Raw genomic sequence first — 57,671 nt, forward strand, 5'->3', positions numbered from 1 at the left:
GCCATGCTGATGGCCAATACCGTCATTGCCGCCTATCGCCGCGCTGGCGAGGACGCGCCGCGGTTCTGAACGGCGGGCGTGAGCGCCGCCGGGTCAGATATCTTGCGGCGCCGGTCCGGTCGAGGCCCGGACGACCAGTTCTGCCTTCCACAATTCGCGCTCCGGCAGAGGCGGTTGCGCGCCGTTGATCATCGCGATCAACCTCTCGCCCACGCGTTTTCCCGCCGCCCGCAGTGACGAGCGTGTTGTCGTGAGCGGTATCGAAAAATTCTCCGGTTTCAGCAGTGGCAGCTCGTCGTCATGCGCGATCAAAGACATGTCGCGACCGAGCTTTAAGCCCAGTTCGTTCATCGCCCGCACGGCACCCAGCGCCAGCACCGTGCTCGCACACAGCACGGCTGTCGGCCGCTCGGGGCCAGTGAGGATCTCGCGCATGCCGCGATAGCCCTGCTCGTCGTCCATGAGACTGTGCCGCACGTGGCGCGCGTCGAGCTGGAGGCCTGTCGCGTTCAGCGCCCTTTCTGTTCCGAGCCTGCGCCGGAGGGCAAAGTCCAGCTCGCTCGGGCCGTTCAGCAGCGCGATCCGCTTATGGCCGAGCTGGGTCAGTAGCCGTGTCGCGCTGTAAAAGGCATCCTCGTTGTCGACGTCGAGATAAGGGTAGTCCTCGGGAATGCCGATCGACCGCCCGTGCACGATGAAGGGGAGGTTGAGCGACTGGGCGAGCGGAATGCGCGGATCATCCTCCCGGAGATAGGCAAGATAGTATCCGTCGACGCTGCCGCTTGCGACCAGCCAGCGGATGGCCTGTTCCTCGTCCTGCCTGTGGGTCGGCATGATGACAAAGTGGAAGTCCTGGCGAATGGCAGCCTCCGCCAGACCGCTCTGGAACTCGGCGAAATGCATGTCGGAGCTTTGCTCAGGCGCGGTCGGCATGATCAGACCGATCGAGCCCGCCTTGCCGGTTGCAAGCCGTTGTGCTGCCCGGTTGGGCCGGTAACCCGTATCCTGTGCGACCTGCAGCACCCGCCGGCGCGTATCTTCGCTGACCTCGGGATAGCCGTTGAGCGCGCGGCTGATCGTCGTCTGCGACAGACCGAGCAGCGCCGAGAGTTCTTTCAGCTTCACGCTATGCCATCCTCTTCCCGAACTTTGGTGCCGAACCTCCCTTCGGCGTGTCAAAGCGCTTTGAATATGCCGCAATCGCCACCCCGAGAACAAGCGAATTCTAGAACGATAAATGAGCATCCGCATCTTGCTGGCATTCGGCCTGCTTCTATTTCGTTCAGAGTGACGAAAGCACTTGACTCGCAATCCGCGCCGATGTGATGAATTGGGAGCCAAAGCGCTTTGAAAGACGAGCGATGAACCAGCGGACGTTTGGCGGTCCGATGTGATGGGAGGTTAATCACATGAAGAAGATATTCCTGATGACCGTGGCTGCCGCAGCGCTGTTTGCCGGCTCGGCTTCGGCACAGTTCAAGTTTCAGCCGGGAGAGGATGCAAAGTTCAACTGGGCGAGCCTGGAAGCGTTCAAGGCCGCCAACAGCTCGCTGAAGGGCGAAACCCTGACGATCTTCGGACCTTGGCGTGGTGAGGACCAGGTGCTGTTCGAAAGCATCCTGGCCTATTTCAAGGATGCGACCGGCATCGACGTCCAGTATTCGTCCTCGGAAAACTACGAGCAGCAGATCGTTATCGACACGCAGGCCGGAAGCCCGCCGAATGTCGCGATTCTGCCGCAGCCGGGCCTGATCGCCGACCTCGCCTCCAAGGGCCAGGTCACGCCGCTCGGCGACGAGACCAAGGCCTGGTTGCTCGAAAACTATTCGGCCGGCCAGTCCTGGGTCGATCTCTCGACCTACAAGGGCAAGGACGGCGCGCCCGCCCTCTATGCATTCCCTTACAAGATCGACGTAAAGTCGCTCGTCTGGTACGTGCCTGAGAACTTCGAGGACGCCGGCTATGAAGTGCCGAAGACCATGGAAGAGCTGAAGGCCCTCACCGAAAAAATCGCGGCTGACGGCGGCACACCGTGGTGCATTGGTCTCGGTTCTGGTGGTGCGACCGGCTGGCCGGCAACCGACTGGGTCGAAGACATGATGCTGCGCACGCAGCCCGCCGACGTCTATGACAAGTGGGTCACCAACGAAGTGAAGTTCAACGATCCGGCCGTGGTAGCCGCGATCGAGGAATTCGGCTTCTTCGCCCGCAACGACAAGTTCGTTGATGGCGGTTCCAAGGCTGTGGCCTCCACCGACTTCCGCGACAGCCCGAAGGGTCTCTTCGGCGCGCCGCCGAAGTGCTACCTGCACCACCAGGCCTCCTTCATTCCGTCCTTCTTCCCAGAAGGCACGGTTGTCGGTGAAGATGCTGATTTCTTCTACATGCCGCCCTATGCCTCCAAAGCTGATCTCGGCAATCCGGTGCTCGGCGCCGGCACGCTTGCCATGATCACCAAGGACAGCCCGGCTGCCCGCGCCTTCATCGAGTTCCTGAAGACCCCGATCGCGCATGAAGTCTGGATGGCCCAGTCCGGCTTCCTCACCCCGTTCAAGGGTGCCAACAAGGAAGCCTATGGCAATGCGCCGCTGAAGAAGCAGGGCGACATCCTGCTCAACGCCACCACCTTCCGCTTCGACGGCTCTGACCTGATGCCGGGCAAGATCGGTGCTGGCGCGTTCTGGACCGGCATGGTTGACTACTCCGGCGGCAAGCCTGCCGCGGATGTTGCAGCCGACATCCAGAAGGCATGGGACGGGCTGAACTAAGCCCCTTCGCCTCAAAAAACAGGTCGGGCCGATCCAGGGAGGGACGGCCCGACAGTCGACGATAAAAAGCTCCGGATGCCGCAGGGCTACCGGAGCGATCGACGGGGAGGGACACCTTTGGAACAGTTAGTCTTTGCATTGCTGACGATCATCGTCGGCGTCGCCGTGGCGATCGGATATTTCTACGGTTCGAACCTGCTGCTCGACCGGATCTTTCCGGCCCGGATCGCGGATTCGGCGAAAGCCTCCCGCAACATGCGGATCGCGGCACTCATCCGGCCCTGGCTGTTTCTCGGTCCCGCTCTCATCTCGCTGACGATCTATCTCGTCTATCCGCTGTTTTCCTCGATCGCCTATTCGTTCATGGATCGCGGCGGGCTCAATTATGTCGGCCTCGCCAACTATCGCTGGATGCTGAACGATGCCGAATTCCGGCAGTCGATCTACAACAACATGCTGTGGCTGATCGTCGTGCCGGCCGGCGCCACCTTTTTCGGCCTGATCATCGCAGCGCTCACCGACCGCATCTGGTGGGGCAATATTGCCAAATCGCTGATCTTCATGCCGATGGCGATTTCTTTCGTCGGCGCCTCGGTCATCTGGAAATTCGTCTATGACTACCGCGATGCCGGCTCCGAGCAGATCGGCATCCTGAATGCCATCGTCATGGCATTCGGTGGCGAACCGCAGATCTGGATCTCGCTGCCCTTCTGGAACAACTTCTTTCTGATGGTGATCCTGATCTGGATCCAGACCGGCTTTGCCATGGTGCTGCTGTCGGCCGCACTCCGCGGCATCCCGGAAGAAACGATCGAGGCGGCTGTCATCGATGGCGCCAACCCCTGGCAGATCTTCATCAAGATCAAGGTGCCGCAGATCTGGACCACGATCGCGGTCGTCTGGACCACCATCACCATTCTCGTCCTCAAGGTCTTCGACATCGTTCTCGCCATGACAAACGGCCAGTGGCAGAGCCAGGTTCTGGCGAACCTGATGTTCGACTGGATGTTCCGCGGCGGTGGCGATTTCGGCAAGGGTGCCGCGATTGCCGTCGTCATCATGCTCATGGTCGTGCCGATCATGATCTGGAACATCCGCAATGCCCGCCGGGAAATGGAAGGACACTGAGATGATCACGAGAAAATTCTCGCCGCTGACGATCGTCGTCAACCTCACCGTCCTTTTCCTGGTCACTCTCTGGACGCTGCCAACCGCCGGCCTTCTGATCTCGTCCCTGCGTGACAAGGATCAGATCGTGGCCTCCGGCTGGTGGACGGCGCTTGGCACATCGAGCCAGAATGCGATCTACCGCGCGCCGCCGCCAAGCGCTCAGGTTCAGGAAGGCGCGCTCTACGTCATCTCCGGCAATGTCTTTGAAGGGGTAGGCGGCACCGTTTCGGCCTTCGGCACGAATATCAACAGCCCGGCAGCCTTCGAGCCAGGCCAGGTGGCTGAGCGCAATGATGGCAGCAAGCTGATCCTTCAGGAGAATGGCGACTTCCGCATCGAGTCTCCGACCGCCTTTGAGGGTACGCGCGGCGACCGCATCTTCTTCACGGCCTCGGTGCCGCCACGCTTCACGCTGGAAAACTACCAGACGGTTCTGACCGCCGAAGGTCTTGGTCAGTCCTTCATCAACTCGCTGACGGTCGCCATTCCCTCGACCATCATTCCGATCCTCGTTGCAGCCTTTGCGGCCTATGCGCTCGCCTGGATGCAGTTCCCCGGCCGCGCCATCCTGCTCGCGGTCATTGTGGGCCTGCTCGTCGTTCCGCTGCAGATGTCGCTGATTCCGCTTCTGAAGATGTACAATGGCGTCGGCGCCTTCTTCGGAATGCCGGCCAAGGGCTATCTCGGCATCTGGCTTGCCCATATGGGCTTCGGCCTGCCGCTCGCCATCTACCTGCTCCGCAACTATATCGCCGGCCTGCCGCGCGAGATCATGGAATCGGCGCGTGTCGATGGCGCCTCCGATTTCGAGATTTTCGTGAAGATCGTGCTGCCCTTGTCCTTCCCGGCGCTCGCCTCCTTTGCCATCTTCCAGTTCCTCTGGACCTGGAACGATCTACTCGTGGCCATGGTCTTCCTGGGCACCGGCGACAAGGAGCTGGTTCTCACCGGTCGTCTGGTCAACCTGCTCGGCTCTCGCGGCGGCAACTGGGAAATCCTGACGGCATCCGCCTTTATCACCATCATCGTCCCGCTTCTCGTCTTCTTCAGCCTGCAACGCTATCTCGTCCGGGGATTGCTCGCGGGCTCGGTGAAGGGCGGCTGAGCGGGCCGGTTCACCTCAGACACGCAATAAGGAATGACTATGAGCTCAACGATGCAATCGCCGCTTTCCGCGGACAAGGATTGGTGGCGCGGTGCGGTGATCTACCAGATCTATCCGCGCTCCTACCAGGATTCCAACGGCGACGGCATCGGCGATCTCAAGGGCATTACTGCGCGCCTCCAGCATATCGCCGATCTCGGTGCCGATGCGATCTGGATCTCACCCTTCTTCACCTCGCCGATGAAGGACTTCGGCTACGACGTCTCAAACTATGTCGATGTCGATCCGATGTTCGGTTCGCTGGCCGATTTCGACGGCCTGATTGCCGAGGCGCACCGCCTGGGCGTTCGGATCATGATCGATCTCGTCATGTCGCATTCGTCCGACCAGCATCCCTGGTTCGTTGAAAGCCGTTCGAGCCGCGTCAATCCCAAGGCCGACTGGTACGTCTGGGCCGATTCGAAGCCGGACGGCACGCCGCCGAACAACTGGCTGTCGATCTTCGGTGGTTCCGCCTGGCAGTGGGACCCGACCCGCATGCAGTACTACCTGCACAACTTCCTGACCTCGCAGCCGGACATGAACCTGCACAATCCGGAAGTACAGGATGCCCTGCTTGCCGCAACCCGCTTCTGGCTCGACCGTGGCGTCGACGGCTTCCGCCTCGACACGATCAACTTCTACTTCCACGACAAGGAACTCAGGGATAATCCGCCGCTTGCACCCGAGCGTCGCAACGCGTCGACGGCACCCGCCGTCAACCCCTACAATTTCCAGGAACACATCTACGACAAGAACCGTCCTGAAAACATCGCCTTCCTCAAGCGCTTCCGTGCCCTTCTCGACGAATACCCGGCCATTGCCGCCGTCGGCGAAGTTGGCGACAGCCAGCGCGGTCTGGAAATTGTCGGTGAATACACCTCCGGCAACGACAAGATGCAGATGTGTTATGCCTTCGAATTCCTGGCGCCGGAGCCGCTGACGCCGGAAGTCGTGCGCAACACACAGAACGCCTTTGCAACGGCCGCCCCCGAAGGCTGGGCCTGCTGGGCCTTCTCCAATCACGACGTCGTCCGCCATATCAGCCGCTGGGGTGCCGCCGTCGTCGACCGCGAAGCCTATACGCGGATGATGGCAGCACTTCTTTTGACGCAGCGCGGGTCCGTCTGCATCTACCAGGGCGAAGAACTGGGGCTGACCGAAGCCGAGATCGCCTTTGAGGATCTGCAGGACCCCTACGGCATCCAGTTCTGGCCGGAATTCAAGGGCCGCGATGGCTGCCGCACGCCGATGGTCTGGGACGATCACGCCGCCCAGGCAGGCTTCTCGACAGCACCGAAGACCTGGCTTCCCATTCCCGTGGAGCATGTGCTGCGCTCGGTGAATACGCAAGTCGGCAAGCCGGACTCGGTCTTGGAGCATTATCGTCGTTTCCTGACCTTCCGTCGTCAGCATCCGGCCTTTGCCAAGGGCGATGTCGAATTCCATCAGGCAGACGAGGGGACGCTGGTCTACACCCGCGCGCTCGGCAATGAGCGGCTTCTCTGCGTCTTCAATATGTCGGCGGAGCCCGCGTCCATTGCCCTGCCCGAAGGTCAGTGGGTCGGCCTCGAAGGCCATGGTTTCGTCAGTGACATCAAGAACAATAATGTGGAGTTGCCGGCCTGGGGCGCCTATTTCGCGCGCCACGCCTGACAGGGGAGGAAGAACATGACGAGTGTGGTTCTCAAGGATATTCGCAAGGCCTATGGTCAGGTGAAGGTCATCCATGGGGTCGATCTGGAGATCAAGAAGGGGGAGTTCGTGGTCTTCGTCGGCCCCTCGGGCTGCGGCAAGTCCACGCTCCTGCGCATGATCGCCGGCCTGGAGGAGATTTCCGGCGGCGAACTGTGGATCGATGGCCAACTCGTCAACGACGTGCCGCCCTCGCGGCGCGGCATTGCCATGGTCTTCCAGTCCTATGCGCTCTATCCGCATATGACCGTCTACGACAACATGGCCTTCGGCATGCGCATTGCCGGCGAGAGCAAGGACGAGATTGACCGCCGCGTCCGTTCGGCAGCGGCGATCCTGCAGCTCGATCCCTATCTCGATCGCCTGCCAAAGGCGCTTTCCGGTGGCCAGCGTCAGCGCGTTGCCATCGGGCGCGCCATTTGCCGTGACCCCAAGGTCTTCCTGTTCGACGAGCCCTTGTCGAACCTTGACGCCGCATTGCGCGTGGCAACCCGTATCGAGATTGCCAAGCTCAACGAAACGATGCCGGACACGACGATGATCTACGTCACCCACGACCAGGTCGAAGCGATGACGCTTGCAGACCGGATCGTGGTGCTTTCTGCCGGCCGTATCGAGCAGGTCGGTCCACCGCTGGAACTCTATGAGCGTCCGGCCAACCTCTTTGTCGCCCAGTTCATCGGCTCGCCAGCCATGAACATCATGCCCGCGACGATCACCGCGACCGGTGCTGCGACAACCATCAAGCTTCGGGACGGATCAGAGGTCTCGCTCGATCTCGCGACTGCCGCCACCGAGCAGGGCAAAGCGGCAAGCTTTGGGGTCCGCCCGGAAGATCTGGCCATCGCCACCGGCCCGGATTTCCTCTTCGAGGGAACCGTCACCATCGTCGAGGCGCTGGGCGAGGTGACCATGCTCTATGTCGACGGACCCTCGGTCGAAGACGAGCCTGTCGTGGTCAAGCTTCCCGGCATTGTCGCGGTCAAGAAGGGCGAGACGCTGCGATTTGCGGCAGACCGCACCAAGCTTCACCTCTTCGATGCCGACGGCAAAACATATCGTCGCTAAGACGGCGCTATTAAGCCCCTGTTATCCCTAGGATCACAGGGGTCTCTATTCGGCACTTGCCGGCAAGGAATGGCCCCGTGGGCAATACCGACTGTTAAGTTGTGCCTGATAGCTTTTTGCCCATAAGAAATGAGAAAAAGACAAGGGTAGACAGCATGGGCACGGCAGGCGGCTCCCATTTCCTCAAGAAGGAAGAGTCCTTCATGTATGATCGGGAAAACCGGTTCCGCATGGAAGACACGATGAATGCCGGTCGGTTGGAATACACCGAAAACGGCATGACCCATATTGCAGCCCGCCGCTGCGACGTGATTCGCATCTCCCAGAGCGGCGCGGTTGTCGCCCTGCTCACGCAGGTCAATCTCCCCAAGCAGTTTTATCTCGACATCCCCGATGCGCGCATCACGAAGATCGGCGCGGTGTTGATGAAGACTTTCGCGAACAACACGGCAGAAGTCCGTTTCCTGCGCCTTCTGACCCAGAAGGAACTCGACCGGATCTTTATCTTCTCGACCCATCCAGCCCACAAGGACCGCGTGCTCGACGTGCGCAGCTGGTAGTCACCTTTCTCGAACAATGATGTAAGGGCCGGTGCGGCGATGCTGCACTGGTCCTCAATATTTCTGACTGGACTTCCGTCTCTGGAGCTTCGATCTTCGAGAAAATCATCGGAGAAGAGCCATGTCGCAGGAAAAGGTAGCCATCGTCACAGCAGGCGGAAGCGGAATGGGGGCGGCAGCCGCGCGGCGTCTGGCAGCAGATGGCTTCAAGGTCGCCATCCTGTCCTCCTCCGGCAAGGGTGAGGCGCTCGCCGCAGAACTGGGTGGCTACGGAGTCACGGGCTCAAACCGCTCGAGCGATGATCTTTCGCGCCTTGTTGACGGAACGCTCGAACGGTTCGGCCGCATTGATGTGCTGGTCAACAGCGCAGGTCACGGCCCCCGCGCCTCCATTCTCGATATCACCGACGAGCAATGGGTGACCGGTATGGACGTTTATCTGCTCAACGTCATCCGGCCGACACGTCTCGTGGTGCCGGTCATGCAGGAGCAGAAGTCGGGTACGATTATCAATATCTCCACGGCCTGGGCCTTTGAGCCAAGCGCGATGTTTCCGACATCGGCGGTCTTCCGCGCCGGCCTCGCATCCTTCACCAAGATCTTTGCCGATACGTATGCGGCGCAAAACATCCGGATGAACAATGTCCTGCCGGGCTGGATCGACAGCCTGCCGGCGACTGAGGAGCGCCGGGATTCCGTTCCGATGCAGCGCTATGGCACCAGCGAGGAGGTTGCCGCCACCATCGCATTTCTCGCATCCGATGGCGCCGGTTACATTACCGGCCAGAACATCAAGGTTGATGGCGGGCTGACACGCCACGTCTGATCTCCGCGGGCAGAAAGGCCTTCCGGCCGCCCGCTGTACTTGCTCCCCCTGGAATGGGGGGAGAACGCCGGAATATGACGAAAGTGTTCGCGCCGTAAACCTGTTGGTTACCAAACTTCTTCATTCTTGGGTCAGATACGCGGCCAGCCCGTTGGCCGTGTTGTCTCAGTATCGCCTGCATCCGCTGATAGGTGCCGGCTTCAAGAGTTTCGGTAAGCGAGTTTTTGAGTATGGCGTCCTCGACCAAAAAGGTCCCCGGCAGGAACCCATCCGCCGTTGTGAAGACGAAGTCGCGCAAGCCTGCGCGCGGCTCGAATCTCCCGACGATTCTCGGCGTCAGCTCGGCGCTGTTCTTCTGGGGGATAGCCTCTTTTGCCATGCTGAAGGGCCTCTCGCCCGATCAGATGGCGCCGTCCGCCTCCGCTGGCTATCCGCTGCCGCGACCGGAACTGGCGATCGCCCAGCCGCTGAAATCGACACCGGATCGCATCCAGATGCGCGATCATGCGGCCTTGTCCCAGATCCATCAGCGCTTTGCCGCAGCCATTGCGGAATCGGATCGCATCAGCCTGCTGATGTTGCCAGCCGCCATGCAGCTGGTTGCCGTCGACAAGTCCGACCGGCTGTTGTTTACCCGCGTGGAAAGCATCGCGACCGCAGAGGCAATGAATGTGCTGCGCGAAGTCCTGGCGAAAGCGGCGGCTGAACGGCAGCAGCAGGCGGCCGCAGTCCGACAATCGGCTGATCACGCCGAAGCAGATGTAAAGCCGCCGGTCGATCCGGTCACGACAGCATCGATCCCGACGACTGCGCCCGCCGTCGAAATGGCGTCTGTTTCGCCGACAGTACCAGCACTTGGTTATGCAGCTACGGCTCCGGCAACGACCGTCATGGCGGAAGCCCAGGCCGACAATCAGCCTTTTGCGGAACTCCTGATCGAAGATGCAGCTTCCGATCATGATGCCTTGCCGGATGATGGCCCGCTGCCGTCCATCCGTCCGCGTGTTGCGGCAATCCCCGACCCGGAGCCATCCGTTGCTGAATCGGTTGCCAAGGCCGCGCCGCAGAAGCCGGCCAAGGTTGAGACCAAGCCGGAGCGCAAGACCCTCTTCAATATGCTGGCCTATGCCAAGCCGGACAATCCGGTCACGACGGATGATGGTGCCGGCGGCATTTTCAATCGCAAGGACAAGCTGCCAGGTCCAGGAAGCCGGATCGCCGTCTACGTCATCGAGGACGGTGTCGTGCACATGCCGAATGGCGAAAAGCTGCAGGCTCATTCCGGCCGCGGGAACATGCGGGATAATCCGAAATTCGTCCATGTGAAGAATTTTGGCCCAACGCCGCCGAACGTCTACAGCCTGCGCATGCGCGAAAGCCGCTTCCACGGTGTCGAAGCCATCCGCATGACACCGGTCGGCTCCGCCAAGATGTACAATCGGGACGGTTTCCTCACGCATACCTATCTGCTGCGCCGCCGTGGAGATTCTTCCGGCTGTGTGGTCTTCGACAACTATCCCCGCTTCCTCAACGCCTTCAAGCGGGGCGACGTGAAGACCCTGATCGTGGTGCCGTCGATGCGCCACCTGCCCACCTATCTGGCGATGCTCTAAAGCTCACCGTTTAAGTCGAAGGCTTTTGCAAAACCCTCTCCGCGGCTAATGCCGGGAGAGGGTTTTCTTGTTGGAACTGCGCGAGAAACATCCATGACACGTAGCCCCGCGATCGTGGCTGACGGGTTGATGATGCAGCGAGGCTGAATCTGTCGGTTGCTGCGTCCTCGGGGAGGTAGGGTGGGGGTTGTCGGAGGCGGAGTGCAGGCGCAGTCGGACAGGGAGGATAAGGCGTTTAGATTGGCGGCAGCGTGCACAACCCCCCATCACAAAAAAAGGCCGGCTCAGAAGAGCCGGCCACGGGTGCTGTTATGCTGCGGCTGATCAGAACTCTTGCCAGTCATCCTGCTTGAGCGCTGCATTTCCTTGCGCAGCCGGAGCAGGGCGGGTGGCCTGACGGGTGGGCGTAGGGGCAGGCGCAGATCGCGGCGCAGTCGTGCTTGTCGAGGGTGTTGGTAGGGTGGCGAACTGGTCCGTATGGTGACGGCTGAGTTTGAACCGGCTGATGAGCTCGCGCAAACGAAGCGTTTCCTGCGCCAGAGAGGCACTGGCGGCATTCGATTCCTCGACCATGGCTGCATTCTGCTGGGTCACCTGGTCCATCTGGTTGACGGCAGAGTTGACTTCCGAGAGGCCGGTCGATTGCTCGCGGGCCGAGCTTGCGATCGACTGCATGTGGTCATTCACCGCGACAATGTTGTCCTGGATCGTCTTCAGAGCCACGCCTGTTTCGCTGACCAGCTTGACGCCCTTGTCGACTTCGTTTGAGGAGTTGCGGATGAGCTCCTTGATCTCCTTTGCCGCCTGCGCGGAGCGCTGGGCAAGCTCGCGGACTTCCTGCGCAACAACGGCAAAGCCCTTGCCCGCTTCGCCCGCACGCGCGGCTTCGACGCCAGCATTAAGGGCGAGAAGGTTGGTCTGGAAGGCGATCTCGTCGATGACCCCGATGATGTTGGAGATCTGGTTCGACGACTGCTCGATCCGCGCCATCGCCCCGACGGCTTCTGCCACGATCTCGCCTGAGCGCGTAGCGCTGCTATTGGCGGTCTCGCTCGAATGCCGGGCTTCCTCGGCACGCTTGGAGGCATTGCTGACATTGACGGTGATCTGATCTAGCGCAGCGGCCGTCTCTTCGAGAGCCGCGGCCTGCTGTTCAGTGCGCTTCGAGAGATCATTGGTGCTGTGGCTGATCTCCCGGCTTCCGCCATCGATGTGTTCTGTCGAACTCGATACGGCTGCCAGCGTCGAGGCAAGCTGTGAAACAGCCTCGTTGAGGTTCTTGCGCAAGGACTCGAAGTCGGGTGCGAACGGCTTGTCGAGAGTGAAGCTGAGATCACCATCTGCCATTTTCGTCAGGGCGTCGCCGATCGTGGCGACGGCATTTACACGTTCCGTGACATCATTGGCGAACTTGACCACCTTGATGACGCGCCCTTTGTCGTCAACGATGGGGTTGTAGGAAGCGTTGAGGTCGAGCTTCCTGCCACCCTTGCCAAAACGGACGATGTCACCAATGCGCGGTTTGTTGGCGCGCAGATCCGTCCAGATTTGCTCGAAGTACTTGTCACCATCCGGACCGGGCGCAAGGAACATGCGATGCGATTTCCCCTTGATCTCGGACAGGGTGTAGCCGGTCGCGGACAGAAAATTCTCATTCGCAGTCACCACGACACCGTCCGGGGTGAATTCGATCACGGTCTGTGCGCGACTGATGGCTTCCAGCTGCGCCTTGTAGTCCATGTTTTGAAGACGCTCGGAGGCATTTGCCCATTCCACGACAAACCCAGTGGTTTTCGTACCCTCCAGCAAGGGTGTCACGATCAGATCAAAAGCCCGATGGCCCACCCAGATCGTTGCCTTGTGCTGATTGTGAAGCGTACTCAGCATATTGCGTTGATGGCTCGGGTTCTTATGGAAGATGTCGATATTGCTGCCGATCAACTTGTTGAAGTCGAAACGTGGCAGCTCCTTTTTCAGATCGCTCTCCGCCTCGCGAAGGAGGTCCTTCACCGCTGAATTCATGTACCGAATGTTAAGGTCTGGGTCGGCGATCATGATATTGGCGGTGATCACCTCAAGAGAGGCAAGTTGCGGACGGGTCGTTGAAGAAAAGCCGAACATGTGCACCTGGTCCTTTGCCAGAGGTCATTGGGTAATATGCGTCGCTTGCGGCGAGTGTCGACAAGGCTGAGAAAACCGCTCTCTGACAGATAGTTTGTATACCTGCTTGTTTTTACGAGTTTTTCTCTGTGAGCAATTTACAAAATTAGCAGTATCGAAAGTGTTAAGGATGCCGATATGCACGCATGACTTGCCCTAAAGTCTTGATCCTGCACACAAAGAAAGGGCCGCGAAGATTTCGCGGCCCCTGTCTATTTTCGCTGGATTTGACGTTTGTTCAGAATAGAACGCTTGCGCCTTGATCGGCCGGTCCCGCGATCCTTCTGAAGCTGGCGAACAACTCGCGTCCCATCCCAAACTCGTTATCGTCGAGGTTGGTGGTTGCCGGCGTGCGCGCCTCAAATTCTGCGGCATCGACCAGAACCTCGAGCGTGCCAGCCACTGCATCAAGCCGAATGATGTCGCCATCCTGGATCCGGGCAATCGGGCCGCCACTGACGGCTTCGGGCGTGACGTGGATGGCAGCCGGTACCTTGCCTGATGCACCGGACATGCGCCCGTCGGTCACAAGAGCCACCTTGAAACCGCGGTCCTGGAGCACGCCAAGCGGCGGCGTCAGGCGGTGCAGTTCGGGCATGCCGTTGGCGCGCGGGCCCTGGAAACGGACAACCGCGATGAAGTCGCGCTCCAGCTTGCCGGCCTTGAAGGCATCCTGAAGGGATTGCTGGTCGTGGAAGACGATTGCAGGCGCCTCGATGACATGGCGTTCCGGTTTGACGGCGGAAATCTTGATCACTGATTTCCCGAGATTGCCGGCAAGCATCTTCAGGCCGCCATTTGATTGGAACGGCTTGTCGATCGTGGTCAGCACCTTGGGATCGGCGCTTTCTTCCGATGAAGGCTGGCGGGAAACCGTGCCGTCCTCGGCAAGCTTCGGATCGATCGTGTAGGCGGCAAGCCCCTGACCGTAGACAGTGCGGACATCGTCATGCACGTATCCGGCCTTCAAGAGCTGCTTGATCAAGAAGCCCATGCCGCCAGCGGCATGGAAATGGTTCACGTCGGCAAGCCCGTTCGGATAGACGCGGGCAAGCAGCGGCACGATGTCGGAGAGATCCGAGATATCCTGCCAAGTCAGCTGAATGCCGCCGGCGCGCGCCATGGCAATCAGGTGCAGTGTGTGATTGGTCGAACCGCCCGTGGCATGCAGGCCGACCACGCCGTTGACGATCGAGCGTTCGTCGATCATTTCGCCGGCAGGCGTGAATTCATTGCCAAGCGCTGTGATCGCAAGTGCCCGCTTCGCCGCTTCCTTGGTCAGCGCATCGCGCAGCGGCGTGCCGGGGTTGATAAAGGAGGCGCCGGGCAGGTGGAAGCCCATGATCTCCATCAGCATCTGGTTGGAGTTGGCAGTGCCATAGAAGGTGCAGGTGCCGGGGCCATGATAAGACTTCGATTCCGCTTCCAGGAGTTCGGCGCGGCCAACCTTGCCCTCCGCATAGAGTTGGCGGATGCGTGACTTCTCGTCGTTGGGAAGACCGGTGGTCATCGGACCTGCCGGGATGAAGACGGCGGGCAGATGGCCAAAGGTCAGCGCCGCAATCATTAGGCCGGGCACGATCTTGTCGCAAACGCCGAGATAGACGGAGCTGTCGAACATGTTGTGCGACAGGCCAATGGCCGCCGACATCGCAATGGCATCGCGGGAGAAGAGCGAAAGCTCCATGCCCGGCTGACCCTGGGTCACGCCATCGCACATGGCCGGCACGCCGCCGGCAACCTGTGCAACACCACCGGCCTCGGACGCTGCCTGACGAATGAGCGCCGGATAGGTCTCGAAGGGCTGGTGCGCGGAGAGCATGTCATTGTAGGCCGTGATGATGCCAAGGTTCGGCACAACGTCGCCGGCCAGCGCATCCTTGTCCTTGGGGGAACAGACGGCAAAGCCGTGCGCAAGGTTGCCGCAGGAGAGCGTCGAGCGATGGACGCCCTTCGAAATCGCCCGGCGCGTGCGGTCGAGATAGGCCTCGCGGGTTGGCTTGGATCGTTCGACGATCCGCTTGGTAATGGCTTCGATACGGCTGTCTGCACTCATCGGATTCGCTCCTGATCTGGCGCGGGCGGGTGAGCGCATCCGCGCGGGGCCTGAAGGGCCCGAAAACTCGTCATGGACGCAAAGACCCCCTGGCTTACCCCCAGTGGGCCGGGCACCGTTCAGGGTGCCCAGTAGATGTCGGGTTGTGTCCGCGCCCGTTCAAGCACGGCCCGGATCGGCATTTCGGCTTCATCGGAGCCCGAAAGCGCCTTATCCAGCACCGCCTTCTTTTCCGCACCCTCGATATGCACCACCAAAAGACCGGCATCGTGGAGAGCCGAGAAGGACAGGGTCAGGCGAGCCTCGCCTGCACCCGGTGCTTCCATCGTCATGACGCGCCGTGGCTGGCCAAGATCGAGTGCGGCGGCAAGGTTGTCACCGCCGGGAAAGAAGGATGCGGTATGCCCGTCTGTCCCCATGCCGAGGATGGCCACATCGAATGCTGCCTGCATGCCCGGCACGACGCCGGTTGCGGCCTTCGCTGCCTCTTCGATCGTCGCTTCCGGCTGGTAGAGCGGAACAAACACCGCGTTAGCGGCTGCGTTCTTGATAAGATGCGTCTTGACCAGCAGGTGGTTCGAGCGCGGATTGTCTTCCGGCACGAAACGCTCATCGACCAACGTGATCTTCACTTTGTCCCAGTCGAGGTCACGTGTCGAGAGAGCCTCGAAGAACGCCTTCGGTGTGGAACCGCCGGAGACGGCAAGCGTCGCTTCGCCGGTGGCGGCAATGGCGCCGGAAAGGGCTGCTGCGACGCGGTCGGCAAGACCTTCCGCCAGTGCTGCGCCGTTCTCGAAGCTGTTCATCTGATGTGCCATGGTGTTCCCGGCCTCAGTCGTTTTCATGCCAGGTGCGGCCGTCGCGCTCGATCAGCGCAATGGCCTGGCTCGGACCCCAGGTGCCAGACGTATAGCCCTGCGCCTTCTGCCCGGTCTCTTCCCAAGCTTTCAGGATCGGATCACACCATGTCCATGCAGCTTCCACTTCATCACGGCGCATGAACAGCGTCTGGTTCGAACGGATGACGTCCATCAGCAGGCGCTCGTAGGCGTCCGGATTGCGCACGTCGAAGGCCTGGGCAAAGCTCATGTCGAGCGATACATGGCGCAGGCGCATGCCGCCCGGGCCCGGATCCTTGATCATCAGCCACTGCTTGACGCCTTCGTCCGGCTGCAGGCGGATGACGAGCTTGTTGGCCTCGATCCGGCCAGCGTTCTCTCCGAAGATCGAATGCGGGATCGGCTTGAAGGTGATGACGATCTCGGACATGCGGGTTGCGAGCCGCTTGCCGGTGCGCAGGTAGAAGGGTACGCCAGCCCAGCGCCAGTTGTTGATTTCGGCCTTGATCGCCACGAAGGTCTCGGTGTCCGAAGCGGAGCCCAGTTCTTCCTGGTAGCCATTGACGGCGCCACCGGCAGAGGCACCGGCGCGGTACTGGCCACGCACAGTCTGCTTCTCGACATTGGCGGGCGTGATCGGCTTCAGCGAGCGCAGCACCTTGAGCTTTTCGTCGCGCACGGCTTCGGCGTCGAGCGAAGAGGGGGCTTCCATGGCGACAAGGCAGAGCAGCTGCAGGATGTGGTTCTGCACCATGTCGCGCAGCGCGCCGGCCTTGTCGTAATAGGTGACGCGGCCTTCCAGGCCGACGGATTCGGCAACTGTGATCTGCACGTGGTCGATATGGGCGGAATTCCACAGCGGCTCATAAAGCGCGTTGGCAAAGCGCAGCGCCATCAGGTTCTGCACCGTCTCCTTGCCGAGATAGTGGTCGATGCGGAAGATCTGGTCTTCCTTGAACACTTTGCCGATCGTGTCGTTGAGGATCTGCGCCGAGGCGAGGTCCCGGCCGATCGGCTTTTCAACGACGATGCGGGTCGACTTGGTGATCAGCTTGTGGTCGCGGATCTTGTCGGCAATGTCGCCGAAGATCGAGGGCGAAACCGCCAGATAGAAGGCGCGAACAATGTCCTTGCCTTGGTCGAGCAGCTTCTTCAGCGTGTCCCAACCCTGGTCCGACTTCGCATCGACCGACACATAGTGGATGCGGGCGAGGAACTTGGTCAGTTCGCTCTCTTCGAGCTCTTCCGACTTCAGGTGTTCCTTCAGCGCTGCAAGCGTGAAGTTGCGATATTCCTCATCGGTCATCGCGGTGCGCGAGGCACCGATGATCCGCGTCGGCTCCGTCAGCTGACCGGCCAGCTGTCGATGATACAGCGCCGGCAGCAGCTTGCGCTCGGCAAGGTCACCGGTGCCGCCGAAGACGACGTAGTCGAAGGGTTCCACTGGGATGATCTGGCTGCTCATACGGCATCTCTCATTCGGCAATTTGGTTGGAGGTGTTCTAATCTAATCGATTTAAAAAAGCCACCCCGAAGGGGCGGATTTTACAATCGCGTGTCGTTGATGCGTGCCGCAGATGCGAATTTGCGACAACGCGCCACACCCGCGGCAAGAGCAGCAGACCCGGTACGCGACCTCAGAACCGGTCCCGCAGCGCATACCAGGTCAATGCCAGGAACAGCAACGGTTTGCGAAGTCTCGCCCCGCCGGGGAATGCTGGGATCTTCAGGTCCTTGAAAAGGTCGAGTTCCCGCGCATTTCCCGCAATCATATCGGCATACATTTTGCCGGAATAGTTTGACAGCATCACGCCATGTCCGGAATAGCCGGCAAGCGAAGTGACGCCCGGCATGACATCGCGGGCAAAGGGCTTGCGCGGCATGGTAATACCGACGGAGCCGCCCCAGGCATGGGTCATTTCGATTTCGGCAAGTTCTGGATAAATTTCGGCGATCTGCCGGCGGATATGGCTCGAAATGTCGCGCGGGCTGTCCGCCGTATAGGCTTCCCGTCCGCCGAACAGCAGGCGCCCATCGCGGCTCTTGCGGAAGTAGCGAACGACGAACCGGCTGTCGGCCACCGCTTCCGAGCCGGGCAGGATCGACGGAAATTTGTCGAGCGGCACGGTTGCACCGATAAAGGAGCGGATCGGCATGACATGGGCGGCCGTCACTGGCTCGAGATTGCCGATATAGGCATTGGTGGCGATCAGCAGGCGATCTGCTGTTATCGTGCCCTTCGGCGTGTCGATCATCGTTTTGCCGCTTGCCTGGCAAATGGCGGAGGCTGGCGTCATCTCGCAGAGGCGTGCCCCGGCTCCCGCGGCGACGCGCGCGAGACCGACGAGCAGCTTCAGCGGGTGGATATGGCCGGTGCCGGTATCGCGCACACCGCAATGGTAGCGCCCGGAGCCGAGCCGCTCCTCAGTTTCCGCACGCTCCATGAAGGCGACATGCGGATAGCCGTAGCGCGTTGCCATAATCTCGGCCGAGCGCCGATATTCGCTTGCATATTTGGCCTTATGCGACACGTTCATCTGGCCAGGCAGGTAGTCGATGTCGATGCCATGCTGCTCGGCAAAGTCGAGCAGGTAATGTTTGGCGTTTTCCGCCATGTCGAACAGCGCCTTGGAGCGTTCAAAGCCGAATTCTGCCTCCAGCTCGTCCGGCCAGGCGCGCTGGCCGGTGCCAAGCTGACCGCCATTGCGCCCCGACGCGCCATCGCCGAAGCGGTTGCCCTCGATGAGGACGACTGAAACGCCGAGCCTTGCGAGATTGTAGGCTGCCTGCAGCCCGGTGAAGCCGCCGCCGATAATGGCGACGTCTGTTGTCACAGAACCGTCGAGGGCCGGATAGACCGGCCGCTCTCCGACACTGTCCTGATACCAGGAGATCCCCGGTGCGATCGGGCTTTGCCAGGCCATCGTGCCCTCCGTCAAACGTTGAGCAACAGGAATTCGCGTTCCCAGGGGCTGATCACCTGCATGAAGGTTTCGAACTCGCCGCGCTTGACGCCGGCATAGAGCCCAAGGAACTCGCGGCCGAACACCTCTTCGAAATCAGGCTCGTTCTCCATCAGCGCCACCGCTTCCAGAAGGCCACGCGGCAAGTCGATCGACCCTTCGTTCTCCGACCCCTCTGCCGGGGCCGTCGGCTCGATTTCCTTGACGATGCCGAGATAGCCGCAGGCAAGCGAGGCTGCGAGCGCAAGATAAGGATTGGCATCCGAACTCGGCAGACGGTTTTCCACGCGCCTTGCGGCGGCATCCGACACCGGCACGCGGAAGGCGGTGGTGCGGTTGTCATAGCCCCAGGCATTGTTGACGGGGGCCGCCATGTCGGGGGTGAGGCGACGATAGGAGTTGACGTAGGGCGCCAGCATCGCAAGCGCCTTCGGCACATATTTCTGCATGCCGCCGATGAAGTGGAAGAATTCCGGCGAGGCCGTGCCGTCGGGCTTCGAAAACACGTTCTTGCCCGTCTGGATATCGACCACCGATTGGTGGATATGCATGGCCGAGCCCGGCTGTCCCTGCATGGGCTTGGCCATGAAGGTCGCATAGATGCCGTGCTTGAGGGCAGCTTCTCGGATCGTGCGCTTGAACATGAAGACCTGGTCGGCAAGCTCGATCGGATTGCCGTGGCGCAGGTTGATTTCGAGCTGCGCCGGCCCCTCTTCATGGATCAGCGTGTCGATTTCGAGGCCCTGATTTTCAGAGAAATGGTAGATGTCGTCGATCAACTCGTCGAATTCGTTGATGCCGGCAATCGAATAGCCCTGGCCACCGACGATCGACCGGCCGGACCGACCCTTCGGCGGATGCAGCGGGTAGTCGGGATCATCGTTTACCGCCACGAGATAGAACTCGATTTCCGGCGCCACGATCGGCTTCCAGCCCTTTTCCTCATAGAGCCGAAGCACGTTTTTCAAGACGTTGCGCGGCGTATAGGAGACGTTCTGGCCATCGACATTGACGATGTCGCAGATCACCTGCGCCGTCGGGTCGGTTTCCCACGGTACAACCGAAAGCGTCGAGAGATCGGGCACGAGTTTGAGGTCGCTGTCACGCGGCTCATATCGGAAATTCTCGGTCTCATCCGGATACTCACCCGAAATCGTATGGCGATAGAGGGCCGAAGGTAGGGCGAGCGAAGTGTTGGAGGTGAACTTCGACGACGGCATCATTTTGCCGCGCGGAACGCCGGCCAGGTCCGGCGTGATGCATTCGATGTCCTCGATGCCGCGGGCTCGCAGCCAGCTTGCCGCTTCCTTCCAGTTCGAGACGCCGCGCTTCGATCCCGGATCCGGCGGAATCACCGCCTTCTTGGAGGGCGCGTTCTTGGATCTCGGCATGGATTTCTTCGCAGGCATGTCTCACCAGGTGTTGTTGATGGCTATCATCATAACCGGACTTTGGCCTTTGGCGAGGGGGACACGTTGACTTTGATGGCGAGTTTGCCGAGACAGGCGGCAGATTGTCGGGAGTTCGACCATGGCCAGCAAGTATGACGTCGCGATCATCGGTGCCGGTGCCGCCGGCATGATGGCAGCCCTGACCGCAGGGCGGCGAGGGCTTTCGGTCGTCGTGATCGATCATGCGAAGTCACCCGGCGAGAAGATCCGCATTTCCGGCGGCGGGCGCTGTAATTTCACCAATATCCATGCCGGACCGAAGAACTACCTGTCGAACAATCCGCATTTCGCCAAGTCGGCGCTCGCCCGCTATACGCCGGCGGATTTCATCGCCATGGTTGACCGTCACAAGATCGGCTGGCACGAAAAGACGCTGGGACAGCTCTTCTGCGACGACAGTGCGAAGGATATTGTCCGCATGCTGCTGGACGAGATGCGCGCCGTGAACGTCGAACTGCGCCTGTCCTGCGAGATCTCAACCGTCGAAAAGACACTGGATGGCTTCCGACTGGCGACTGGCCAGGGCGATGTTGCCGCCAAAAGCCTTGTCGTCGCCTGCGGTGGCAAGTCGATCCCGAAGATGGGCGCCACAGGCTTTGCCTATCGCATTGCCGAGCAGTTCGGGCTCTCGCTGACCGAGACGCGCCCAGCCCTCGTGCCGCTGACGCTGGAGCCCAATCTTCTCGCCGAACTCTCCGAACTTTCGGGCGTTGCCGTCGAGGCCGATGTGTCGCGCGGAAAGACGCATTTCCGCGAGGCGCTGCTGTTCACCCACCGTGGTCTGTCGGGGCCGTCGATCCTGCAGATCTCCAGTTTCTGGCACGAGGGCGACGAAATCCTTCTCTCGTTGGAGCCCGAGGTCGATTTCGTCGAGAGCTTGAAGTCGGCAAAGCGCGAGAATGGCCGTCAGCAGGTGCAGACGGTTCTCGCCCAGCACCTGCCCAAGCGGCTGGCCCAATATCTTGCCGACACGGCCAAACTGGAGAGGCCGCTTGCCGACCTTCCGGACAAGGCTTTGGTGGCGCTCGCCGAGCGTCTGCGCCGCTGGCCGATCAAGCCTGCGGGTTCGGAAGGCTATCGCACGGCGGAAGTGACACTGGGTGGCGTCGATACCGACGGGCTCGATAGCCGCAGCATGCAGGCGAAGACCGTGCCGGGCCTGTACTTCATCGGCGAGTGCGTCGATGTGACCGGCTGGCTTGGCGGCTATAATTTTCAGTGGGCCTGGGCCTCCGGACATGCGGCGGGTGAAAGCGTCTGAACGGAATATGCTTGCTTCGCACAAGCTTCAGCGGTTAGTTTCAGAACTTGTTAACATGCCGACGTCATCATCTGTCGATGCCACTGTGCCAGCAAGGAGCGCGCCGATGACCAATCAGAACCGCAAGCCCCGCGCCATCGCGATTGCCATCACGCGTGACGAGGCCGAATTGCGCAGCCGGATCCGTTACCTGTCGATCACCTGCCTGTTCGCAACCGTGGCGACCGCCATTCTCGCGGCAACCGTCCTCGTCTGAGGCACCCACCCCCCGAACACTCCATGCTCCCCTGCCGGACATTGGTTCTGAACGCACCCTCCAGTGCCTGCGGCGTGACGTGCGCCGGTCCTGTTTTGCGCACTCAGCGCAGGACAGGTGGACTGGTCTTCGCTGATGATGTCGTGAGCGATCTGCAATCTTCCCTCCTTGGTTGATCAAGCCCGCGCGCTTTAACTTGGCCTTGACGAATTTGCGGCAACCCTAGCGGATCGAGTGGATATCTCGCCAGGAGGGGTGAATGTCCGTGCGCTCGAATTTTTACGGAGCTGTGGGCTCCTGCTTTGGGGGAAGCATGTTCGATCAATTTCTGTCGCGATTTTCAATTTCGACCAAGGTCATGGCCTTTGTATTGCCATTCGTCCTCTCGATCTCTGCCGTGGGCTTCATGGGGCTTTATGCCTCCGGCCTGCTGCAGCAGCGCATGGAAATCTCCAATGGCACGATGCGCTCGCTGAACGGCTTTCGCGATGTCACAGCCCAGATGACCCGGTTCCTTGGCGAGACGTCTGAGGAAACCCGCAATGCCGTCACCGCCGGCCTGTCCGCCCAGGAAAGCATCCTGAAGGAGAACATGTCGGAGATCGGGGCGGATGGCGCAGGCCGCAATTTTCTGGAAGAATCCATCGCCGGAACGGGCGCGGTCAATCTGAAGATCGATGCGCTGTGGCAGCTGCATCAATCTGAATTGGCGTTGATCGCCACGATCCAGGAACATCTTAAAGGTCTGATGGCCCAGCAAATTCGTGTGACTGACGAGGCGCTGAAGCTCGAGCGCGCCGTGCTTGCCGGTGAAAACGATGCGAAGGCGGCGCTCCGCGAAGCGGAAAGACTGTCGGCCGGGGCGACCCAACTGGCGCAGTTCGTCAAAGGATACTTCGCCGAAGGCCTGCCGGAGGCGCAACTGCCCTATCTCGAAAAGCAGGTGGCGGAGCTCGTCAAGACCCAGCGCAAGGTCGCCAATGCCCTGCCGGCGCAGCACAAGGACATGGTCAAATCATTCCAGGCAGCGGTTGCCGACCTGAAAGCGATCATTGCAACCGGTGACACCAGCCTCGAATCCAGCGCGTCCACCGGCGCAGTCGTTGGCCGTTTCCGCAGCTTCGAAGCGACCCTGCGCGATGGCGCACGCGAAAAATATGCCCTGTCTGCCGAACGTTTCGCAGCCGTCGAGACTGCAGCCGTCCAAGCCGCCGATGTTCAGATCGGCAGCCGCACCCTCGTCTCCGACGTCTACGACCTGCGCATCATGGCAACCGCCTTCCTCAGCGCCAAGGACGAAAAGGCTCGCGAGCCGGTGCTGCGACAGATCAAGCTGATCGGTGACAATCTCGCCGTGCTCGGCGGCAGCATCGCCGACAAGGCCTTTTACGAAAGCCTTTCCAGCGCCGTGACGCCGCTTCTTGCTTCGCTGGCGGCCGATACGCAGCGCCTGATCGAGACAGGGGCCGAGCGCAGTGCAAGCTTTGCAGAGGCAAGCCGCAGCATGGACGCAGTATGGGCTTCGCTCACCGCCTTTGCCGACCTGCAGAAGGATGTGGCGGGAACCGAGCGCCAAGAGGCGAACCGCCTGTCGATCGGCACCACCATTGCTGGCGTTCTTCTCGCCGTGATCGGCGGCATTGCGCTGGTGATGACCCTCCAACGTCCGATCGCCCGGATCACAGCTACCATGCAGCGCCTCGCCGAAGGCGATCTGGAAGCCGGCATTGCGGGTGACAAGCGTGGTGACGAAATCGGCGCCATGGCGCGTGCGCTGTCCGTGTTCAAAACCAATGCCCGAGCCAAGATCGATATTGAAGCCGAGCGTCAGCGCGAACAGATGGAAGCCGAAGCCGAACGTCTGCGCAATGATGCGGACAAACAGGCTCTCGACCGCGAAATCGACCATGCCGTCAGCCAGTTGGCACAGGCACTGGAGCGCTTGGCCGTCGGCGATATCTCCTTCGAAATTGAGGAGCGTTTCCACGGGCGTCTGGAACGTCTGCGGACAGACTTCAATCTGTCGCTCTCGCGCCTGCGCCAGACGATGCACAAGATCTCCGGCAATGTCGACCAGATCCAGAACAATGGTCGACAGATGGCGCATTCGGCGCTCGATCTCGCCAGGCGCACCGAACAGCAGGCCGCCTCGCTCGAGGAGACGGCCGCTGCCGTGGATGAAATCACCGCCGCCGTGCGCTCGTCATCCGAGCGCGCCGACCAGGTCAATGGCGTGGTCCGCGAAGCGCGCAAGAATGCCGAGGAATCGGCTATCGTCGTTGGTAGCGCCATCTCTGCGATGGGCCGGATCGAGGATGCGTCGCGGCAGATCTCGAATATCATCGGTGTGATCGACGAAATCGCCTTCCAGACCAATTTGCTGGCGCTGAATGCCGGGGTGGAAGCAGCCCGTGCGGGCGAAGCTGGCAAGGGTTTCGCCGTCGTTGCCCAGGAGGTGCGTGAACTTGCTCAGCGCTCCGCCAGTGCCGCCAAGGAGATCAAGGCGCTGATCAACCGCTCGGCGGGCGAAGTGGCGAGTGGCTCCACCCATGTCCAGCAGACGGGCGAAGTCCTCTCACGGATCGGCGCGCAGATCGCCACGATCAGCCAACATGTCGAGATGATCGCCGCAACCAGCCGCGATCAGTCCGGCGCCCTTCAGGAGGTCAATGGTGCGGTCAACCGCATGGACCAGATGACCCAACAGAACGCTGCCATGGTCGAGGAAGCGACCGCCGCCACTCAGGACCTCTCGGCCCAGACGGACGAACTGCGCGACCTGCTGCAACAATTCCGTATCGAGGCGGACCGTCAGGGGCAGGGCAACCTTGGTCGTGCCGCCTGACGATTGAGCTTCAATGACATGCTGCGAGACCCGGTGCTGTGCATCGGGTCTCTTCATTCGTGACATGGCCAACCGATAGCGGCTTTGGCATAGTCAATGGTGCCGCAGACTGGGTCTTGCGGGTCCGCGCGTTGAAGATGCGTGTTTTCACGCGCCGCCAGAATTCCAGCACGCCGCTCGAGGCATGTTGCCGATAAAATTCGTCTTCGCTCATCCTCTGGTTCCGGGGGAAAGCCTGTTGCAGCGAGATGATGGCGATAATCGCGTAGCTGTCTTGCATGACGGATCTCCTGTGTGATGCCGTCGTCTGATCTATCCTTCATTTTTGTATGGAGAAACGACCAGGAATGCGATACGTCTTTCATTTATGAAAGATGTATCCTGGGATGCCTATCAGCTCTTCCTTGCCGTCGCGCGCCAAGGCGGCCTGACGGCAGCAGCGGAAATCACAGGTCTGAGCCCCGCGACGCTCGGCCGCCGCATGGTCGAGCTCGAACAGGATCTCGGACGCGAGCTCTTCCTACGCAGCCAGACGGGTTATCGCTTGACGGGAGATGGTGCCCGCCTGCTGGACTATCTGGCGGAACTGGAAGCGGGCAGCCGCAAGGTTGATGAGTGGCGACGCGGCGCGTCCGGGCAGTCGCTGGTTCGCATCAGCCTTGGCACCTGGATTGCCTGGCTCGTCTGCCAAGACATCCAGGCGCTCCGCACCGAGCGCGACGATTTCCGCATCGATTTGCATGTGGCTGAGCAGCGAGCGCGGCTATCCCACCGCGAAAGCGATATCGCCATGCGTGCCTTCGAGCCGGAGGAGGCGAACCTGGCGGCGCTGCCAGCGGGCGAAGTTGCCTATGCCGCCTACCGGGCCCGCAACCGCGACTGGACCGGTCGCGACCCGTGGCTCGCCGTTGATCCTGAAGACGCAGTCTCGGCCTATCTGCGCTGGCCGCATGACAATGTCGCTGATCGCATCGTGACGACGGTCAACAGGCCCCGGTCCCTCCGGGATCTTGTTCAGGCAGGGGCGGGGACTGCGGTGCTTCCTTGTTTCGTCGGCGATCTCGATCCAACCCTTGAGCGGGTGGGCGACGAAATTGCGCCGCTGCGGCATCGCCAGTGGATCGTCATGAACAATGACGATCGGCACCGGAAGGACATACGCACCGTGGTTGACCGGCTCGCGAAACTGCTGAAATCCCGTCGGGATATCCTTGCCGGAAAGCGCCCGAGCACGAGTGGCTAAAGCACGTCTCCCGAAAGGGTGGTGCCGGTTCAGGGGCAAGGATATGATCAAATTCAAAGAGCCGAAGCGCGACAAGCGAAACGGAAAGAGTGCGGCGCGCTCGACGTCACTAACGAAAAACCCGCACAACAACCAACTCCTCCCCCGAGGCGGCCATTGTGCGGGAACCGGTCCGGAGGTCGGGGCCGGGCGGTTGCCTTTTCGTGCCTCACGCGGCCTGGTGGTTGCCCTGGGTCACGATGACGGGGATCAGGAGGTCACCCCAGTTGCCGTCACCACCATGATGGCGGGCGGAGCGCACGAGTTCGACCGAGACGCCGGCATCGACGGCCTTCATGATCGAATGGTTGAGGCGGTGCAGATCGTTGGCCAGCATGCGGATCATCGCCTGCTGATCGGTGCTCATCGCTGAGGATTGCTCTTCTGCGCGTTCCTTGACTCGGGTCTGGGGTGTCATGGCATTTCTCCTCTTGGTGTCAGGGGTTTTTGAAGTCGCTATGCTTGGTCTAAGGCCCCTCCCAACCCTCCCCGCAAGGGGGCGTGCTTAACCCGTGGCATCGGTCTTGCCTACATCTGGCGCCAAGTCAGCTTGGGGCAGATCGATCACCGCGGTCTCCGGCCCATCCCCCTTGTGGGGAGGGGTTGGGGAGGGGCGTTTTCTTCACTCCGCGGCCGGGCGGAACTGTTCGGTTTCGGTCGATTCCTTCATCGCCGTCGTCGAGGACTGGCCGGCAGTGATGGCAAGCGAGACGGCGTCGAAGTAGCCCGTGCCGACTTCGCGCTGATGCTTAGTCGCCGTGTAACCGTTGACCTCGGCTGCGAATTCCGCCTCCTGCAGCTCCGAATAGGCTGCCATCTGGCGATCCTTGTAGCCGCGGGCCAGTTCGAACATGCCGTAGTTCAGCTGGTGGAAGCCGGCGAGCGTGATGAACTGGAACTTGTAGCCCATGGCACCCAGTTCCCGCTGGAACTTGGCAATCGTCGCGTCGTCTAGATGCTTCTTCCAGTTGAAGGAAGGCGAGCAGTTATAGGCGAGCTTCTTGCCCGGATGGACCTTGTGCACGGCTTCGGCAAACTTGCGCGCCTGTTCGAGATCCGGCTTGCCGGTCTCCATCCAGATCATGTCACAATGCGGGGCATAGGCGATGGCGCGGGCGATGCAGGGCTCGATGCCGTTCTTGATCTGGTAGAAGCCTTCCGCGGTGCGGCCGGCATCATAGTCAACGAAGGGCTGGTCACGCTCGTCGATGTCGGATGTGAGCAGCTTTGCAGCTTCTGCATCGGTACGAGCAATGATCAGCGTCGGCACACCCATGATATCGGCGGCCAAACGCGCGGCCGTCAGGTTGCGGATGTGGGCCGCCGTCGGGATCAGAACCTTGCCGCCCAGATGGCCGCACTTCTTTTCAGAAGCCAGCTGGTCTTCGAAGTGAACGCCCGCAGCACCTGCCTCGATGAAGGACTTCATGATCTCGAAGGCGTTCAGCGGTCCACCGAAACCGGCTTCCGCATCGGCAACGATCGGTGCGAACCAGGTGTCGACGGAAAGGCCCTTGCCTTCCTGCGTCTCGATCTGGTCGGCCCGCTGCAGCGTGCGGTTGATGCGCTTGGCCAGTTCCGGTGCGGCATTCGCCGGATAAAGCGACTGGTCCGGATACATGGATGAGGCGGTGTTAGCGTCGGCCGCAACCTGCCAGCCGGAGAGATAGATGGCCTTCAGACCCGCGCGGACCATCTGCATGGCCTGGTTGCCGGAGAGCGCGCCGAGTGCGTTGACGAAATCTTCCTCGTTGATCAGCTGCCACAGCCGGTTCGCACCCATTTCGGCCAGCGTGTGCCGGATCTGCACCGAGCCGCGCAGGCGCTGGACGTCCGCTGCCGTATAGGGGCGCTCGATGCCGTCGAAGCGGCCCTTTGGTGCGTTCGGAACGAGGTTGTCAAAATCAGTCATATCTACTCTCCCTGTCTCAGTCAGTGCCCGATGAAAACCTCTGTGCTCACCGGCTTTGATGTGACGAGATTTACATCGCACTGCAAAATTCACCAGAAAATTCGGTAAATCAGGGAGATGAAAGAGGTTATGCTGTCTTGTCTTTGACAGTCGAGCACTGTAAATTTGTAAAGACTGTAAATTCTTTCGGATCGGACAGACGATCCGATCTTGTAAGGATCTGTAAAATGGCGGAGCGCAAGATCTTTGCCGGCCCCCGGGTCCGGCGCATTCGCAACGGTCTTGGCCTCACCCAGACGGCCATGGCCGAGGCGCTGGACATCTCGCCCTCCTATCTCAATCTGATCGAGCGCAATCAGCGCCCGCTGACGGTCCAGCTCCTCCTCAAGCTTGCCTCCGTCTACAAGGTCGATCTTGACGAGTTGCAAGGTGAGGCAGGTGGCTCAACGAGCCAATTGCGCGAGGTCTTCGCCGATCCGCTTCTGTCCGGTGAACTGCCGGGCGATCAGGAACTGATCGAGGTGGCGGAAGCCGCCCCCAATGCCGCAAGCGGTATCGTCAAGCTCTACCGCGCCTATCGCGAGCAGGCGGCGCGCCTTTCCGATCTCGCCGATCTGCTCGCCCGCGAGGGCCATGAGACGTCGCTATCGGGCGCGCGGCTACCGATTGATGAAGTCCGGGAGGCCTTCGAGCGCAGGCCGAACTATTTCGCCCGGCTGGATGAGGCGGCAGAGACCTTTCACGCCGGACTGGGACTTGCTGCCGGCGACGATCTCGCCGTTGCGTTGAAAACCTGGCTGCGCACGACCCACGGCATCGTCGTGCGAGCGCTGCCGGTCCAGACCATGCCGTCGCTTCGCCGCCGCTACGATCGCCATTCCATGCGCCTCTTCCTGTCGGAGCGCCTCTCGCCCTTCGACCAGCTGCGCGAGATCGCCATGGAAGTGGCCCTTCTGGCGCTTGGCGAGGATCTTCAGGCGGAACTGGAGGCCCTCGGTTTCTCCTCCGGCGAGGCGCGCCGTATCGGGCGTTTCGAGCTTGCTCGTTACGCCGCGCACGCCTTGATGATGCCCTATGGTGCGTTTCTCGCTGCTGCGACCCGGGCGCGTTATGATGTCGATGTGCTGCGCGCCCGCTTCAATGTCTCCTTCGAGCAGGCAGCCAACAGGCTCACCATGCTGCAGCGTCCGGGTGCTTTGGGCGTGCCCTTCTTCATGATGGAGATCGATAATGCCGGAAACCGCTTCCGACGGGCGGGAGCGCAGGGGTTCCCACAGGCGAAGTTCGGTGGCGGCTGTCCCAAGCTCAATGTCCATGCCGCCTTTGCCCAGCCTGGCCAGGTTCTGGTCGAGTTGGTCGAAATGCCAGATGGCACAGGATTCCTCACCCTGTCACGCACGCTCGAGGGCCCGCAGGCCAGTTTCGGCGAGCGCATCCGGCGCACGGCCATCCTGATCGGCTGTGATGCCGCTGCTCGTGACGACGTAGCCTATGCCGCCGCCTTGCCCGACCGTAGCGTTCCGCCCGTCGCCATCGGTCCTGCCTGTCGCCTCTGCGAGCGCTCTGGCTGCCTCGCCCGCGCCGAGCCACCGCTCACCCGACCACTCGGCCTCGACGAGATGGTCACTGGGCTCTCGGCTTTCGATTTTCAGTGAGGAAGAAGCTCCTAATAAAGCCTTTGCGACTGCGAAGAATTTCGCTTGTCGCCCGTCCAATTCCTTTCTAGTCTCTTAAAAAACAAAGGGAATGGCTCCGGGGGCTCTCCGCTCTCTGGCTGGAACAGGAGAAAAAATGAAGGCTCAATTCATCCGCACAGCGTCCGTGGCGCTGGCCACGATCTTCATCGCATCGGCCGTCCAGGCGCAGGAACGCGTCGTCCATGTCTACAATTGGTCCGACTATATCGATGAGACCGTGCTGGCTGACTTTACCAAGGAAACCGGCATCAAGGTCGTCTATGACGTCTTCGATTCCAACGAGCTGCTGGAGACCAAGCTCTTGGCCGGTGGTTCGGGTTATGATGTCGTCGTGCCGACAGCTCCCTTCCTCGCCCGCCAGATTCAGGCCGGCGTCTTCCAGAAGCTCGACAAGTCAAAGCTGACCAACATGGCCAATCTCTGGCCGATGGTTTCGGAACGCCTGGCGAAATACGATCCCGGCAACGAATATGCCATCAACTACATGTGGGGCACGACCGGCATTGGTTATAATGTCGCCAAGGTCAAGGAAGCGCTCGGCGCCGATGTCGCCGTCGATAGCTGGGATGCGATCTTCAAGCCGGAGAATGCTGAAAAGTTGAAAGGCTGCGGCATCAACATCCTCGATGCCTCGGACGAAACCTTCGCGATCGCCATGAATTACGTTGGCAAGGATCCGGACAGCAAGGAAACGGCGGACCTCGAAGCCGGCGGCGAAGTCTACTCGAAGATCCGCCCCTTCGTCCGCACATTCAATTCCTCGGCTTATATCGATGACCTCGCCAATGGTGATGTCTGCGTGACCATAGGCTGGTCCGGCGATATTCTCCAGGCCAAGGCGCGTGCGGAAGAAGCCAAGAACGGTGTCGAGATCCAATACGTGATCCCCAAGGAAGGCACCTACATGTGGTTCGACAACCTGGCGATCCCGGCAGATGCCAAGAATGTCGCGGAAGCGCATGAATTCATCAACTACCTGATGCGCCCGGATGTGATCGCCAAGGCATCCAACTATGTACAGTATGCCAATGGCAACCTTGCCTCGCAGAAGCTCCTCGACGCTGCAGTGCGTGACAATCCGGGCGTCTATCCGCCGGAGGATGTCATGTCCAAGCTCTTCACCATCTCGCCTTATGGCCCGCGCGAACAGCGCGTCTTGAACCGGGTCTGGACAACCATCAAGACCGGTAGCTAACGGTCGACACACACGCCGGGCGCCTCAAGCGTCCGGCGTTTTTCTTCATGCTTGGGGTAAGTCAGAGAACGGCTGGATCTGCGAATGGCGAAGACACTGGGGCCTGTTAAACGCAAATTTTCACCTTGGACCGATGCGGAGGCGGCGCCTTTCATCCGCTTCGAGAACGTGACCAAGCGTTTCGGCGATTTCATCGCGGTCGACAATCTGACGCTGGATATCTATGAGCGCGAATTCTTCTCGCTGCTCGGGCCATCCGGCTGCGGCAAGACCACGCTGATGCGCATGCTGGCCGGCTTCGAGGAGCCGACCTCAGGACGCATCCTTCTGCAGGGGCAGGACCTTTCCGGCGTGCCGCCCTACAAGCGCCCGACCAATATGATGTTCCAGTCCTATGCGCTCTTCCCGCATATGACGGTTGAGAAGAACATCGCCTTTGGTCTTGAGCAGGACAATTTGCCCAAGGGCGACATCGAAGCCCGTGTTCAGGAAATGCTCAAGCTGGTGAAGCTGGAACAGTTCGCCAAGCGCAAACCCAACCAGTTGTCCGGCGGCCAGCGCCAGCGCGTGGCGCTTGCCCGCTCGCTCGCAAAACGCCCCAAGGTCCTCTTGCTCGATGAGCCGCTTGGCGCACTTGACCGCAAGCTGCGCGAGGAAACCCAGTTCGAGCTGATGGACATCCAGACCAAGCTTGGCCTGACCTTCCTCATCGTCACGCATGACCAGGAAGAGGCAATGACCGTGTCCGACCGCATCGCGGTCATGGACAAGGGCATTCTGGTTCAGGTGGCAACGCCAGCCGAAATCTACGAGGCGCCGAACTCGCGCTACGTTGCGGATTTCATCGGCGACATCAATATTCTCGAGGCGAAGGTCGAGGGCAAGCAAGCCCATGGCACCACCGAACTGGTCCATATCGACAGCGACGGTGTAAAGATCCATGTCGATCAGGCTTGTGAAGCGGTGAAGGGTGACAGCGTCGCCTTCGCCATCCGGCCGGAAAAGGTACGGATTGCCACAACCCCGCCAGCGACCGATACCGCGACAATCAACATGCTGCATGGCGAGGTCTGGGACATCGGCTATCTCGGCGACTTCTCGGTCTTCATCGTCCGTCTTGATGACGGCCGCATGTTCCGGGCCGCCCAGGCCAATGTATCGCGTCTCGTCGACAGGCCGATCACCTTTGGTGACATGGTCTGGCTGTCCTGGCCGGCGGATGCCGGTCTGGTCCTGACCCGCTGAGGAGGAACGCATGGCCGAACCTGTCGCAGCGACGCAATCCGGCCCGGCACGCTGGCTGGTGGTCCTCATCCCCTACATGTGGATGGCGCTTTTCTTTGTGGTGCCCTTCCTGATTATTCTGAAGATCTCGCTGTCAGACACGGCGATCGCGATGCCGCCCTACACCCCGGTCTTCGAAGGGTTCGGGGCGATCGGCGATTTCCTGTCGCAGCTGGATTTTGAGAACTACCTCTTTCTCACCGACGACCCGCTTTACGTAAACGCCTATCTGTCCTCGCTGCGCATCGCCTCCATTTCAACGCTGCTGTTGCTTCTGATCGGCTATCCCATGGCGCTTGCCATGGCGCGGGCCTCCGTCTCGGTGCGGCCCACACTGGTCATGCTGGTCATCCTGCCCTTCTGGACCTCCTTCCTGATCCGCGTCTATGCCTGGATCGGCATCCTGAAGCCTGAAGGTTTGCTCACCGTGCTCCTGCACTCGCTCGGCCTCATGGATGAGGGAAACCAGGTGCAGATCTACCGCACCGAAATCGCCGTCTTCATCGGTATCGTCTATTCCTATCTGCCCTTCATGGTCCTTCCTCTCTATTCTGCTCTCGAAAAGATGGACGGAACGCTGCTTGAAGCGGCAAGCGATCTCGGTTGCCCGCCCTGGAAGGCGTTCTGGAAAATCACCTTCCCGCTCTCGCTGCCCGGGGTCATTGCCGGCTCGATGATCTGCTTCATTCCGATCACCGGCGAATTTGTCATTCCCGATCTGCTCGGCGGTTCGAACACGCTGATGATCGGCAAGACCTTGTGGACGGAGTTCTTCGGCAATCGTGACTGGCCGCTCGCCTCAGCCGTCGCCGTCTTGCTTCTGCTGATCCTGGTCGTGCCCATCGCGATCTTCCAGAACCAGCAGCAGAAAGTGTGAGGAGGCGATCATGAGACCCGGTAAATTCGACGGTACTATCCTCACCCTGGGCTTTGCCTTCCTCTACATCCCGATCCTGATCCTCGTCGTTTACTCGTTCAACGAATCGAAGCTGGTCACGGTTTGGGGCGGCTTTTCGCTCAAATGGTACGGCGAGATGTGGCGCAACGAAGGGCTGATGAGCGCGGCCTGGGTGACGCTGCAGGTCGGGCTGTTGAGCGCCAGCCTTGGCACCATTCTCGGCACGCTGGCCGCACTCACCCTGGTGCGCTATCGACGCTTCCCCGGCCGCCTGCTGTTTTCCGGCATGGTCTATGCGCCGCTGGTCATGCCGGAAGTCATCACCGGCCTGTCGCTTCTGTTGCTTTTCGTCGCCGTCGGCATTGACCGCGGCCTGATGACGGTCGTGATCGCTCATACGACCTTCACCATGTGTTATGTGGCGATCGTCGTGCAGTCGCGTCTCCTGACCTTCGACACGAGCCTGGAGGAGGCCGCCCATGACCTCGGCTGCCCGCCGCTGAAGACGTTCTTCAAGATCACCCTGCCGCTCATCCTGCCTGCGGTTATCTCCGGCTGGATGCTCGCTTTCACGCTGTCGCTCGACGATCTGGTCATTGCGAGCTTTGCCACCGGCCCAGGTGCGACGACCCTGCCGATCAAGATCTATTCGCAGGTGCGCCTTGGCGTGACGCCGGAGATCAATGCAGTCTGCACCATCCTCATCGGCATCGTCACGATCGGTGTGATTATCGCCTCGATCGGCACCAAGCAGCGGGAATTGCAGCGCCAGCGTGACGAGCATGTGGCTGCCCGCGGCACGCTCGCCTGAACGCGTCTATGCTGGACGCGTGGGTCAGCCTCGCGGCGGCATCAGCATATAGGTGAGAAACCAGGCCGGAAGGATGATGATTGCCCCCATCAGCATACGGGGAGCGGCCCAGGCAAAGGTGGCAACCAGACCGTCATGCAGGTCTTGCGCGGTCAGTCCGGCTCCCTCAAGCACGGTGCGCGGTGTTATGCCGAAAAAACCGACGAACATGCCGGCCAGGAGCGACGCCAGCGCCATCTTCAACACTGCTGCAATGAACGTCTGCATTCCCCCTCCAGACGCGCCGATTCGCTGTCATATTAGCGTGTTATGGCGCGCCCGACATCCTCGAAAACAGAGCGATCTTCACGGCCCGGCAGTAGGCTTCGGCGCCTGGATCGGGGATATCACAGGGGTCTGGATGGTTCCGCCGAGGAAGAAGCGCAAGGGTGCAGTCAGCGCCTCTGATGGGCTGGCGACGGCGGTGAGTTCACCCGTCAACGCCAGTGCCAGCGGTCCGAGCGGAACGATGCCGGAAAGCTGTAGGCTCTCATCCTGTCCGGACAATTGCGCCTCATCCAATTCCGCCACACCATTGGCAATTCGTGCGGTTAAATCGAGCCGGTCGAAATCGAGCCCGCCATCGCCGGCCGTATCAAGTTGGAAATAGGCGCGATCGGTAGCCAGTCTGCGTAGGCCGTCGGCATCGAAATGGCGCAGCGTGCCGTCGGTCGCGGACATCCGAAGCTTGCCGGAAATCGCGTCAGGTTTGCGGCGCCAGTCGCCGGGCGGCAGGGTGAGATGCAGGTCTATGGAACCGGTGCCGGTCGGGTAGGGGCCGGTGAGGCCCAACCCCTCAAACAGCTCGCCGAACCGCGCATCGTCGATCATCAGCACCAGATTGCCACCCGCATCCTCCGCACCGGGTCGGGCATTGATCCGCGCACTCAGCGTCCCGCCGAACAGCCGCGCATCGCCGATAACCAGAGCGATCTCGTCCTCGCGCCCGATCAGGCTCGCCCCGACATCGGCGAGGGTGAAGGGTGCAAAGGTCGCTCGCGCGGCGGAAATCCGGATGTCGAGATCAAGCCAGCGCAGGATGCTCGGCAGCCGCACGACGACAGCATCCCCGATCGGCACCGCGAGTGCTTCCAGCAAGTCGTCCAGTTCAAGGTCGTCGATTGCCAGCGTGCCGCTCAGTCGCGAGCGACCATTGGCAACCGGCTGCATGGCAATGAGTCCTGTACCCTCGCTGTCATTGACGCGAAAACCCAGTGTCTCGAAGCGCCATTCTCCGGCATCCTCCTGAATGGTCGCCGTCAGACTGAAGCGGTTCCAGCCTTCCGTTCCGGCAAGCCGCATGCCGAGAACACGGGCAAGCGCAGAAACATCGCTGACGTCGATCTGCACCGAATTCTGCCCTGAGAGGCCGCCGGACAGGCTCATCGCGCCGTCGAGTTTCAGAGAGGCGGCTGCAAGGCTTGCCTGGAGCCGTACCGGGGCTTCGTCGCCCTTGATCAGCAGCAGGGGAGCAGGGCTGTCAAAGTCGAGGTTCAGGTCCTGCCCCCGCAGTGTCATTGATGCCGTCCCGGAAAGGGGCGTTGCAAGCCTTGGCCATTCGAGCGTGGCATTGACCGCACTGAGCACGGTTTCAGTTCCGTCGCGCAAGTCGACGATCGTCACCTCGCCATCGGTGACATCGACGGTGCCAACCCTGGCATCGTTGGAAGCGGGAAGTGCCTGCCCCCCATCGGCGGACGGCTTGACGGCGCGAACCGCTTCGCTCAGCAGACCTTCGTTCGTCCAGTCGAGCCGCCCCTCGGCATTGCGTTCGATGCGGATACGGGGACGCTGAAAGCGGAATTCGGTAAAGTCTGGCTGGCCGCTCAACGCCGAGAAGAAGCTGAAGCTTGCCTCGAGTGCATCGATCTCACCAAGCACCTGCCGGTCGGAGCCAGTGCCACGGCTCACCGTGACGCCAACCAGCGTCACTTGCGGTTCGGGCCAGAAGCTGACCTCGGAGATCGAAGAGATGAAGACATCATGACCCGTCCAGCGCGAGATCGAAGATGCAAGCGCGCTGCGCACGACGGTGCTGGAGATCATGTAAGGGGCTGCAACGCGCAAGGCGATGAAGCTGACAAGGCCGATCGTGGCAAGCACAAGCACGAGGCGCAGCAATCTGCGTCCCCGCAGTCTTGTGCGGGCGTTCCGCGCTCTGCCCTTTCGGCGTCTTGCTACCATGCATGGTCCCCTTGCAGGAGATAAGGCCTGGGTCTGGCCCCGGGCGCGGTGTCTCGCCGCAACTCGATCCGCCACTACACGAAATGTCCGGATGGGGCAAACGTCGCCCTTGCGCCGAGGAAGCGGATCGCATTCTATCGCAGTGCGGTATTGCCATATCACGGGTGGATGGAGGAGATGCACATGACCGGACAGACCCCGCTCTGGACCCCGACGGATGCCTTCAAGGCAGCTCAGCCGCTTACGCACTTCATGCAATGGTGCGTAGCGGAACGCGGAGCACCTTCAGCGGACTACGAGGCTTTTCATCACTGGTCTGTTGATGCGCGCGAGGCCTTCTGGTCCGCCATCTGGGATTATTGCGGTGTCGTTGGCGAAAAAGGCAGCCGGTTGCTCGAAGACCATGGCACCATGCTCGAGGCCCGCTTCTTTCCGGAAGCCCGTCTGAACTTCGCCGAAAACCTGCTTGCCCATGCAGGCGAAGGTGACGCGTTGATCTTTCGCGGCGAGAACAAGGTCTCAGACCGGTGGTCCTGGCAGCGCTTGAGCGCCATGGTCTCGCGGCTGCAGCAGGCCATGCAGGCCATGGGCATCGGTCGCGGCGACCGTATCGCAGCGATGATGCCCAATATGCCCGAGACCATTGCCCTCATGCTGGCCGCGACCTCGCTCGGCGCCATCTGGTCGTCCTGCTCCCCGGATTTCGGCGACAAGGGTGTGCTTGATCGCTTCGGCCAGATCGAACCCAGTCTGTTCATCACCTGTGACGGCTACTGGTACAACGGCAAGCGTCAGGGCGTGGCCGACAAGGTGGTGACGGTTTCGGAAGAACTCGGGGTCCCCGTCCTCGTCATTCCCTATGCGGGCGATACAAACGCACTGCTGTCGCGACTGGCAAATGGCCGAAGCCTCGACCAGTTCGTTTCCGACTACTCGGTCAAGGACATCGTCTACGAGCGGCTGCCCTTCTCCCACCCGATCTACATCCTGTTTTCCTCGGGCACGACCGGAATTCCGAAGTGCATCGTGCATTCGGCCGGCGGCACACTCCTGCAGCACCTGAAGGAGCAGCGGCTGCATTGTGGCCTGACTGCCGGCGAACGGCTGTTCTACTTCACCACTTGCGGCTGGATGATGTGGAACTGGCTCGTTTCCGGCCTTGCCTGCGGCGCCACGCTCTGCCTCTATGATGGCTCGCCCTTCTATCCGGATGGCAATGTCCTCTTTGACTTTGCCCGCGATGAGGGCTTTGCGATTTTCGGCACCTCGGCGAAATACATCGACGCCGTGCGCAAGGGCGGCTTTGTACCGAAGGCGAGCCATGACCTCACCAAGCTCAGGCTGATGACCTCGACCGGATCGCCCCTGTCTCCCGAAGGTTTCACTTTCGTCTACGAGGGTATCAAGGACGATATCCAACTTGCCTCGATTTCCGGCGGAACGGACATCGTCTCCTGCTTTGTGCTCGGCAATCCGCTCAAGCCCGTCTGGCCGGGAGAGATTCAGGGGCCTGGGCTCGGGCTTGCTGTCGATGTCTGGGACGATGACGGAAAACCCGTCCGAGGCGAAAAAGGCGAACTGGTCTGCACCCAGGCCTTCCCGTCAATGCCGGTCATGTTTTGGAATGATCCCGATGGCGCTAAATATCGCGCTGCCTATTTCGAACGCTTCGACGATGTCTGGTGCCATGGTGACTTTGCCGAATGGACGGAGCATGGGGGCCTTGTCATCCATGGTCGGTCGGACGCTACCCTCAATCCGGGCGGCGTGCGCATCGGCACTGCAGAAATCTACAATCAGGTCGAGCAGCTCGACGAGGTGGTGGAATCGATCTGCATCGGCCAGGATTTCGACGACGATGTCCGGGTCATCCTTTTCGTCCGGCTCGCTGAGGGCGTGACGCTCGACGCTAACCTTGAGGCTAAGATCAAGACGAAGATCCGCACCGGCGCCTCGCCGCGACATGTACCGGCGAAGATCATCCAGGTGGCCGATATTCCTCGGACGAAATCCGGCAAGATCGTCGAACTTGCCGTGCGCGAGGTTGTCCATGGTCGTCCCGTGAAAAACAAGGAAGCTCTCGCCAATCCCGAGGCGCTGGACCTCTATGCGGATCTGGACGCTTTGCGCCGCTGACGCGATCGTGTGTCGGAGTTGATCGGTTTGAGCGCCAATACCTCAAATCTGGGGTGATATGGATCACATTCCGGTAAGCTTCTGTTAATAAACCTACGGCATCTTGGGCGCAACTACAGGGTGCCGGAGTGTCAGGACGGTGTCGCAGAACGCCAAACGCTCTCCGGGTCCACTTCTTGGTTCGACAGCATGAAATTACGGGGCGGCGAAAGCCGCCCTTTTTTTGTTCTTTTGACCGCCGGTTAGCCCTGTTCGTCGAGCGATCTCGACACAAGGATAACCGGAATGAGTCCGGCGAAGATAATGATGATCGCCGCGACAGACGCACTCTGCGGCATGCCGCGCGAGGCATCTTCATAGACAAGCGTCGCCAGGGTGTTGAAATTGAACGGCCGGAGCAGAATCGTTGCTGGCAACTCCTTCAACGCCTCGATGAAGACGAGAAGTCCAGCCGTCAGAACGGCAGGCTTCAGATTGGGCAACAGGATTTGCCGCAAGGTTTGCGGTCCCGTGCGTCCGAGCGTCCGCGCCGCCATGTCGAGATGCGGTGAGAGCTTCTGGAAGCCGGCATCGAGCGTGCCTTCCGCCATAGTCAGAAACCGCACGGAATAGGCATAAACGATGGCAAAGCCAGTGCCGGAGAGCAAGAGCCCGCTCGACATGCCAAGTGTCTGGCGCAGAAGGCCGTCGACAGCATTGTCGAGGCTCGCAAGCGGAATCAGCACGCCAATGCCGAGCACGGTGCCTGGAATGCCATATCCGAGCGAGGCGATCCGGCTGGCGGCTACGGCAATGCGCGATCGGTCGGTGCGCACCGCATAGGTCAGCACGAAACCGATGACCACGGTGATCACCGCGGCCGCACCCGCCACCAGCGTCGAATGCCATAAGGCGTCGAGAAGCCGCGGCTCAAGAAAATCGTCGAGCCTTCGCAGCGCAAAGCCACCGAGCACCAGGACCGGGATGAAGAAGCCGACGAGGATCGGGAAGATGCAAAAGGTCGCGGCAAATATCCCCTTGAGGCCGGTCAGCTTCAGCCGCACGGTATTGGCAACCATGGCCGTGGTCTTGTGGCTGGCAAACCGCTGTCGCTTGCGCGCATGGCGCTCGACCACCAACAGCAGAACGACGATGGCCAGCATGAAGCAGGCGATCTGGGCCGCACCGGCCAGACTGCCGCGATTGAGCCAGGTGTCGTAGATCGAGAAGGTCAGCGTCTGCACGCCGAGATATTCGACGGCCCCAATATCGTTCAGCGTCTCCATCATGACCAGCGTCAGGCCGATCATGATTGCCGGCCGCGCCATCGGCACCTGAATGCGGGCAAAGACCCGCAAGGGACCGGCCCCCAGTGTCCGCGCAACATCGGCTGCGGCGCGTCCTTGCATCAGGAACATCGAGCGACAGGCGAGATAGACGTAGGGATAGAGGACAGCCGACATTACCAGCACCGCGCCTGACAGCGAGCGGATGTCGAAGAAACTGTAGTCCCGCGCCGAGCGGAAGCCGAACAGTGCGCGATAAGCCGTCTGCAAAGGCCCGGTGAAATCGAAGAATTCACCGAAGGCATAGGCTGCCAGATAGGATGGAATGGCCAGCGGCAGAACGAGTGCGGGCGAGAGCAGCCGCCGCAGCGGAAAGTCGCAGGATGCGACCAGCCAGGCCGTGCCGATACCGAAGATGGCGGTGGCGATCCCGGTGAATACAAGCAGCCAGAGGGTTCTGAGGCCGGCTCTCGGGATGACGTTCAACAGCACATGCTGCCAGTTCTCTGGGTCGGCGGTCATGCCGATGACGAAGATCGCCGCGATTGGCATGAAGACGATGGCCGCGGCGACAAGCGCCAGACGCGTTGCATGCGCCGTCTTGCGGCGCGCCGGTTTGATCGCGGGCGCTACGCCCGAACGCATGTCTGTCAGCAAGCTTTCGGTCCTTGCGAAGGCTGGTTTGACCTTCCTCTAGCGGAAACCGAGGAGGATGCAAACCGCGCCGTCTGTCGCGGTTCATAAGAGGCGGATTGAGCCGACTGGCAGATTCCTGAAAACATGCTGGTGGTCTGCGCAAAATCTGCAAGCCGCAGGTGCAGGTTTCCCTCATGACCCAGCCACACACCCCATCTCCTGTCACCGCTCCCGCACTGCCGCACAGCCTCCTCAAGGACGGTTGGTGGATCACCGAGGAGATCCTGTCGCCAACAGACCGACCAGAATCGCAGCGCCCGCCGCTGCGTCTTGTCTCGTCGCTTCAGAAGGGAAGGATTGCACCATGCTGACGCATGCCCCAGCTTCGAAACATCTGTCATTTAAACGGCCGGCGTTGATCGCCCTTGTCTTTGCCGTTACCGCCTCGGATATCCTGCTTTTCGACCAGCAAGACGGGCTGAATGTCTTTCTCTGGTTCCTGACGGTTGGTCTTTGCCTTCTCCTGGCGGCCCGGCGCGGGCTGCGCAAGGAGACGGTGATCCTGGCACTCCTCGTGCTTGGGGCCATCGCGCCCCTCATCGAAACACCCTCCTGGCAGGCAATAAGCGTCGCCGCCGTCGGTCTGCTGCTCTTGTCTCTGTCGACATCAGACCTGCTGCCGAACGCCCCTTCGGCCATCCCGGCCGTTGCCGCAAGGGTCGTGCTCAAGGTGCCAGCGCGTTTCCTCCGAGGGATCGGTCGGGTGACGCTGCCGCGGCCGGACTCGGTCTACCGGAACGGGTTTGGCCGCGAACTGCGCCTCTGGATCATGCCCCTCATATTCACCCTGGTCTTTGTCCTGCTCTTTGCCAGCGCCAATCCGCTGATCGAGAAGGCCCTGGCCTCGATCAGTCTTGATGCTCTGCTGGCGCTGTTCGACACTGAGCGCATTCTGTTCTGGAGCATGATGGCAGGCCCGATCTGGATCCTGCTCCGGCCGCGCCTTGCGCGTTGCTGCCGGAAGAAGCAGAACGAAGCGGAGGGGCAGGCACAGTCGAAACTGTTCAATGAACCCTCCCTGCTGCGCGCTCTGATCCTGTTCAATCTCCTGTTCGCGGTGCAGACAGTCCTTGATGTCACCTATCTCTGGGGCGGGGCGGAACTGCCGGAAGGCATGAGCCATGCGGAATACGCCCATCGCGGATCTCATCCGCTGATCGTCACCGCCTTGCTAGCAGGCCTTTTCGTTCTCCTCGCCCTGCGCCAAGATGCAAGCGGGCCCCGTGCCGACCTCATTCGCCGGCTCGTCTATCTGTGGATCGCTCAGAACATCCTGCTCTGCCTGTCGGCCATTCTGCGCCTCGACCTTTATGTCGAAGCCTTTTCGCTGACCCGGATGCGGGTGGCGGCTGGCCTATGGATGCTGCTTGTGGCGGTCGGCCTTGGCCTGATCATCCTGAAGATCTTCCTGCGCAAGACCAATGCCTGGCTGCTCGCCACGAATGCCGCAAGCCTGCTCGTTCTGTTTTATGCCATCGCGATCACCGACATCCCGGCTTATATTGCCAGCTACAACCTCACCCATGCCCGCGAAGTGGATGGCAATGGCGAACCGCTCGACATTGACTATCTCACTTCACTGGGACCCACTGCCTTGCCCGCAATCGACGCCTATCTGGACACGCCAGGGGTGGAGTCTCGTGACCTCATCCTGTTCGCTCGTCTGAAGCAGCAGCGCAGCTACCTGCTCTCAAGGTTCGATCGCCGACCGCAGGATCTGCGCAACTGGACATGGCGAATGCACCGGTTGGAAAAATATCTCGCCGCCCGCGCCAGCGTCGAATAGAAGGCAATCATGGGATGAACGACAGGTTGCCCAGGGGGAGACACAGGCACGATGCAGCAGATACTCGTGGTCGATGACGAGCCGCATATCCGCGATGTCATCTGCTTTGCCATCGAGCGGGCAGGCATGCATCCGGTCGTCGCCCGCACCGGCGGCGAGGCCGTGATCGCCTTTCGGCGCGGCAAGATCGATCTCGCCGTTCTGGATATCGGCCTACCTGATATCGACGGGCTTGAGGTCTGCCGCGAGATCCGCAAGACCTCCTCCCTGCCGATCCTCTTCCTGTCCGCCCGTGACGAGGAAATCGACCGCATCCTCGGTCTCGAAATGGGTGGTGACGACTATGTCACCAAGCCATTCAGCCCGCGCGAACTGGTGGCCCGCATCCGCGCCATCCTGAAGCGCAGTGGCGCTGGCCCCCTCGCACCGGAGCGCAGCGCCGTCCTGACGGTTGGTTCGGTAACGCTGGACCGCGAAGGCCGGTCCGTCTCCATGGCGGGAACGCCGATTGCGCTGACTGCCATGGAGTTTGCCATACTGGAAGCGCTGATGGCCCGACCGACCATGGTCTTCACCCGCGAACACCTGATGCAGGCGGCTTATGGCGTCGGAATACATGTCGCTGACCGCACCATCGACAGCCATATCCGCAACATCAGGGCCAAGTTCGCCGAGGTCGCCCAGGTTCCTGTCGTCGCCACCGTCCATGGTGTGGGCTTTCGCTTCGAGGCGGTGAAGGGAGACGCCTGATGCCCCGCTTCGACATTCGCGCGAAATGGCGCCCACCTCTGGCGCTCGTCATCTATTCGGTCCTGATCACGGTCATGACAGTGCCTGTCCTGCTGCTCATCTGGTTCCGGCCAGCAACGCTGGATCTCAGGCCGGTGGCCCCGGCCGAGATCGGCGCTGTCGTATCGGTCGTGCTTTTGACCCTGGTTGTCGGCTTCGTGCTCGTCCGGGCCATCAAGGCGCCACTCGATGCGCTGGTCCGCCGCACGCAGGAGATCGCCTCGGATGGTCGTGATGCCATCATGCCGCTCGACAGCTACGGCACGCGGGAGGTCGCCGCGCTCGCTCAAAGCTTCTTTGATCTTGCCGGTGATCTGGTGGAGCGCACGGATTATGTCCGCACCTTCGCCGCCCATGTTTCGCATGAGCTGAAGTCTCCGCTGACCGCGATTGCCGGTGCCGCAGAACTGCTGCGCGAGGCCGAGACAGACGAGGCGCCAATGACGTCTGCCCAGCGGCGTCTCTTCCTCGACAACATCATGTCGGACGCCCGCCGGCTTGACCGGCTTCTGGTGCGCCTTCGAGACCTGGCGCATGCGGAAACGCCGATTGCGGCTGGATCGACAACACTGTCTCAGATCGTCGCCGTTCTCGAAGCCCGGTTTCCCGAACTCGTCGTCAGGTATGTTGGGGAAACGGACCAGTTCATTGCTCTTCCGCTGGAGGCTGCCACCATCGTCTTCGTCAATCTCGCCGAAAACGCGCTTCAGCACGGGGGAACGCAGCTGGATGTGACCGTGCTGGAGACGCCGGATCACCTCTCGATCGTGGTCACCGACAACGGTACGGGCATTCCACCCGAGTTCGAACAGGCGATCTTTCGGCCCTTTTTCACAACGAGAGCGGATGACGGTGGAACCGGCATGGGGCTCAGGATCGTCGAAGCGCTGCTCGCGGCCCATCGCTCGGATATCCGCCTGACGAAAGCTGGCACGCGCGGTGCCGCATTCGAGATCCGGATCCGCCGCGTCGCTTAAGCCGCCTCAACCCTGGCCATCTCTTCCGATGAGAAGCAGGCTCTGCCCGCCTTACCGGCGAAAAGCAGCGATGCTCTCACCAATCAGCCGAATGCCGAGCGCGCCGATCACAGCCCCGGCCAGCCGGTCCACCCACACCTTCCATTTGAGATAGGCCCGCTGCGAGCGATGGGCGGAGAAGGCGAGCGCCACGATCAGATACCAGCCGGCTTCCACGACGAAGACGAGTGGCGGTAGCGCGATGAGCACGGCGGTTGGCGGTGCTTGTGGCATGAGCGCTGCAAAGATGCTGGCATAGACCACCGCTGTCTTCGGGTTGCTGATCTGCGTTGCAAAAGCCACCAGCATGGCTCGGAGTGGCGAGAGCTGCTTGCCAGATCCTTCGTTTACCGCGTCAGTCGCCCCGTCGGTGGTCATTGCCAGCGGCTCGCTTGCACCGCGCCAGATGACGATGCCGAGATAGACCAGATAGAGTCCCCCAGCGCACTTCAGCGCGAGATAGAGCCAGTCGACCTGCTGGAGGAGTGCGACCAGCCCCGCCAGCGCCAGAACCGCGAAAAGCGCGCCGCCAAGTCCCATGCCGATGGCTGTCGCGATGCCATGCAGGCGGGAATGGGCCACGGAAATTCGGGAAACGAGAACAAAGCTCGGCCCCGGGCTCATGGCGCCGATACCGATGGCAAAAAGGATTGCGCCAAGAATTGCGAAGGATGTCATGAGCGTCTCCCGCGTGGATCAGGGCTACGGTCGGATGCTGACCGCAATCGAACTCTACCAGAAGTCGGTACAGCCTCGCAAGGTTCGCGCTGTCGATGCAGGCGGATATGTCAGTCCGCCAGCACCCGGGGTGAGGGGAAGGTGATTTCCACCAGCGTGCCCTCATTCGGCGTCGAAGAGATCGCAAACTGCGCCCGGTTCGCATCCACCATCGCCTTGGTCAGCGGCAGTCCGAGGCCGGTGCCATCACCCCGATTGCGCGGCGTGCCGGTCGAGACCTGGCGGAAGGGCTTCATCGCCTGTTCCAGCTCCCCGCGCGACATGCCGATGCCCGTGTCCCTGATCCGCAGCACCACGTTCCCATTCGGCTCATAGGCGGTGGATACGATGATCTGCCCGCCAGACGGGGTAAAACGGATGGCATTCGCCAGGATGTTGAGCACGATCTGCTTGATCGAGCGATCATCCGCCACCACGCTGGGCACGGCCTGCGACAGCGCGGTCCGGATGATCACGCGCTGGCTATTGGCCTGCGGCTGGACGATCGAGACGGCAGCCTGCACGGTCTCATTCAGCCCGACGGAGGAAAAATCGAGCTCCATCTCGCCCGCCTCGATCTTCGAGATGTCGAGAAGGTCGTTGACGATGTCGAGCACGTGCCGGCCGGATCGCACGATGTCATGCGCATATTCGCCGTAACGCGGATGCCCGACGGGACCGAAATGTTCATTGGCCATCATGTCGGCAAAGCCGATGATCGCATTCAGCGGCGTGCGAATTTCGTGGCTGACGCGTGCAAGGAAATCGGTCTTGTGCGCATTGGCCGTTTCCGCTGCGCGCTTGGCGTTGCGCAATTCGTCCTCGGTCCGCTTCCACTGGGTGATATCGCGGATCACGGCACAGTAGCCGTTCGACGAGTTCAGCGTGCCGATCGTCATGAAAAGCGGAAGGAAGCCGCCAGAGGCCTCGCGGCCGATCACTTCGCGGCCGTCATTCAGCACGCTTGCCACGCCATGGCCGGACAACCCGTTCAGATAGTCGAGGATCGACTTCTGGCTTTCATGGGCAAACAGCATCACAAAGGGTTTGCCTCGGGTTTCCATGTCATCGAAATTGAAAAGCGCACTGGCCGCCCGGTTCATCGAGCGGATGTCGCCGTCGGAATCGAGGATCACCACGCCGTCGGTCGCCGTTTCAAGAATGGCCCGTAGTTCTTCCACTTCCACCTTCAGCCGCGCGACTTCGCCCGGCTGCGCGGATGCCGGTATCGTTGCCTGTGCGGCAGGCTGTATCGGGGCGGCTGCGCGTGGCGTGTCCGGGTTTGCTGCCGACTGGGCAATCAGCGCCAGCATCAGGGCGCTTGCCTCATCGAAGCGCACGGACTGAAGGCGTGCGCTGACCGGCACGACGGTGCCATCGGCCCGGATCGCCGTCATGGCGCCAGCCCCGTCACCCGGCTCGTCGAGATCCTGCCGAGCGATCAGGGCATCGAGACCACCTGCGGCCTCAAGATCGGCCAGCGATGTGTAGCCCGTCAGCGAGAAGAATTCCGGATTGGCGTGGATCAGCCGGTCGCCAACATGCACCAGCAGAGGCACGGGCATCAGGTCAACGACATCGGCAGTCAGGCTGCGCTCGCGTCTTGCAGGCAGCAGGCCGACGTCGTGCTCCATCGGTGGCGCGTCAGCTGCCGTAGCGGCGTCTTCCGCAACGTCGGGGGCGTCGATAGACGTTGCCTCGGCCGACATGGCCTGGACCGTGTCGCGTGTGTCTTCGCCAACCTCAGTCTCTGTCTCTGCTTCAGCCTCGTTTGCGAGATCCGGTTCCGACACAGGCAGAGGCGAACGCTCGGTCACGGGCGCGATGCCGGCATCCTTGTGACCGCGCAGGGCAGGGGGCTCGGCCGGGCTCGGCGAGAGCGATTCCTCGACATGGGCACGAAGGCCGATCGGATCGAGCTTGCGGGCGATCTCACGGAAAGCCGCCTGTTCACCGGGTGAAAGCGCGTTTTTGCCCCGTCGGCGTTCTTCCAGCTTCACGACCTTGTCGAAAGTTGGCTCAGCCCGCGTTTCCATGATGCGCAGGACTGGCGGCTCGAAGCGCATGTCCTCGTCCGATGTTGAGCTGTCCTCTTCGTCCGCCGCAGTCGAGGTGTGATCCTCAGCCGTATCGAGATCGGCAACGCCGGACGAGCGATCCTCACCCGTCGGCTTCGCTGCGCTCAGCCCCTCATCGGCCTGCTCTTCGTCTTCATCGTCGTCTGCCTCGACACTCCAGAGCCGGTCCAGCGCCTCTGCAGCTTCCTCTTCTTCTTCGGCGCTCACCTCTTCCGGTGCATGGCGCTCATCCTTTGACAGGTCTGCCAGGAAGTCATCGAGCGCGGCTTCGTCGTCCGCAGCGTCGGACGCCGTCTGCACGAAGGTGAGACCAGTCGCCGTCGGGTCTTCCACGGCATCGGCCACACGCACAATCCCAAAGCCCCGGAAACCGTCGAAGTCGCGATTGCGGGTGTAGGTCGGCAGGGCGGCCAGATCGACCGGTACCATCAGGCTGGTGCCCTGCACCGGCCAGTAGATTGTTTTGCCCGACCAGGTGTCGCGCTTTTTCAGAAGTTCGCCGATCTTGCCATCGGGATCGAGGCTGAAAAGAGCAGCGAGATCGGAGAAGGCCACGCCATTGATGTCGGAGGCATGCGGGCCAACCGCCTGGGCAAATTCCGGGGATACGTCGCTGAAGCGCCCGCTTTCGTCGATCTTCCAGACGAAGCGAATGGCGCGCCGGTCGCGTTCGAAGACGAAGTCGTCCCCGACAACTCCAGCGGTATTGACGGAACGAGCCGTCGCAGCGACAGGGCGCTCCACCGGTGCGGCCTCTGCGATGGCGACAGGTGTCTCGGCCTCGGCATCCGGTTCCGCCATATCTGGCGTCTCGGCAGAAGCGCTTTGCGTGTCTGCGCCCTCGTCGTCTTCGGCAGCGCTTTCCTCGACAGTCCAGAACGCGCCGGCGTCAAGCTCTTCGGGCGACGGCAGGTCAAGGTCCGCCGTCTCGGTTGCCTGGGCAAACGCCTCTTCGTCGTCATCCTGCGGCTCGATTTCGTCAATCTCCTCGATCGCACCAAGGGCGTCCATGACACTGTCATCGGGCGGGGAGACTGGCTGTTGGTCCGACCCGGTAGCCAGCGAGGCGATCTCGTCGCCCGGCAGATCGTTGTTGGCCAACTCAGCAACCTCAAGAGGCGTTGTTGCCGGCGACAGGTTTGCACCAAGCGGGGTGGCCACCGGTGCGGTCGCCGCGCCGTCACCATGGGTGTCGACGGTGAAGAGCAGATGGATCGCCGGATCATCCGAGAGCTTGCCGATTGCCGCCGGCAGATGACCGCGGCCTGTCGGGATGGGGCGCTTGACCAGGCGCTGCTGGTCTGCGGCAACAAGGCCGATCAGCATGCGCATGGTCTCGTCGGTGATCTGCAGTGTGGCGAAATCGGGCGAGGCCGCGATGATGGCGCCGTCGCCGTCGATAACGGCCATATGGGTGTCGGGATCGTCGAAGCCGGCCATGAGCTCGCGCGCCCGGGTCGAGGCGGAGCCGAGCGGCCCGGCCGCCGGCAGGGCGAGAAGGATGAGCGGTTCGCCGCGAAGATCGACGCGCTCGACTGTCGCCTGCACCGGCACAGTGCGGAAGCCGGCATTGACGCGCAGCATCAGGCCGCGGCTGTCGCCGGTCTTCGACAGTGGTCTCGCTGCCGCCTCGATCTGGCGGAAGCTGAGGTCGCTGCGGTTCGGGCCTTCCTCGAGGAAGTCGTAAATCGAGCTCTGGCCGAAGAAGCGAGCGCCTGCGCCATTGCACCAGACCACGCGTGACAGCGAACTCGCAAACAGCACAAGCGCTTCGCCCCGCGCCAGGCGCGGGCGAATGAGGTCATGCACAGCCACATCGATGAATGGGTATTGAGCGGGCATTGCCAAACCTGTCGCTTCCGAGCAGTCGAACCAAATTAACAGATTTTTAATAGCTAGACAGGCCCCGGGGGTCCACAAAGCCCCTAGCCTTTCAATGGATAAGGTTAATTCGGCCGGGTTACCCACATCGAATTTTAGCTATTGTGCACCGCACAATCATATTGCAATGCACAATAAGCGGTGCTATATAAGGAGCATCACAGAAACAAAGGGTCCGAAACAGGGCCGTCAGCAATGAGGAAATGCGCCATGAACACCAAGGATGTATTCTCGTTCTCGAGCTTCGACCCGTCCAAGATGCAGGAAAGCTTCCGTGACTTCGCCGAAAAGGGCGCTGTCCAGTCGAAGGAAGCCTATGCCAAGATGAAGGCCGCGACCGAGGAAGCCACCAAGACCGTGGAAGCCACCGTCGAGACGGTTCAGGCCGGCACAGTTGAGCTTGGCCTGAAGGCCATCGACGCGCTGCGTACCAATGCCGACCTGTCGCTGTCGCACATGGAAGCCCTGCTCGGCGTCAAGTCTGTTGCCGAACTCGTCGAGCTGCAGACCGCCTTTATCCGCAAGCAGGCCGAAGTGACGATCGAACAGGCCAAGTCGATCCAGGAAACTGCCAAGAAGGTTGCCGAAACGGTCGTCAAGCCTGGCAAGGAAGCTGCCGAAAAGGCGATGTCCGCTTTCAAGGTCGCCTGAACGGCACGCCGTTGAAATCCTCCCAAGTCTGAAGGGTCGGGTCCTGTACCCGACCCTTTTCATGTCACGATGAGAAAAGGGCTTGAAAATTTCAGCCAGTGCTCGTATGTGACCCCAACGCGTCCGAGACGCGTGTTTGTGCGGTTGTAGCTCAGTTGGTTAGAGCGCAGGTTTGTGGCACCTGAGGTCGGTGGTTCGACCCCACTCAACCGTACCATTCCTCTCTCCTCGTCAGTCTGAATGTCACAGGGACTGACGAGGAGAGAGGAAGTCTCTTTCCCATCACTTGAAGATATAGTGCTTCTGCAGGCCGAAGTTGGCGAAGGTCATCATCAGGACCGTCAATGCGTAGGCGATGAAGAACTGGCCGGTCAGCGCATTGGCGAGGAAGAACAGAACCTGTCCGATCAGGAAGGTGAAGGTCTTGGTGATGTGAAAGCGCATCCAGGTGCCCGCGAGCGATGACAGGCTGCCGGTCTTGCGCCAGGTGAAGAAGTGGTTGAGCAGATAGTTGAGCTCGATTGCGACGACCGAGGAGATCGCAAAGATCGTCTGGTCGGAAAGCGATGTCGCAAGTCTCAGCCAGGCAGAGAGCGCAAACGGTACGACGAGCGAGGTCGTGCCTACGATGGCAAACCGCACCCATTGCCTGTCCAGCACGCTTTTCAGCGCCGAAAGGGCACGACGGCCTGCGCCGGCATCCAGATTTCCATGTTCCATTTCCAGTCCTTGTCCTCGTAGATCTTCCGGTACTTCTGCGCCAGGCGTTCACGCCAGGCTGCGCTGACCGGGGGTTGGTAGGATCGGCTGCTGAGCATGACGACGGCGCCGATATCCTTGCCGTTCAAAAGCTTCAGGTCGCGATTTTGGGATAGGCGTACATCGCGAAAGCCGGCGATATCGCCCGCAAGGCACGCGAGAGGCTCTTCAGTGAAGACCATGCGGCCCGCCAGACGGTCGTGATAGATCCTGTAGAAATTCGTCAGAACGCTGTCGTCCCAGTTCAGCCGAAGCGTCAGGCTGGTGATGTTGCCGATCATGAAGATCGCGATCAGCACGGCCGCGAAGCGCCGCCATCTTCTGACATGCAGGAGGTTGGCGAGGAAAACGCCGACCAGGAAGCTCGCCGGAATGAAGATCAGGAAATAATAATGCGGATTGCGCAGCTTGATCGCCAGCAGGCTGATGAAGGCGCCAAGTAGCCAGGTCGCAAGCACCAGCTGTGCCACGTCGCGACGGCTCGACAGGAATACGTGCTCGGCCTTGCAGCGATAGACGACGAAGCCCGCGCGCAGATAAATGCAGCCTGCCACCGCCAGCCCGAGCAGGGCGGCCGCAATGCTGGGCCAGAAGACCCCATAGGCGTCGATGAAGATATTGATCGCCTGCATCAGGTCGAAATTGACCGAAGGCGACTTGGTCTTGCCCACCGCCCGCATCGTGTGGTGCAGCTGCTGGTTTATGTAATCATCCCCGCCGCGATAGAGCTGTAAGAGGCCGTAGAGAAAAATAACGACCGCCGTTACCAGGCCGGCGACGAGGAACTGTTTGCGGCGCGAAGCAAACAGCAGGAACAAGAGGCCGATCTGGATCATCTCCCAGGCGCCGATATGCTTGAAGATCACCACCCAGCCGGCGAGGAAGCCGGCAAGTGCGGCAGCCTTGTAGGTGCCGCTGAGAAGCGTGGCGATCAATGCCAGCTGGGTCAGTGCCACGATCACGAATTGCACATTCTCGAACCAGCCGATCCGGCCGGAAATCAGGTTCCACAGATCCAGGCAGGCGAACAGCATGCCGAACGTCACGGTCGCCAGTGACAGCTTGCCGAACCTGTACAGGCCGGCTGCAAAAACAGCCATCGCTAGTCCCATGCAGAAGTTGTTCAGGCTCCGGTTCAGCAGAAGGAAATCCGGATTGTCGAAGGCGTGGCTCAGAAGTCCCGAAAGATAAAAATAGAAGGGAGGGTGCCAACCATAGAATTGTCCTTCGCGACTAATATCAGCAACGTGTTTAAGCTCAAATTCTTTATTAAGATTCTCAGTGATACAAGCATAGACAGACTCATCCCATTCAACTCCAGGAAAGTTTGAAGAAATGAGCAAATGGAAAGCAAGATAAATACCTAGGGTTGCACAGATATACGTAAATACGCGCAGTTTGTGCTTTGTGAACAAAAAAATGTCAACTTGTAATGTATTGGGCATCTATTTGCATGTTAAGCGTTGTCATCGTTACCCGAAATGAATCCCTTGCTATTCGTGATGTGCTCGCGTCCGTGGTCAGCACATTGTCCTCCATCCCCAGCACCTCGGCCCGTCGGCACGAGATCGTCCTTGTCGACGACTCCGACGATCTGTCGACGATAGACGCGGCGCGCCAGGCATTGATGGGCGAGAAGCGCATCGACCTGAACCTTGTCCATCGCAGTCCCGGCGAGCGGGACGGTTTGACCGGAGCCATTCTCTTCGGCCTTCGTGTTTCGGCGAATGCCCGTGTCGTCGTCATGGACGGAGACGGACAGCATCCGACGGACATGCTGGTCAATCTCGCGCAGCAGCTCTCCAGCAGTTCCGTTGTCTTCGCGAGTCGTTATATTCACATCAATGGAGATGCAGGCTTGTCCCACGCTATCCGTCGCGTGGCATCCCGCACGATCAATCGTTTCCTGATCGGCACGCTCGGCAAGTATATCTGCTGCACAGACCCGTTGTCCGGCTTCTTTGCTGTCGACAAATCTGCCGTGACCTTGCCGTCAACATCGCACGGTGGCTGGAAGGCAGGCTTCCTGATCCTCACTCACAATCTGGCGGATCGGCGTGCCGAGCTGAAATACAGTGAGGTCGGCTTTTCGATCGCCCCGCGCCTTGCGGGTGAATCGAAACTGTCGCTGCGCACGTCCTTCCGCATCCTGTGGGAGTTGCGTTGCGCTGCAAGGATGCTGGCGTGAGGCGACGCATAGCGATCATCGTTCCGACCTTCTCAATCGATCAGGCCCTGGAACGCAATCTCGAGCGCTGGCTGGCGCTCGAGGCCATCGCGGATATCTCGATCGTCTTGGTGGGCGGGCAGGAGGGTGAGGCGGTCTCGCCGACCTTGCAGCGCTCCTGCGATTGCGTCCCCTTCCACCGGCCGGCAAGCTGGATCGGCAGGGACGCCAATGCGCGGCGAAGCCTTGGCCTGAAATGCGCACTGGCACACCATGCTCCTGATTTCGTCTTGATGACGGATCGCAAGGTGTCGCCGACCCAATCTGCGATCGATTGCATTACGCGCTGGGTCCGTCTGGCCGATCCCGATTATTTCGGAGCGCTCGCCGGACACTACCGCGATACGGCGCAGCGTCGTGACCCCTGGTCGAATTTTCTCGCCCGCTATGCCGATCATGCGCTGGTGCGCAAGAATCCCGATTTTGGCACGCAGGGGTATCTCCTGTCGCTCGAAAACGAGAACGAGGGCGACAGCTGGCCTGTAACCGGGGCACTGATGTTCACCCGGGCCACGGCAGAGCTTTTGGAGAGGGCAGGCGGTTTCCCGGAAAGTTTCCGCGTGTCCTACGAAGACTATTCCACCGTTCGTCTCCTGATCGAGCGCGGCGTTGAGATTGATTGCCATCCCGACTTTCTTGTCGAGCATACCAATCGCAATACGCTTCAGGACTTTGCCCGGGAGTATCTGCGCACTGGCTGGGCTGCCGCCCAGTTCCGGCGTGTCTATCCGCGCTCGGATTTTGGCCGCAGGCGCCTGGTCCAGGCTCAAGCATCCATGCTCGCCCTGATTGCGGGGTTGCTGCTGATGCTTGCCTCCCCACTCATCGCCGTGGCTGTTGCTCTCATTGCGCTGCTCGGCTTCGGTGCCTTGAATGCCTGGCGATCACGACTGCCAGAGGCGCTGTTTTTCGGTCCGGTCTTTGCCGTGTGCCTCACCGCCTTCGCCTGCGGCTATGGCCTTCACCTCCTTCGTCGAGGCAGGTTGGGTCCTTTGGAAGGCAAACTGTTGTTCCAGGCCTGATCGGGCGACGTCCCGTCAGCCCAGGGCGCCTCTCATGCCGGATCCACTGTGACGTCCTTGAAATGGACTTCGGTGTTGCCGCGCTCCGGGTCCTTGCCGACATCCCATCGATAGACGCCGTGTTTAACGTAAACGGCGTCTCCCTCGATCACATTCGGACCGCGATAGGAAAACACTTGGCGCCCGTCGATCTCAACGGTCACGCGGCCCTTTGATGTGTCCGACCAATAGGCCTGAATATCAATATCGTGCCACCGGCCCCTCAGCTGCTGGGCCGGTATGATCACTGGCTGGCGGCTTTTCGATTGTGCGCCATCCCACTGACCAAGTTTGAAGCTGTGATCCATCTTCAGGCGCAGGTCCGCGCTATCGCGCAGGAACAGGTCGAGCGCCGGAAAAGAGCCCGGCACCTTGATCTGGAACACGGTGACACCCATGCCGCCGCGCGGTGCTGAGAAATTCTGCGGAAAGAAGATCTTGGCCCGATAGTGCATGCCACGAGGCGGTTGCGCCGAGAGTGGCATCTTGTCTTCGAGTGACGTGCGCTCTGCGCGCTCCCGATCATGATCGCAATCGTTGAAGCCAGCGCGCGCGCCGCAATCGTTCTTGTCGACGCTGAATTTGAAAATGCCCGACTGCTGGACTTCAACGGTCTCGGGCGGGGTGCCGGCTTCAATGAGGAAGTCGGGCGTGTAGCTGTCGATCGGCAGGGATGCGACCGTCAGGCCGACAAAACCGACCACGCCATAGAGGATAAGAGCGTTCCAGTGCAGCGCGCCCATGATCCCCCTTTCGCGTCCTATGCCGGGTGTTCCGGCCCTGTGAAGGCAATGCCGTTTTGAATAACAGCATATTTGGTTGCGCTCACATTAGGCCGGACACGGGCAGGACGCAATCCACCTTCGGGGGTGGAGCGTCACTGACGCGAATGCTGGTTAATCGCAGACCCTGCGAAAAGCCGGAGTTCAGGCGACCGTCTTTACCCAGTTGTAAGGGTCGGCAACGCTGCCGCGCTGGATTCCGGTCAGCTGGTTGCGCAGTTTTTCCGTCTCGAAGCCGGTGCCGGCATTGCCGATGACGAACTCACCTTCGGGATGGCGTACCGTACCGATCGCTGCGACTACAGCAGCTGTACCGCAGGCAAAGGCCTCGCGCAGCTTGCCGCTCTTGGCATCGGCCATCCACTCTTCGAACGAGTAGGGACGTTCGATCACATTCAATCCGTTGTCGGTGGCAAGCTTGATGATCGAATTGCGCGTGATACCGGGCAGGATCGTGCCGGAGAGCGGCGGCGTGACGACGCTGTTGTCATCCATGACGAAAAACACATTCATGCCGCCCAGTTCTTCGATCCACTTGTGCTCGGCAGCATCAAGGAAAACGACTTGGTCGCAACCGCGGCTCGATGCTTCCTTCTGGGCGAGAAGGCTGGCTGCGTAGTTGCCGCCGCACTTCGCAGCGCCCGTGCCGCCCGGTGCGGCGCGCGTGTAGTGCTCACTGACCCAGAGGGTTACCGGCTTGCTGCCGCCCTTGAAATAGGGACCGACCGGCGAGGCGATGACGCAGAAAATGTATTCGCGCGACGGGCGCACACCGAGAAAGGCTTCGCTGGCGAACATGAAGGGGCGCAGATAAAGGCTGCCTTCGCCTTCCGGCACCCACTTGGCGTCGATCTTGACCAGTTCCTCGACAGCCTTGAGGAACAGCTCTTCCGGCACCTCCGGCATCGCCATGCGCTCGGCCGAGCGGTTGAATCGTCGGGCATTTTCTTCCGGGCGGAACAGGGTGATGCGGCCATCTGCGCCCTTGTAGGCCTTCATGCCCTCGAAGATTTCCTGGGCATAATGCAGGACGCTTGCCGCCGGGTCGACCTGGAACGGTTTGCGCGCGCTGATCTCCGCATCGTGCCAGCCGGTATCGACATGCCAGCGCACCACCGCCATGTGGTCGGTAAACAGGGTGCCGAAGCCGAGGTTTTCAAACGCCTTCAGCCGGTCGGCTTCGGCCATGGGCGCGGTATTCGGAACGATCTGGAAGTCGAGCATTGCGGATGTGCTGGTCATGAGGAGCCTGTGTCTGAAATGGTCGCATGTCGATTGGGTGGCCTCGCCGCAGCGCGTCGAGGTCTGTCTGTGCCGTGGTTTGTGCGGTTCCGCAGGCGTTTGTCAACCGAAACCATGACGCCGCATTGCAGCAAAATGCCTTGATGGGCAGGGGGTGTCGCGGATCGGTTAGCCACAGACCCAGCCAGCGGTCACGGGCGGTTCATGCGATGATCAGGCGAGCGATAAACCAGACCCCGGCAAGCGCAATGGCCGCCCCGAGGGCCTGGATCAGTCGACCCTGAGCGATCGGCTTCAGCACGGCGCCAATGGCGATCCCGATAACATGAATCACGCCCGTCGAAACGACGAAGCCGACGGTGAAGGCGGCCGGATCGACGGCGCGCGGCGCCAATACGCCATGCGGAATGCCGTGCAGGATGGCAAAGACGGAGATGAGCGCCAACGCAATCCAGTCCGGGGCTTTCCATTCCAAAGCAATGACGCCCCCGAGCACAAAGACTGACAGGGCGATCCCCGCCTGAACGGGGCCGGCGGGCAGCACGCCGAGCATGCCCAGAACGCCGCCGAGGCACATGATCAGCGGAAAGGTCGCCGGCAGTGTCCAGACCGATCGACCGCCCATCTGAGCGCCCCAGAGCCCCACCGCCAGCATCGCAAGGAGGTGGTCGAAACCGGCGAGTGGATGGCCGAAACCAGAACCGAAGCCGCCTAGCGGACCGTCCATCACATGCGCTTCGGCGATCGAGGGAAGGCACAGGCTGCCGATTGCGACGAGGGCCGGTATCGAAATGCGCAGTGCGGCGGGCGGCAATAGGGTGTGTGCTGTCATCCTCATGCAATGTCTCTTTCTTGATCTCGTGACGCTCATCTGTCGACAGGCAGGCGAGAGGGAGCGTAATTCGTCTACAGTTTCGCCCGATTCGGATATAGACTCGGCGGGGCAGCCTTTGCCATCCCTAGGCTGGCGGATGCATCCTGAGGAGAACACGCACGGTGTCACCGTTTAAAATCTCGCATGTTTGGGCTTTGGTCCTGATCCTTTTGATACCCTCCGTCGCGGAAGCGCATTTGCTCACGGGCGAGGGCGGTGGTTTTCTGCACGGCTTCGAACATCCGTTGTCGGGCCTGGATCACATGCTGGCCATGTTCTGCGTTGGTCTTTGGGGTGCGCAAATGGGTGGGCGCTCTGTGTGGAGCCTGCCGATTGCCTTCCCGCTGATCATGGTCGCGGGCGGCGTCTTGGGCATTGCCGGTGTTCCGCTGCCAGCGGTTGAAAGCGGCATCGCGCTCTCCATTGTCGTCCTTGGCCTCGCGATTGCCCTTCTGTGGCGTCCGCCGGAATGGTTGGCCTTGGTGGTGATCGGCGTTTTCGCGATTTTCCATGGCTATGCGCATGGTGCCGAATTGCCAAATGCCGCGGATCCTGCCGATTATGCTTTCGGTTTCGTCGTTGCCACGGGTCTCATCCATCTTGCCGGCATAGCTGTCGGCCTGGGTTTCCTGAAGGTTCAGAAGGGCCAGCTCGCGCGCGCCCTGGGGGGTGTCATCAGTCTCGGCGGCATCTATTTTTTCGTCTCCTGATGGCGGATGTCTGGTGCAGGCTCTGGCTATTCCTGCCACTCGCGCTTGTCAGTGGGCTCATTGCCTATTGGATCGGGCCTGGTCTTTCCGATGGCAGCTCGGCCTTCGCGGCCATTCTGACGGTCGAGCATATCCTGCCTCTGGTCGGGCTCGGTCTGCTCTTCGGTCAAGTATCGAACCGCATTCGCCTGGCTGCATGCCTCATGCTGGCCGTTGGCGGGCTAGTGGGGATCACGTTTCGCGAGGCGTTTTACCTCTTGCTATCGCCGGTGCCCGGTGCCGCCTCGCACCTCTTCCTGACTGGCCCGATTGCCAGCGCCCTGGCCGGCATGGCGCTTGTTCTGCCGCCGCGATACAGGCCGCCCGTGTTTATCCTGGTGGCGCCCGTGATTGGCGGTGCAAGCGCGCTTGCCACTTGGCTTGGCGATCCGGCTCTTTTCGCACCCTTGTACCTGCCGTCGGCATTCACCCTGCAGGCACTGCTGGTTGTTTGCATAGCGGTCCCGGCCGCGCAGTTTCGGGCTGTGCCTGCGATCACCGCTTCGCGGATCGTCGCCAGCTGGATGATTGCGGTGGCTCTCCTCTACGGCGGAGCCTATCTGGCCGGCAAGGATCGCGACCTCATGCCGCCGACTCTGGCGCGCCTGCCGGTCGAGGGCGCTTTTCCGGGTTTTGACGGCTTGCCGCCGCCGGAGGCGTTTCGATGATCAACCGCATGGAGCTTATTGCCCTGACCATCGTGAGTTTTCTGGCTGGCGCTGGCGCGTCTTCTGCGCATCCCGATGTGTCAGTCGCCAGTCGGATACTGCTCGACCTGGACGGAGGGCGTTTGACAGGTTTCGCGACGTTGATGGGCTTCGACACAGGCACCAGCCGTCGGCTTTTCATCCAGGCCGATCACGATGCCGATGGTCAGCTTTCGATATCCGAAACCGAGGACCTCAAGCAGGTCATGCTGGAGCGATTGAAGAGAATGTCCGCTTTCACGGAAGTTAAACGTGAAGCGCAAGCGATCGCTCTGCCT

At 60.9% G+C, this 57,671-nt stretch carries 47 protein-coding genes and 1 tRNA gene (1 of these 48 running past the window's edge); 28 read left to right on the forward strand and 20 right to left on the reverse strand.

Translation table 11 applies throughout. The features are described 5' to 3' along the window. Positions 1 to 93 precede the first annotated feature (93 nt). Positions 94 to 1,125, reverse strand: coding sequence for a LacI family DNA-binding transcriptional regulator (locus IP76_RS20185; protein ID WP_054160045.1), 1,032 nt, complete (start codon positions 1,123 to 1,125; stop codon positions 94 to 96). A gap of 284 nt (positions 1,126 to 1,409) precedes the next feature. On the opposite strand from IP76_RS20185, the gene IP76_RS20190 reads away from it, so the two are divergent. The 8 genes from IP76_RS20190 to IP76_RS20225 all read left to right on the forward strand — a co-directional run bounded on the left by IP76_RS20190 (position 1,410) and on the right by IP76_RS20225 (position 10,844). After that, positions 1,410 to 2,768, forward strand: coding sequence for an ABC transporter substrate-binding protein (locus IP76_RS20190; RefSeq protein ID WP_054160046.1), 1,359 nt, complete (start codon positions 1,410 to 1,412; stop codon positions 2,766 to 2,768). Positions 2,769 to 2,885: 117 nt separating this feature from the next. Then, positions 2,886 to 3,896: a carbohydrate ABC transporter permease gene (locus tag IP76_RS20195; protein ID WP_054160047.1), complete on the forward strand. Its 1,011-nt coding sequence runs from the start codon at positions 2,886 to 2,888 to the stop codon at positions 3,894 to 3,896. A gap of 1 nt (position 3,897) precedes the next feature. Then, the gene (locus IP76_RS20200) at positions 3,898 to 5,043 is read left to right on the forward strand and encodes a carbohydrate ABC transporter permease (protein ID WP_054160048.1); all 1,146 of its coding nucleotides are present in this window, start codon (positions 3,898 to 3,900) and stop codon (positions 5,041 to 5,043) included. A gap of 39 nt (positions 5,044 to 5,082) precedes the next feature. Further along, positions 5,083 to 6,738 carry an alpha-glucosidase family protein gene (locus tag IP76_RS20205; protein ID WP_054160049.1) on the forward strand — a complete coding sequence of 552 codons (1,656 nt, stop codon included), beginning with the start codon at positions 5,083 to 5,085 and terminating at the stop codon, positions 6,736 to 6,738. A gap of 15 nt (positions 6,739 to 6,753) precedes the next feature. Beyond that, on the forward strand, positions 6,754 to 7,845 hold the full coding sequence (locus IP76_RS20210; protein ID WP_054160050.1) for an ABC transporter ATP-binding protein: 1,092 nt from the start codon (positions 6,754 to 6,756) through the stop codon (positions 7,843 to 7,845). A 155-nt stretch (positions 7,846 to 8,000) separates the two neighbouring features. After that, positions 8,001 to 8,405, forward strand: a complete 405-nt coding sequence (locus tag IP76_RS20215; RefSeq protein ID WP_054160051.1) for a hypothetical protein — start codon at positions 8,001 to 8,003, stop codon at positions 8,403 to 8,405. Between the two features lie 121 nt (positions 8,406 to 8,526). Continuing rightward, positions 8,527 to 9,231: an SDR family oxidoreductase gene (locus IP76_RS20220; protein WP_054160052.1), complete on the forward strand. Its 705-nt coding sequence runs from the start codon at positions 8,527 to 8,529 to the stop codon at positions 9,229 to 9,231. A gap of 278 nt (positions 9,232 to 9,509) precedes the next feature. Further along, entirely contained in the window at positions 9,510 to 10,844 is a 1,335-nt protein-coding gene (locus IP76_RS20225) for a DUF2778 domain-containing protein (protein WP_245281521.1), read from the forward strand. A gap of 324 nt (positions 10,845 to 11,168) precedes the next feature. Here the strand turns inward: IP76_RS20225 and IP76_RS20230 are convergent, their stop codons facing one another. From IP76_RS20230 to IP76_RS20255, 6 genes are all read right to left on the reverse strand, one after another. Then, positions 11,169 to 12,965, reverse strand: a complete 1,797-nt coding sequence (locus IP76_RS20230; protein ID WP_054160054.1) for a PAS domain-containing methyl-accepting chemotaxis protein — start codon at positions 12,963 to 12,965, stop codon at positions 11,169 to 11,171. Positions 12,966 to 13,242: 277 nt separating this feature from the next. Beyond that, positions 13,243 to 15,060 carry a phosphogluconate dehydratase gene (edd, locus tag IP76_RS20235; RefSeq protein WP_054160055.1) on the reverse strand — a complete coding sequence of 606 codons (1,818 nt, stop codon included), beginning with the start codon at positions 15,058 to 15,060 and terminating at the stop codon, positions 13,243 to 13,245. A 119-nt stretch (positions 15,061 to 15,179) separates the two neighbouring features. Then, on the reverse strand, positions 15,180 to 15,878 hold the full coding sequence (gene pgl / locus IP76_RS20240; RefSeq protein ID WP_054160056.1) for a 6-phosphogluconolactonase: 699 nt from the start codon (positions 15,876 to 15,878) through the stop codon (positions 15,180 to 15,182). A gap of 13 nt (positions 15,879 to 15,891) precedes the next feature. Then, the gene (gene zwf, locus IP76_RS20245; RefSeq protein ID WP_054160057.1) at positions 15,892 to 17,364 is read right to left on the reverse strand and encodes a glucose-6-phosphate dehydrogenase; all 1,473 of its coding nucleotides are present in this window, start codon (positions 17,362 to 17,364) and stop codon (positions 15,892 to 15,894) included. 172 nt (positions 17,365 to 17,536) lie between these two features. Further along, on the reverse strand, positions 17,537 to 18,823 hold the full coding sequence (locus IP76_RS20250; protein WP_054160058.1) for an FAD-binding oxidoreductase: 1,287 nt from the start codon (positions 18,821 to 18,823) through the stop codon (positions 17,537 to 17,539). 11 nt (positions 18,824 to 18,834) lie between these two features. Then, a complete protein-coding gene (locus IP76_RS20255; RefSeq protein WP_054160059.1) occupies positions 18,835 to 20,271 on the reverse strand; it encodes a glutamine synthetase family protein in 1,437 nt (478 codons plus the stop codon). A gap of 121 nt (positions 20,272 to 20,392) precedes the next feature. Here IP76_RS20255 and IP76_RS20260 point away from each other — a divergent pair, with 121 nt between their 5' ends. The 3 genes from IP76_RS20260 (at position 20,393) to IP76_RS20265 (ending at position 24,675) form a co-directional block, all read left to right on the forward strand. Further along, the gene (locus IP76_RS20260; RefSeq protein WP_082352641.1) at positions 20,393 to 21,574 is read left to right on the forward strand and encodes an NAD(P)/FAD-dependent oxidoreductase; all 1,182 of its coding nucleotides are present in this window, start codon (positions 20,393 to 20,395) and stop codon (positions 21,572 to 21,574) included. Between the two features lie 106 nt (positions 21,575 to 21,680). After that, complete coding sequence (locus IP76_RS23190) at positions 21,681 to 21,830, forward strand: hypothetical protein (protein ID WP_156318661.1); 150 nt, start codon at positions 21,681 to 21,683, stop codon at positions 21,828 to 21,830. A gap of 313 nt (positions 21,831 to 22,143) precedes the next feature. Further along, positions 22,144 to 24,675 carry a HAMP domain-containing methyl-accepting chemotaxis protein gene (locus IP76_RS20265; RefSeq protein WP_054160061.1) on the forward strand — a complete coding sequence of 844 codons (2,532 nt, stop codon included), beginning with the start codon at positions 22,144 to 22,146 and terminating at the stop codon, positions 24,673 to 24,675. A gap of 10 nt (positions 24,676 to 24,685) precedes the next feature. On the opposite strand, the gene IP76_RS20270 is transcribed toward IP76_RS20265, so the two are convergent. Continuing rightward, positions 24,686 to 24,955, reverse strand: a complete 270-nt coding sequence (locus IP76_RS20270) for a hypothetical protein (protein WP_054160062.1) — start codon at positions 24,953 to 24,955, stop codon at positions 24,686 to 24,688. Between the two features lie 87 nt (positions 24,956 to 25,042). Between IP76_RS20270 and IP76_RS20275 the strand changes: the two genes are divergently transcribed. Continuing rightward, a complete protein-coding gene (locus IP76_RS20275; protein WP_054160063.1) occupies positions 25,043 to 25,918 on the forward strand; it encodes a LysR family transcriptional regulator in 876 nt (291 codons plus the stop codon). A gap of 208 nt (positions 25,919 to 26,126) precedes the next feature. On the opposite strand, the gene IP76_RS20280 is transcribed toward IP76_RS20275, so the two are convergent. Then, on the reverse strand, positions 26,127 to 26,375 hold the full coding sequence (locus IP76_RS20280) for a hypothetical protein (RefSeq protein WP_054150807.1): 249 nt from the start codon (positions 26,373 to 26,375) through the stop codon (positions 26,127 to 26,129). Between the two features lie 204 nt (positions 26,376 to 26,579). Further along, positions 26,580 to 27,869, reverse strand: a complete 1,290-nt coding sequence (gene aceA, locus IP76_RS20285; RefSeq protein ID WP_054160064.1) for an isocitrate lyase — start codon at positions 27,867 to 27,869, stop codon at positions 26,580 to 26,582. A 227-nt stretch (positions 27,870 to 28,096) separates the two neighbouring features. On the opposite strand from aceA, the gene IP76_RS20290 reads away from it, so the two are divergent. From IP76_RS20290 to IP76_RS20310, 5 genes are all read left to right on the forward strand, one after another. Beyond that, complete coding sequence (locus IP76_RS20290; protein WP_054160065.1) at positions 28,097 to 29,524, forward strand: short-chain fatty acyl-CoA regulator family protein; 1,428 nt, start codon at positions 28,097 to 28,099, stop codon at positions 29,522 to 29,524. Between the two features lie 136 nt (positions 29,525 to 29,660). Beyond that, the gene (locus tag IP76_RS20295) at positions 29,661 to 30,761 is read left to right on the forward strand and encodes a polyamine ABC transporter substrate-binding protein (RefSeq protein ID WP_054160066.1); all 1,101 of its coding nucleotides are present in this window, start codon (positions 29,661 to 29,663) and stop codon (positions 30,759 to 30,761) included. Positions 30,762 to 30,845: 84 nt separating this feature from the next. Then, positions 30,846 to 32,006, forward strand: coding sequence for an ABC transporter ATP-binding protein (locus IP76_RS20300; RefSeq protein ID WP_054160067.1), 1,161 nt, complete (start codon positions 30,846 to 30,848; stop codon positions 32,004 to 32,006). A 10-nt stretch (positions 32,007 to 32,016) separates the two neighbouring features. Continuing rightward, positions 32,017 to 32,922: an ABC transporter permease subunit gene (locus IP76_RS20305; protein WP_054160068.1), complete on the forward strand. Its 906-nt coding sequence runs from the start codon at positions 32,017 to 32,019 to the stop codon at positions 32,920 to 32,922. Between the two features lie 10 nt (positions 32,923 to 32,932). Then, the gene (locus IP76_RS20310; RefSeq protein ID WP_054160069.1) at positions 32,933 to 33,754 is read left to right on the forward strand and encodes an ABC transporter permease; all 822 of its coding nucleotides are present in this window, start codon (positions 32,933 to 32,935) and stop codon (positions 33,752 to 33,754) included. 24 nt (positions 33,755 to 33,778) lie between these two features. Here the strand turns inward: IP76_RS20310 and IP76_RS20315 are convergent, their stop codons facing one another. Further along, positions 33,779 to 34,021 (reverse strand): hypothetical protein, encoded by a 243-nt coding sequence (locus IP76_RS20315; RefSeq protein WP_054160070.1) that lies wholly within the window; start codon positions 34,019 to 34,021, stop codon positions 33,779 to 33,781. A gap of 78 nt (positions 34,022 to 34,099) precedes the next feature. Next, entirely contained in the window at positions 34,100 to 35,914 is a 1,815-nt protein-coding gene (locus IP76_RS20320) for an AsmA-like C-terminal region-containing protein (RefSeq protein ID WP_054160071.1), read from the reverse strand. A gap of 246 nt (positions 35,915 to 36,160) precedes the next feature. On the opposite strand from IP76_RS20320, the gene IP76_RS20325 reads away from it, so the two are divergent. After that, positions 36,161 to 38,113, forward strand: a complete 1,953-nt coding sequence (locus IP76_RS20325; protein ID WP_054160072.1) for an acetoacetate--CoA ligase — start codon at positions 36,161 to 36,163, stop codon at positions 38,111 to 38,113. A gap of 242 nt (positions 38,114 to 38,355) precedes the next feature. Here the strand turns inward: IP76_RS20325 and IP76_RS20330 are convergent, their stop codons facing one another. Beyond that, entirely contained in the window at positions 38,356 to 39,930 is a 1,575-nt protein-coding gene (locus IP76_RS20330; protein WP_245281523.1) for an iron ABC transporter permease, read from the reverse strand. Positions 39,931 to 40,378: 448 nt separating this feature from the next. On the opposite strand from IP76_RS20330, the gene IP76_RS20335 reads away from it, so the two are divergent. The 3 genes from IP76_RS20335 to IP76_RS20345 are packed head-to-tail and all read left to right on the forward strand — an operon-like array spanning position 40,379 to position 43,626. Beyond that, entirely contained in the window at positions 40,379 to 41,860 is a 1,482-nt protein-coding gene (locus IP76_RS20335; protein WP_054160073.1) for a DUF4173 domain-containing protein, read from the forward strand. Between the two features lie 51 nt (positions 41,861 to 41,911). After that, positions 41,912 to 42,610: a response regulator transcription factor gene (locus IP76_RS20340; protein ID WP_054160074.1), complete on the forward strand. Its 699-nt coding sequence runs from the start codon at positions 41,912 to 41,914 to the stop codon at positions 42,608 to 42,610. Beyond that, complete coding sequence (locus tag IP76_RS20345; protein WP_054160075.1) at positions 42,610 to 43,626, forward strand: HAMP domain-containing sensor histidine kinase; 1,017 nt, start codon at positions 42,610 to 42,612, stop codon at positions 43,624 to 43,626. Before IP76_RS20340 ends, IP76_RS20345 begins: the two co-directional genes overlap by 1 nt. 51 nt (positions 43,627 to 43,677) lie before the next feature. On the opposite strand, the gene IP76_RS20350 is transcribed toward IP76_RS20345, so the two are convergent. Continuing rightward, positions 43,678 to 44,343, reverse strand: coding sequence for a LysE family translocator (locus IP76_RS20350; RefSeq protein WP_054160076.1), 666 nt, complete (start codon positions 44,341 to 44,343; stop codon positions 43,678 to 43,680). 110 nt (positions 44,344 to 44,453) lie between these two features. Beyond that, on the reverse strand, positions 44,454 to 48,302 hold the full coding sequence (locus IP76_RS20355; protein ID WP_054160077.1) for an ATP-binding protein: 3,849 nt from the start codon (positions 48,300 to 48,302) through the stop codon (positions 44,454 to 44,456). Between the two features lie 249 nt (positions 48,303 to 48,551). Here IP76_RS20355 and IP76_RS20360 point away from each other — a divergent pair, with 249 nt between their 5' ends. Both IP76_RS20360 and IP76_RS20365 read left to right on the forward strand, forming a co-directional pair. Further along, positions 48,552 to 48,992 carry a phasin gene (locus IP76_RS20360; RefSeq protein ID WP_054160078.1) on the forward strand — a complete coding sequence of 147 codons (441 nt, stop codon included), beginning with the start codon at positions 48,552 to 48,554 and terminating at the stop codon, positions 48,990 to 48,992. A 140-nt stretch (positions 48,993 to 49,132) separates the two neighbouring features. Beyond that, positions 49,133 to 49,209, forward strand: a tRNA-His gene (locus IP76_RS20365). 65 nt (positions 49,210 to 49,274) lie between these two features. Here IP76_RS20365 and IP76_RS20370 read toward each other — a convergent pair. Together IP76_RS20370 and IP76_RS20375 are read right to left on the reverse strand one after the other, a co-directional pair. Continuing rightward, on the reverse strand, positions 49,275 to 49,712 hold the full coding sequence (locus tag IP76_RS20370) for a GtrA family protein (RefSeq protein WP_054160079.1): 438 nt from the start codon (positions 49,710 to 49,712) through the stop codon (positions 49,275 to 49,277). Beyond that, the gene (locus IP76_RS20375) at positions 49,658 to 51,196 is read right to left on the reverse strand and encodes a hypothetical protein (protein WP_156318662.1); all 1,539 of its coding nucleotides are present in this window, start codon (positions 51,194 to 51,196) and stop codon (positions 49,658 to 49,660) included. Before IP76_RS20375 ends, IP76_RS20370 begins: the two co-directional genes overlap by 55 nt. Positions 51,197 to 51,204: 8 nt before the next feature. Between IP76_RS20375 and IP76_RS20380 the strand changes: the two genes are divergently transcribed. Both IP76_RS20380 and IP76_RS20385 read left to right on the forward strand, forming a co-directional pair. Then, on the forward strand, positions 51,205 to 51,939 hold the full coding sequence (locus tag IP76_RS20380; protein ID WP_197278393.1) for a glycosyltransferase: 735 nt from the start codon (positions 51,205 to 51,207) through the stop codon (positions 51,937 to 51,939). Further along, the gene (locus IP76_RS20385) at positions 51,936 to 53,000 is read left to right on the forward strand and encodes a glycosyltransferase family 2 protein (protein WP_054160082.1); all 1,065 of its coding nucleotides are present in this window, start codon (positions 51,936 to 51,938) and stop codon (positions 52,998 to 53,000) included. Before IP76_RS20380 ends, IP76_RS20385 begins: the two co-directional genes overlap by 4 nt. Positions 53,001 to 53,032: 32 nt before the next feature. Here the strand turns inward: IP76_RS20385 and IP76_RS20390 are convergent, their stop codons facing one another. From IP76_RS20390 to IP76_RS20400, 3 genes are all read right to left on the reverse strand, one after another. Further along, on the reverse strand, positions 53,033 to 53,782 hold the full coding sequence (locus IP76_RS20390) for a heparin lyase I family protein (protein WP_054160083.1): 750 nt from the start codon (positions 53,780 to 53,782) through the stop codon (positions 53,033 to 53,035). A 183-nt stretch (positions 53,783 to 53,965) separates the two neighbouring features. Continuing rightward, positions 53,966 to 55,063, reverse strand: coding sequence for a branched-chain amino acid aminotransferase (locus IP76_RS20395; RefSeq protein ID WP_054160084.1), 1,098 nt, complete (start codon positions 55,061 to 55,063; stop codon positions 53,966 to 53,968). Between the two features lie 202 nt (positions 55,064 to 55,265). Beyond that, the gene (locus IP76_RS20400; protein WP_082352646.1) at positions 55,266 to 55,901 is read right to left on the reverse strand and encodes a HupE/UreJ family protein; all 636 of its coding nucleotides are present in this window, start codon (positions 55,899 to 55,901) and stop codon (positions 55,266 to 55,268) included. Between the two features lie 158 nt (positions 55,902 to 56,059). Between IP76_RS20400 and IP76_RS20405 the strand changes: the two genes are divergently transcribed. The 3 genes in view from IP76_RS20405 to IP76_RS20415 are tightly spaced (each overlapping or abutting the next) and all read left to right on the forward strand, a layout consistent with a single transcriptional unit that may run on beyond the window. Beyond that, positions 56,060 to 56,647, forward strand: coding sequence for a HupE/UreJ family protein (locus IP76_RS20405; RefSeq protein WP_156318663.1), 588 nt, complete (start codon positions 56,060 to 56,062; stop codon positions 56,645 to 56,647). Next, positions 56,647 to 57,354: a hypothetical protein gene (locus IP76_RS20410; protein ID WP_054160087.1), complete on the forward strand. Its 708-nt coding sequence runs from the start codon at positions 56,647 to 56,649 to the stop codon at positions 57,352 to 57,354. Before IP76_RS20405 ends, IP76_RS20410 begins: the two co-directional genes overlap by 1 nt. Next, positions 57,351 to 57,671, forward strand: the 5' portion of a protein-coding gene (locus tag IP76_RS20415; RefSeq protein ID WP_054160088.1) for a DUF1007 family protein. Its footprint extends 273 nt past the window's final position; only the first 321 of its 594 coding nucleotides appear in the window; its start codon is at positions 57,351 to 57,353; the stop codon falls past the right edge of the window. The genes IP76_RS20410 and IP76_RS20415 overlap by 4 nt, the downstream gene beginning before the upstream one ends.

This window comes from Rhizobium sp. AAP43 (genome assembly GCF_001296045.1).
In the GTDB taxonomy this organism is placed as follows: Bacteria; Pseudomonadota; Alphaproteobacteria; order Rhizobiales; family Rhizobiaceae; genus Allorhizobium.

Excerpts from the sequence above, each read along its gene's own strand:
- IP76_RS20190 (WP_054160046.1), top strand. The coding sequence starts at position 1,410 with ATGAAGAAGATATTCCTGATGACCGTGGCTGCCGCAGCGCTGTTTGCC.
- IP76_RS20200 (WP_054160048.1), top strand. The coding sequence starts at position 3,898 with ATGATCACGAGAAAATTCTCGCCGCTGACGATCGTCGTCAACCTCACC.
- IP76_RS20205 (WP_054160049.1), top strand. The coding sequence starts at position 5,083 with ATGAGCTCAACGATGCAATCGCCGCTTTCCGCGGACAAGGATTGGTGG.
- IP76_RS20210 (WP_054160050.1), top strand. The coding sequence starts at position 6,754 with ATGACGAGTGTGGTTCTCAAGGATATTCGCAAGGCCTATGGTCAGGTG.
- IP76_RS20215 (WP_054160051.1), top strand. The coding sequence starts at position 8,001 with ATGGGCACGGCAGGCGGCTCCCATTTCCTCAAGAAGGAAGAGTCCTTC.
- IP76_RS20220 (WP_054160052.1), top strand. The coding sequence starts at position 8,527 with ATGTCGCAGGAAAAGGTAGCCATCGTCACAGCAGGCGGAAGCGGAATG.
- IP76_RS20230 (WP_054160054.1), bottom strand. The coding sequence starts at position 12,965 with ATGTTCGGCTTTTCTTCAACGACCCGTCCGCAACTTGCCTCTCTTGAG.
- edd (WP_054160055.1), bottom strand. The coding sequence starts at position 15,060 with ATGAGTGCAGACAGCCGTATCGAAGCCATTACCAAGCGGATCGTCGAA.
- pgl (WP_054160056.1), bottom strand. The coding sequence starts at position 15,878 with ATGGCACATCAGATGAACAGCTTCGAGAACGGCGCAGCACTGGCGGAA.
- zwf (WP_054160057.1), bottom strand. The coding sequence starts at position 17,364 with ATGAGCAGCCAGATCATCCCAGTGGAACCCTTCGACTACGTCGTCTTC.
- IP76_RS20250 (WP_054160058.1), bottom strand. The coding sequence starts at position 18,823 with ATGGCCTGGCAAAGCCCGATCGCACCGGGGATCTCCTGGTATCAGGAC.
- IP76_RS20255 (WP_054160059.1), bottom strand. The coding sequence starts at position 20,271 with ATGCCTGCGAAGAAATCCATGCCGAGATCCAAGAACGCGCCCTCCAAG.
- IP76_RS20260 (WP_082352641.1), top strand. The coding sequence starts at position 20,393 with ATGGCCAGCAAGTATGACGTCGCGATCATCGGTGCCGGTGCCGCCGGC.
- IP76_RS23190 (WP_156318661.1), top strand. The coding sequence starts at position 21,681 with ATGACCAATCAGAACCGCAAGCCCCGCGCCATCGCGATTGCCATCACG.
- IP76_RS20265 (WP_054160061.1), top strand. The coding sequence starts at position 22,144 with ATGTTCGATCAATTTCTGTCGCGATTTTCAATTTCGACCAAGGTCATG.
- IP76_RS20270 (WP_054160062.1), bottom strand. The coding sequence starts at position 24,955 with ATGCAAGACAGCTACGCGATTATCGCCATCATCTCGCTGCAACAGGCT.
- IP76_RS20275 (WP_054160063.1), top strand. The coding sequence starts at position 25,043 with ATGAAAGATGTATCCTGGGATGCCTATCAGCTCTTCCTTGCCGTCGCG.
- IP76_RS20280 (WP_054150807.1), bottom strand. The coding sequence starts at position 26,375 with ATGACACCCCAGACCCGAGTCAAGGAACGCGCAGAAGAGCAATCCTCA.
- aceA (WP_054160064.1), bottom strand. The coding sequence starts at position 27,869 with ATGACTGATTTTGACAACCTCGTTCCGAACGCACCAAAGGGCCGCTTC.
- IP76_RS20290 (WP_054160065.1), top strand. The coding sequence starts at position 28,097 with ATGGCGGAGCGCAAGATCTTTGCCGGCCCCCGGGTCCGGCGCATTCGC.
- IP76_RS20295 (WP_054160066.1), top strand. The coding sequence starts at position 29,661 with ATGAAGGCTCAATTCATCCGCACAGCGTCCGTGGCGCTGGCCACGATC.
- IP76_RS20300 (WP_054160067.1), top strand. The coding sequence starts at position 30,846 with ATGGCGAAGACACTGGGGCCTGTTAAACGCAAATTTTCACCTTGGACC.
- IP76_RS20305 (WP_054160068.1), top strand. The coding sequence starts at position 32,017 with ATGGCCGAACCTGTCGCAGCGACGCAATCCGGCCCGGCACGCTGGCTG.
- IP76_RS20310 (WP_054160069.1), top strand. The coding sequence starts at position 32,933 with ATGAGACCCGGTAAATTCGACGGTACTATCCTCACCCTGGGCTTTGCC.
- IP76_RS20315 (WP_054160070.1), bottom strand. The coding sequence starts at position 34,021 with ATGCAGACGTTCATTGCAGCAGTGTTGAAGATGGCGCTGGCGTCGCTC.
- IP76_RS20325 (WP_054160072.1), top strand. The coding sequence starts at position 36,161 with ATGACCGGACAGACCCCGCTCTGGACCCCGACGGATGCCTTCAAGGCA.
- IP76_RS20330 (WP_245281523.1), bottom strand. The coding sequence starts at position 39,930 with ATGCCAATCGCGGCGATCTTCGTCATCGGCATGACCGCCGACCCAGAG.
- IP76_RS20335 (WP_054160073.1), top strand. The coding sequence starts at position 40,379 with ATGCTGACGCATGCCCCAGCTTCGAAACATCTGTCATTTAAACGGCCG.
- IP76_RS20340 (WP_054160074.1), top strand. The coding sequence starts at position 41,912 with ATGCAGCAGATACTCGTGGTCGATGACGAGCCGCATATCCGCGATGTC.
- IP76_RS20345 (WP_054160075.1), top strand. The coding sequence starts at position 42,610 with ATGCCCCGCTTCGACATTCGCGCGAAATGGCGCCCACCTCTGGCGCTC.
- IP76_RS20350 (WP_054160076.1), bottom strand. The coding sequence starts at position 44,343 with ATGACATCCTTCGCAATTCTTGGCGCAATCCTTTTTGCCATCGGTATC.
- IP76_RS20355 (WP_054160077.1), bottom strand. The coding sequence starts at position 48,302 with ATGCCCGCTCAATACCCATTCATCGATGTGGCTGTGCATGACCTCATT.
- IP76_RS20360 (WP_054160078.1), top strand. The coding sequence starts at position 48,552 with ATGAACACCAAGGATGTATTCTCGTTCTCGAGCTTCGACCCGTCCAAG.
- IP76_RS20370 (WP_054160079.1), bottom strand. The coding sequence starts at position 49,712 with ATGGAACATGGAAATCTGGATGCCGGCGCAGGCCGTCGTGCCCTTTCG.
- IP76_RS20375 (WP_156318662.1), bottom strand. The coding sequence starts at position 51,196 with ATGCCCAATACATTACAAGTTGACATTTTTTTGTTCACAAAGCACAAA.
- IP76_RS20380 (WP_197278393.1), top strand. The coding sequence starts at position 51,205 with ATGTTAAGCGTTGTCATCGTTACCCGAAATGAATCCCTTGCTATTCGT.
- IP76_RS20390 (WP_054160083.1), bottom strand. The coding sequence starts at position 53,782 with ATGGGCGCGCTGCACTGGAACGCTCTTATCCTCTATGGCGTGGTCGGT.
- IP76_RS20395 (WP_054160084.1), bottom strand. The coding sequence starts at position 55,063 with ATGACCAGCACATCCGCAATGCTCGACTTCCAGATCGTTCCGAATACC.
- IP76_RS20400 (WP_082352646.1), bottom strand. The coding sequence starts at position 55,901 with ATGAGGATGACAGCACACACCCTATTGCCGCCCGCCGCACTGCGCATT.
- IP76_RS20410 (WP_054160087.1), top strand. The coding sequence starts at position 56,647 with ATGGCGGATGTCTGGTGCAGGCTCTGGCTATTCCTGCCACTCGCGCTT.